Genomic DNA, 55,765 nt, shown 5'->3' on the forward strand with positions numbered 1-55,765 from the left:
CGTGGCGCAGCGAAATTCCCAGCAGCACCACGCCAACGATGAGCAGCACCCGGCCCCGCCAGAGCGCGGCGGGCTGTGGTGCCGGGGCTCCGGCCGGGGCCGCGCCCGCAGCCGCGCCGGATTGCCTGGTAGCGACGGTGGTCATTACTGGGCTGCCTTGGAGTCACCGTCGATCGGGAACAGTTGGCCGGAGATGGTCCGCGCGTGCGGGCCGGCCAGGAACATGGCCAGGGCGGCGATGTCGTCCGGATTGATGAACTTCTTGACCGACTGGTTGTTCATGGCGTTGTCGATTTCCTCTTGTACCGTGCGGCCAGATGCTGCGGCGCGGCCTTCGAAAACGCTCATGATGCGCGGGCCGTCGACGGCGCCCGGGTGGATGGTGTTGGAGGTGATACCGAACGGGCCAAGTTCCATGGACAGCGTCTTGGCGAAGCCGACCAGTCCCCACTTGGTGGTGGAGTAGGCCACTCGGTTCGGGTAGCCGAAGCGCCCGGCGAGCGAGGACATGGTGATGATCGAGGCGGCCTCGGACTGCTTCAGCAGCGGGACGGCTCGCTGGGTCACGTTGAAGGTGCCGGAGAGGTTGACACTGACGACGGCGGCCCAGCCCGCTGCGTCGTAATCCTCCACCGGGGCGGTGGGGCCGGCGATACCGGCGTTGTTGACCAGTACGTCCAGGCCGCCCAGTTCTTTCTTGATGTCTTCGAAGAGTGCGTCCACATCGGCGGGCTTGCTGACGTCGCCGACCGTGCCGGTGATGTTCTCAAAGGCGCCAGTGACGGCCGCGACGGCCTCGGCGTTGATGTCCGCGATGTGCACGCGGGCGCCGTCTGCAGCAAAGGCCTTGGCAATTGCCAGACCGATTCCGTTTGCTCCGGCGGTAACCAGTACCCGTTGTGACATTGGTGTCTCCTTAGTCGGTATCAGGCGGGGCCGGCGGCCAGCGTTCCAACTGCCCATCCGCTGTGGTCCCTGTGCATGTTGTTCATGGATTTGCATTCAGTTTGCAGCTAAATAGTTGAAGCGTCAACTACTGTGATGTGCGAGACACGCCGCCCCGCTGGGCGCCTGTTCAGCAGGCCGCGAGCGGGTCTCGGGAGGGCCCCGTTGCAGCGCACCGCGCGTCCCAGAGCGGGCTGGAAACTGCACGGCCCGCGTGCTGGAATGGGCGGCCCCTTGGCGGTGCCGGAGAAACGGCGCGACGCCGACGGCGGGGGAGCCCCGCCGTCGTTATTCTGCTTCCCGTACCGAAGTTAGCGGTCCACCCTCATGCGTTCGTTGGGCACGCAGTGGGTCATGGTCAGCCCGGAGACGTCGCGGGGCCCGTTCTTGCCCAGGTTCGCCATCCACTCCTGCTCCGCGTCGGAGAGGTTTTGGCTGGCCAGCGGCCCCAGGTCCTTTACCTCGTCCAGCGTGATGCCGATGCCGTCGCCCACGCGCTCGCCGAGCTCGTCGGCGACCATGTAAAGGTGCCAGAGCATGCGCTCCTGGACCGGCCGGTCGCTCTGCGACAGTGCGTCCGTCAGATTGGTGATCAGGTCGTCGCGCTCCCAGTCCTGCTGCAGGTAGAAGCGCTGGCCGGCCTGCAGGTAGTCGTTGGTCCGGGGGATGCGCTCCCGGGTCAGCCGGCCGCGGATCTCCGGTCCGAACTCGTGGTGGTAGCCCTCGTCCTTGTCCGCCTCCTGCACGCCGCCGGTGATGCTCGGTTCGTAGTTCACGTGCAGGTTCTGGCCCGGGGCGCTGTCAACCAGGTAGGCCATCTGCCCGTCCCGCTGGTTGGTGGCCACCGGCGCCTTCGGGCTATTGACCGGCAGCTGCAGGTAGTTGGGGCCCACCCGGTGCCGCTGGGTATCGCTGTAGGAGAACGTGCGGCCCACCAGCATCTTGTCGTCGGAGAAGTCCAGGCCGTCCACCAGCACGCCGGTACCGAAGGCGATCTGCTCGTTTTCGGCGAAGAAGTTCTGGGCGTTGCGGTCCAGTACCATTCGGCCGACGGGCCGCGGCGGGAACTGCTCTTCCGGCCACACCTTGGTGTCGTCCAGCGGGTCGAAGTCGAGTTCGGGGTGATCGTCGTCGGACATCATCTGCACCTGCAGTTCCCACTCGGGGAAGTTGCCGGCCTCGATGGCGTCGTAGAGGTCCTTGGTGTGCGAGCCCAGGGTGTGCGCCTGCACGTTCGCGGCGTCCTCGGCGGTCAGCGACTTTACGCCCTGTTTCGGCAACCAGTGGTACTTGACCAGCACCGTCTCTCCGGCGGCGTTGACCCACTTGTAGGTGTTCACGCCGAAACCCTGCATGTGCCGGTAATCGGCCGGCACGCCGCGCGGGCTGAAGACCAGCATCACCATATGCATGGCCTCGGGCGACTGGCTGAAGAAGTCCATCGCCCGGTTCGGCACGGAGGCCTGGAAGTGCACCGGGTCCGGTTTCTGGGAGTGGATGAAGTCGGGAAACTTGATCGCGTCGCGGATGAAAAAGACGCCCAGATTGTTGCCCACCAGGTCCCAGTTGCCGTCCTCGGTGTAGATCTTGACCGCGAAACCGCGCGGGTCACGGGCCACCTCGGAGGAATCGCGGCCGCCGGCCACGGTGGAGAAGCGGATGGCGAGGTCGGAGCGCTTGCCCGCCTGGAACAGCTTGGCGCGGGTGAAGTTGGCGATCGGCTCATCGCCCCATTTGCCGTAGGCCTCGAAGTAGCCGAAGGCCGTGGTGCCGCGGGCATGCACCACCCGCTCCGGGATGCGCTCGCGGTCGAAGTGGCTCATCTTCTCCAGGAACTGGTAATTCTCCAGAGTGGCCGGGCCGCGGGCGCCGATGGTCCGGGTGTTCTGGTTGTCGTAGACCTTGTGGCCCTGCCGATTGGTCAGGGGCTGGTCCGGGGAATTGGCCGCATCGGTCATCGCTGATCACTCCTAGGAAAAGGTGTGTGCCGGTTGCCGTGTTCCACCTTCCTCCTGGTCCGGGCCGTGGGCAAGAGTTCGACGGCACCGCGAAACCGCCGCGTTCAACTCGCCTCGGGTGCGCAAAGTAATCAGCTCAGTTGCCGGTGTGAACGGTTGCGCGTGGGCTTCGCGGGATGGCCGGGACCGAGGTGGATGGCCGGGACCGAGGTGGATGGCCGGGACCGAGGTGGAGGGCCGGGACCGAGGTGCGATGGCCGGGACCGAGGTGCGTTTCGCCTCCCGCGCCTTCGCTCCCACGTTTTGATGACGCCGGTTAGCGTTTCGCCTAGTCAGCGAACTTTGGCCGCCGTCAAAGATGGGAAGTTAGTCCGATACGTGGGAGCGAAAAACGCCGCAGGCCCTTACCGATGCGCGAAGTTGAGACCCAGCCGCTTCTCGCTGAGGTACAGGCTCAGGCCGATCCCGAGCAGGGCGAACGTGCAGGTCATCCACCAGGTGGACTGCCAGCCGCCGGTGACCGTGGCCAGCCAGGCCACAATGGCCGGGCCGGTGAAGTTGCCGACGTTGAAGATCTGCTGCATCAGGCCCATCGCGGCCGGGGTGGAACCGTCCGGCGGGGCCAGATCCACGGCCATCCGCGTGAGCGTGGATGGGATCACCGCGCCCACCATGGAGAACACGGCCACGCAGGCGAATTGGATGGCCATGCCGCCGGGCACCGTGGCCCAGTCGACAGCGAAAGTGAGCACCGTCGTCGTGCCCATCAGGATGAAGGTGGGGATGAGTAGCATCCGGGGCGGCACGCCGCGCTGCAGCAGGGGAGCGGTGCCGATGGCGCCCACGGCGTTGAGGCCGCCGACCACCGCCGAGAGGATGCCGGCCCAGATGCCGGTGACGCCGTTCTGGTGGTAGATGGTGGGCAGGAAGCCGACCACGGCCATCCACTGGACGGTATAGCAGCCGAACACCACGCCGGCGATCCAGGGCTTGGGAGACCGGACGGTGCGGCCGATCCGGCGGGTTGCTGCGGGCAGGCCGGAGCCGTCGCGCGGAGGGTCCTGCGGCACGAACTTCAGCACCAGCGGGATCGGCACCAGGGTCAAGGCGGCCATCAGCCACCACCACACATGCCAGTTGGTGGCCTGCAGAATCAGCGCGCTCGCCACCAGCCCGGTGAACGTGGCAAAGCCCTGGTAAGCGCTCCAGAAGCCGACGGCCATGTTCACGCGCGCGAGCGGGGTATTGGTGCGGATCAAACCGGGCGCCACCACCGTGGTCAGCAGGAACCCGGCGCCTTCCAATGCGCGGCAGGCCATCAGCACGACGGCGGAGTCGGCGAAGCCGCCGATGACCGAGCCGGCAATGAGCAGCCAGAGGCCGATCAGGAGGCAGCGCCGCGCGCCTATCATTTCCGCCAGCAGCGAGACGGCCAGACCGCCCGCCATGCCGGCCACCTGCACCACCCCCAGCAGGACGCCCGCCTGCACCAAGGACATGCTGAGCTCGTGCTGGATGACGGGAATGGCGGTAGGCAGCTTCCAGATGTGCATGGCGGCGGTGACGCCCGCAAGGACGACGACGATCCACGCCGCATCTGCCCGCTGCCGGGTGACGCTGGGTGCGGCCATGTTGCTCCTTCGGCCCCGGTCAATTAGTTGCCTGTACAGACTAGCTGCGGCGGGAAAAAGGTGACGCGTGGCACGTAAGACAGGCTACGGCGGCGTAATAGTTGACTCGGATCCGGGACCGGAGGCTTCCGTCGGGGTGGGAAGTTGAGGCCGTTAGCGGCGAGGCGGCTGTGGATAGACTGGCTGGGGCGGCAAACCCGCCGGGAACCACGAGAGGGCAACATGTTTGAACCTGGGGCGCCGATCGACGAGGTCGAGCGCGATGTCGAATCCATCATCATGGCGTTGGTGCACGAACTGGGCGAGCGGGCCGACGCCGATCCGGAGCCGCTGGGCGCAGAGGAGCGGGCCTACATCGCCGCGTTCTCCGACGCACGGGCCAACACCGACCGCAACCAGGCCGGTCTGCTGTCCACGGCGATCGGGCAACCGAACCTCGCCGAATCGCTGATCTACCTCAACCAGCGGCTGGACCGCCAGGACCTGGATCCGCGCGAGCCGGTGGGCATCATAGGGATCATCGTCCGGCTGGCGATGGACGGGCTGTGGGTCTCCGACATCCTGGACAGCACGCGGTTCAAGCCTGCGGACCGGCGTCGCATCACGGACGTCCTCACCGGCATGACCTACCTGACCGACGCGCGGCTCCAGGAACTGCTGGCCGAGCTGCAGCCGAAGGCCTCGGGGGACAAGAAGGACTAGGTGCCCGCGCGGTGAGGCGCCGGTGACGTCAGGCTCCTGCGCGGTCAGGCGCCGGTGAGGTTAGGCCGCTTCGAGGTCAGGTACCGATGAGGTTAGGTACCGGTGAGGTCGTGGCCTCGCTGGCGGGCCAAAGCCCTGACCACCCGCGTGATCAGGTCATACGGAATCGGTTTGCCCAGCGGAAACTTTAGAGTGCCTTTGGCGGCGACGTAGGGTTCCAGATCGTGCTTCAGCGCCGCGTCGGCTTCCGGCAGCGGGTAGAGCGAGACATGGTGCTTCCAGCCGGCGAAGTAGACGAGGTAGTGCCCCTCGAACATGATGGCGGGGATGGCGTAGCTGATCTGTTCGCCGGCTCCAGGGACGGCGTTGTGGATGGTCCGGCGCACCTCTTGGAGAATGGTCCGCACGTCTTCCGGGAACGACGCGATGTAATCGTCGACGTTTGAGAACTGCTCCGCCATCGCTGATCCCGCCTTCTGGTCCGGCCTTCTGCTTCCTGGCCGCTTCCGCCTACGCTGCCGCTTATCCGGCCTGCTCCGCGAACGGCGTCAGCACAATCTTCCCGGAGACTTGGCCCTGCTGACTGTGCCGGATGGCGTCCGCGGCCTGGTCCATCGAAAAGGTGCGGTCAATATCCACCGTGAGCTTGCCGGCGTCGGCCAGTTCGCTCAGCCGGGCAAGCTCGGAACCGTCCGGACGCACCCAGATGAAGCGGCCGCCGTGTTCTGTCACCGCAGCGTCCGCGATGGACGCGTGCCGTCCGCCGTTGCGCAGCACGGCCTGGGTATCCTGCAAGACGCCGCCCACGAAGTCCGCCACCACGTCCACGCCCTGAGGTGCCAGCTCGCGCACACGGTGCACCAGACCGGCGCCGTATTCCAGCGGCTCCGCACCGAGTTCCCGCAGCCGCTGGTGGTGCTTCTCCGAGGCCGTGGCTATGACCCGGAGGCCCCGCTCGACGGCGAGTTGGATGCCGATGCGTCCCACCCCGCCGGCTCCGTTGTGGATCAGCAAGGTTTCGCCGGTGGACGGGGCCAAAGCGTCCAAGGTCCGCTGCGCCACCATGCCCGTGAGCGGCAGGCCGGCGGCTTGTTCCCAGCTCAACGACTCCGGTTTCCGCGTCACCATAGAGACCGGCAGGGCCACGAACTCCGCATAGGTGCCGCCGGCCACCGTGTCCCGGCGGCCGTACGCGTACACCTCATCGCCGGGCGAGAATTCAGGGGTGTCCGGCCCGACGTGCTCCACCACACCGGCAACGTCCCAGCCGGGGATCACCGGGAAGTGGACGTCCAGCATCCTGTCCAGCCCGCCGGACATCACCTTCCAGTCCACCGGATTCACGCTTGCGGCCTTTACGCGGATCAGCACCGTTCCCGGGGCTACCTTAGGCCGCGGAACTTCTGACTGCTCCAACACCTCCGGGCCGCCGTAACGGGAGTACGTCATCGCCTGCATGCTCTTGCCCAAATGGGTACTACCTTCCTGCTACTTCCTGTTTCGGTCCACCCTAGTGGCGGGCGGCCATGCTTTCCATGGGCCCGCAGCCCGCCGGCGTCATGGTCAGAACGCCCCGATCGCCGTGCCGTAGGCCAGCGGGACCAGGATCAGCGCCAGCAGGCAGACCGTCGCGATCCACCAGGCCCGGCTGCGCCGAACCAGCGCGATGCCGGCCAGGACCGGGGCGGCGATCATGATGACCAGGGCCGTCAGGCCGAAGAACCCGGTGGCAGGGTCGGGCGCCGCGCACTCCAGCAGGCAGCCGGTGAATCCGATGTACATCACCAGCAGCGCCCAGAACATCGGCAGGCCCAGCGCGGCCCAGCCGCCAATCACCAGAAGAAGGCCCCACCACACGGGACGCCGGGACGGCGCAGCAGTTTCGGTCACCGTGTTTGTCTACCAGCGCTGGCGGCCGGGGGCAACGTTTGGCCCGTCCGGGCTGTCCATGTTTTGAGCGGGCCCGCAAAGTTTCCGCAGGGCAGGGCGGTGTGCGGCCGCAAAACATGGACAGATCCTGCTGAACCTGGACAGCAGTCACGGGTCCGACCGCCGTCGGGTTGAATCTGGCCAGCAACCGAGGACCCGGCCACCCGCACCCCGCGGCCGTGTAGCGAATGTCACCCCTAGGGGAGAAATTTCGGCTCGAGGCCACGGCGTTACACCCTCCAGACACCACACCCCCAACCTGAGGAGTCCCATGAGCGTCGAAACCGCTGACGTCAACCTGCAGAACCTGCTGTCCGTGGACCGCGAGGCCGCAGACAGCCTGTTCCTGGAGGCCCGCACCGCGAACACCTTCTCCACCGAGCCGGTCTCGGACGAACAGCTCGCCGCCATCTATGAGCTGGCCAAGATGGGCCCGACCATGATGAACAACCAGCCGCTGCGCATCACCTGGGTTCGCTCCGCCGAAGCGCGCGAGAAGCTCGCCGCCCGGATGGCCGAGGGCAACCGTGCCAAGACGCAGTCCGCTCCGATGGTCGCCGTGCTCAGCTACGACACCGACTGGCACGAGCACTTCGGGACGTTCTTCCCGCACGCGCCGGAGCGCAAGGAGATGTTCGACGCCAACGCCGAAATGCGTGCCGAGGTGGCCAAGAACAACGCGTGGCTGCAGGCCGGTTTCTTCATCATGGCCGTCCGCGCCGTGGGCCTGCACGCCGGCCCGATGGGCGCCTTCGACGCCGCCGGCATCGACGAGGACTTCAACGCCGGCACCTCCAACCGCACCTTCATGGTGGTCAACGTCGGCACCCCGGGCGAGAACCCCTGGTTCCCGCGGCTGCCGCGCCTGGACGCCGAGATCGCAGTCCAGACGGTCTGATTCTCAGCTGAACCGCTGACGACGGCGGTGTCCACCTCCGGAGGCTTGCGAGCCTCCCCAAGGTGGTCACCGCCGTCGGGCTTTAAGCGGGAACGAGCGGGGAAGCAGGACTCAGCCGGGGGGCGGACTACGAACGGACGCCGCCGGCGGCGGCCAGAGGCCCGCTGTTGCCGTTGCGGTCTTCGGCCAGCACTGCGCGGTCTCGGCCCTGGGACTTCGCCTCGTAGAGTGCAGCATCGGCCGCCTCGATCGCCGCATCCAACGTGTGGGCATCCGGTGTGTCCGGTCCCTCGCCGATGGCGGCAATGCCGAAGCTCACGGTGGGCAGCGTGAAGTCCGGAAAGCCTGCCGTGCGCAGGTTCTGGCTGATGTGCTGGGCTACCTGCTTGGCTTGTTCGGGGGCAGCACCGGAGAGCAGCAGGATGAACTCCTCGCCGCCATAGCGTCCCACCAGATCGGTGGACCGGACGGTGTCGGTGCAGACCTGGGCGAAGGCGCGCAGCGCTTTGTCGCCGGCGGGGTGGCCATGGGTGTCGTTCACGGTTTTGAAGTGGTCCAGGTCCGCCAGCATCAGGCTGCCGGACCTGCCGCCGCGGCGCAGGCTGTCGATCCGGTCTGCGGCCAGATCAAGGAAGGCATTTCGGTTGAGCAGCCCGGTGAGCCCGTCGTGCAGTGCACGCTTTCGGAGGTCCCGGGAGGCCTGCTCTTCGCTGAACGTGGCCATGCTGAAGGAGACCACCACCATCAGCGCCATGGTGAACAGCGTGGTGGCAGCGCCCCCGAAGACGGTCTGGAAGATGCGGCCGTCCGGCCCGTCCGCCAGGAAGGCGGCCAACCGGCCAAAGTAGAAGGCTGACAGGAGCCCTGCAACGAACGCCAAGGGGCCACGCAAACGCGTAAAACCGCGGCGCAGCCGGAAAAGTTCGGAAGCCGCCAAGCCAAAAAACAGGGTCAAGAAGGCGAGAAACGCGGTTCCGCCGGCCCAGATATTCGTGCCGGGATGATCAACGGCGGCGGTCACGCCGGTAAGAGCCATGCTGGCCGCGATCAGCCACGGCACCGGTTTGCGGCCCTGCAGCGACCGGGTTCCCGTCCAAACACTCGCGGCGCCGAAGACCACCAGGACATTCGCCAAAGGAGTGGCCCACCACTGGTGTGCCGTGCCGTTCAGCAAATACCCGGCGGCACCGGTGAGGAACATGGCGATCGCGGCACACCACCAGGCGCTATAGGAGGCACGCGTCCGCCGGTAGGTCACCGCATAGAACAGGACCAGCAGAACGATGCCCACCACGGCGAAGGCAACCCTGAGGGTCGCTGTGTCCAGCACCATGGTCCGCCCCGCTGTTGGTCCGCCTATTGTGTCAACGTCAGTATTGCAGCGGGACTGCAGTCACGGTGACTCCAACATCGTTTGTGTCTTGAGTTTAGGCAGCGACGTGGCGGGCGGGGATCCGCGGGGCGCCCGGACGTTGCGACGGCGGCACCCGGGAGCGGGCACCGCCGTCGTCATCAAAGGGAGGGTCAGGAGAGCCTTGCGCCGCCCTGCCACAGGGCGTCGAAGGGGGCGTTGGAGGAGACCCGGGCCTTGATGCCCTCGGTCACGAAGGCCTTGGCGGTCCGTGCGGCCTCCAGCGGGGTGGCGCCCTTAGCCAGTTCGGCAGTCACCGCGGCGGCCAGCGAGCAGCCCGCGCCGGAGACGGCCACTTCGCCGACCTTCGGTGCGGACAGAACCTCCAGGGTGTCGCCGTCGTAAAACACGTCCACCGCGTCCGCGCCCGCCAACCGCACGCCGCCCTTGGCCAGCACTGCCGCGCCGGAGGCTTCATGGATGATCTTGGCGGCCGCCTTCAGGTCCTCGACGTCGTTGATGGTGATCCCGGCAAGGGACTCGGCTTCGAAGTGGTTCGGGGTAACGAAAGTGGCCAGCGGCAGCATCTGGGCCTTGAGCGCCTGGTCGGTGTCCAATGCGTGGCCGGGCTCCTGCCCCTTGCAGATCAGCACCGGGTCCAGCACCACGTTGTCCCACTGCTGGGTCTTTAGCGCCGCGGCGACCGTGTCGATCGTCAGCGGCGAGCCGAGCATGCCCAGCTTCACCGTCTTCAGCGAGCCTTCATAGCAGGTCTGGATGGCTTCCAGTTGGTCGGCGATGACGCCGGCGTCCACCGGGACAAAGCGGTGGTTCCAGTTGTCCTTCGGATCGAAGGAGACGATGCAGGTCAAGGCGGTGACGCCGTAGGTGCCCAGTGCCTGGAAGGTCTTCAGATCGGCCTGTGCGCCTGCGCCGCCGGTGGCTTCGGAGCCGGCGATGGTCAGCGTAATGGCGGGCGCGGTGGTTTCGGTGGTGGAAACAGACATGCGCCCATTTTCCACCCGTCCACCCACGGTTCCTAATAACGACGGCGGTGCTCGCCTCAGAGCGAACGCGCGCCGGCCTGCATGGCCGGGTCCGGTCAGTGGATATCCATCATCTTCCACACACTGAAGCGGCCGATCGCGGCGGCTATCCCGATAAGCGCCGCCAGTTCCAGCGTGCCGAACGGATCGCCGCTGGAGAGCGAGACCAGGATCAGGAAGGAGGCGGTGGTCATCACCAGGAAGAAGGCCAGTACGTGCAGCCACTGGTTGGCCACCGGCCGGAGCAAGAGGCCCAGCACAAACGCGATCGGCGCCCCGACCACCAGCCCAACGCCGCCGGCATACAGCCCGACGACCAGCGCCAGGAGCGCTGCCGACGCCAGTTGGTGGCCGTTGACCGGGCCGCCGACCAGGGTGAGCAGCAGGGCACCCAGCGCGAAAACAGAAACTGCCACCAGGAAACCCACCACAAAGGCGCCGAACCCGAACGTCACCCGGTGGCGCGGGTTGCTGCGCTCGAACGCGTCGAGCTCCGGTTCCTGTCTCATACAGCAAGAATAGGTCGGCCACCAAGGAACTGCCGGGTCGTGGGAGAATGGATGGCGGTCCGGGTGGCAGACGGACCCATTAGTGCTAATACAGCGGACGTTTCATCAGGCACTAGCCGGTGCGAAGCGTTGCGCGAACCACTTCTCTAAGGGTGACCCATCACAATGACTGAACTGCAATCCCGCACGCCTGCCCGCTTTGCCTCGATCGGCAGCCCCTATTTCGGCATCATGCTGGCCGTTATGGCCGTAGTCCTGATTCTGTCCAACATCGGCGCCGCCAAAGGCGTGGTCATCGGGCCGATTATTACCGACGGCGGTTTCTTCCTCTTCCCGCTGGCCTACATCCTGGGCGACGTGATCAGCGAGGTGTACGGCTTCAAGGTGGCACGCAAGGCCATCGTCACCACCTTCGCCCTGTCGATCTTCGCCTCGCTTTGCTACTGGGTCATCATTGGACTTCCGGGCTTCGACGACGACTTCGGCCGGATGAAGCAGCAGGCCCTTGAGGGCGCGCTCGGCCCCGTGCCGTTGATCGTGCTCGCCAGCCTGCTGGGCTTCCTGGTGGGTCAGACGTTGAATTCCTGGGTGCTGGTGCGGATGAAGGAACGCTGGGGCGAACGCCGCTTGTGGGCCCGACTGATGGGCTCCACCGGAGTCGGGGAATTCGCCGACACGCTGATCTTCTGCTCCATTGCGGCGTCCATTATCGGCATCAACGACGTCCCCACGTTCGTCAATTACGTATTGGTCGGCTTCGTCTACAAGACCTTGGTGGAGTTCCTCTTCGTCCCCGTTACCACAGCGGTGATCGGCTGGGTGAAGAGGCGTGAACCGTCCTACAATGCGCTGGCTTCGGATTCCTCTGCAGCCTGATCGCCGATGACCAGGGTCGGGACGCGCTCGCTGAGTTCTGACGGCGACAGGTTCGCTGACACGAGGATCTCCTCGGGCGCAACCCCGGCCTTCAGGGCTACATCAATGGCAACGTCCAGATTCGATTCAGCCTGGTCCATCTCCACCTGCAACCCCTCCACTGCTGCCGAAGCGGTCCAAACGTCCTTCAGGTGTTCTTCCATGGTGCTAACTTCCTATCTGGCCAGAACGAAGGTCCCTCTGCCCTAGCCGGAGACCTCTTCCCCTTCGGATGAAGGAACGAGTCCCGGATTCGTCAGCTTACAGTGTAAGGTCCGCACTTGGCACCCCGGATCGGGCACTTTGCCGGGAATTTTCCTAACCTTCTCCGGCGGCGCAAAAACCGCCGTCCGCAGCGGAAATCCCGCACTGCCGGTGCGGGATTCGCAAGGTGGAACGGCCTCCAGCCAGCGGCCGGCGTGAGGACAGGGGGGTGTCCGGGCGCGTAGGCTGGTGCGCAATCGCAGGAGGGGAGCGTCCGATGGCCGAGTCCGGAACGTCCGTATCGCCAGACGGGGACCACTCCGGTGGCGACAGGCCGAGGCTGGACCGGCAGCGGATTCTCGAGGCCGGTGCGGTGTTCATCGAGGAACACGGGGTCCGCCAGCTGAGCATGCGGCGCTTGGGCGCAGAGCTCGATGTCGAAGCCATGTCGCTGTACCGCTACGTGCCGTCGCGGGAGGACCTGCTGGACGGCATCGTGGAGTCGGTGGTCGACGAGCTGTATAGCGATCCAGAGGTATATGTGGAGCCGCGCCATGGCTGGCAGGACTACCTCCTCCGGCTGGCCCATGGCCTGCGCCGGCTGGCCATGAAGCATCCGCAAGTATTCCCGCTGATCGCCACGCGGCCCGCCGAAGCTCCGTGGGTTCGCCCACCGTTGCGAAGCCTGCGCTGGGTGGAGTCGTTCCTCAGGGCGATGACCAATGCGGGGTTCAGCAACGAGCAGGCCGTCGAGGCCTACCGGGCCTTCAGCAGTTTCCTGATCGGCAACCTGTTGTTGGAGGTGGCCGCGCTCGGCGCCGACATCGGGCCGGTGGAGGACCCCGAACCATCGCCCTCTCGTCGGGCGGACCTGACCAACTACCCGCTCCTGCAGGAATTGCAAGGCCTGTTGTCGGAAGACCGGTCCAAACAGGAGTTCGACGCGGCGCTTGATGCCCTGCTGGACAGGCTGGATAGCCAGCTCACCTGATGGCAGCCATGCCCGTGCCGCCAATGTTTTTCCCCCCGCCACCTGGAATTCACCCGAAAACTTTGCAGAACGATACTAAGCATGCTTTGCTTACATCGTAAGCACGGTTACTGTTGTGGCTCCGGCCCGCTGGAGCCATGGTTTCGCAGCAGGTGGCATCGCCCAGGAAGGCATCGCCGGGCTGCGCATGGATGAGGAGAAGGCATGCAGGTTATACGCGACAATTACGGCGCATCACGCTTCGATGCCTACGTTGATGGTGAAGTGGCCGCGTCGCTGAAGTACAAGATCCAAGACGGCGAAATGTGGCTCCTCGACATCGAAGAAGACCGCTGGCACCGCGGACTGGGACTCGGCGAGCCCCTGGTGCGCCGGGCGCTGGCGGAGGCGCACCGCCGTCGGCTGCGGGTGCTGCCGTTCTGCTCGGAGGCCAGGCAGCAGGTCTTCAACCATCCGGTCTTCCTGCAGTTGGTTCCCCAGGAGCAGCGCAGCCGATTCCACAAGTCCTGGGCATTGGAAGGCAAATCGCGTGCCGCACGCCGTAGGCGCCGGGTTCCGGCGGGCGCTGTCCGCGCCTCCGCCGACTCGAAGGCGGGAGCTCGATGAGCGGGAAACTGGGAGTGACGGTGCGTGTTGACCTGGAATGCTCATCGGCGCATATTGACGTGCGCGGGCGGGTCGATGAGCGCAACGTCCTGGCGGTGTATTCACTCGCGAAGCGGGCAAATTCTTTGGCTGCAGGTCTGGAAGTGACCATAGACCTGCAGCATGCCTCGGTGGACGGAGCAGTCCTGTGGCATCTGCAGGCGTGCGCGGTTTCCGGGTTCCTGCCCGAGCATACCGATCCTGAACAGGCTGAATGCCGGCTGGTCATCCTGGCGCCCCTGGCGCAGGATGAGCAGGCCGACGTCGTGCTTGCCGCCTAAGCGGCAGACCCACCCAGCGCGGAAGGCCGCCGTCGTGATCTTTTGGATTGCGACGGCGGCCTTCCGCTTGTGGAGATGTAGCCGCGAAGCTCAGGCGTAATAGCGGCCCAGCACCTCGGCCTTGAAGTCGAAGAAGGAGCCGTCGTCGATGGACAGCCGGGCATCGTCGACCAGCTTCACGGTGAAGCGTTCGTTGTGGATGGAAATCAGCGTGTGGCTGACCATCTCGTTCGCCTTGAACAGGTGGTGGATGTAGGCCCGGGTGTAGTTGGCGCAGGTGTAGCAGTCGCAGCCGTCCACCAGCGGCGTGAAGTCCAGTTTGAACCGGCGGTTGGACAGGTTCTTGCGGCCGTCCGGGGTATAGAACGCCGAGTTGCGGGCCACGCGGGTGGGGGAAACGCAGTCGAAGGTGTCCGCGCCGTTCTCGATTGCGGTGAAGATGTCGTCCGGCTCGGAGATGCCGAGCAAATGCCGCGGCTTGTCCTCGGGCAGTTCCTCGGTGCACCAGCGCACGATGGTGCCCAGGTTTTCCTTCTCCAGTGCGCCGCCGATGCCGAAGCCGTCAAAGTTCATCGCACCAAGGTCCCGGCAGGCCTTGCGCCGCAGGTCTTCGTACTGGGCGCCCTGGATCACGCCGAAGAGTGCCTGGTAGGGCCGGTGCGAGCGCTCGTCGGTGAGCCGCTCGTGTTCCGTGACGCAGCGTTCGGCCCACAGCCGGGTGCGCTCCAGCGACTCCTCCTGGTAGCCGCGCGAGTTCATCAGTGTGGTCAGCTCGTCGAAGGCGAACATGATGTCCGCGCCCAGCTGGTGCTGCACCTGCATGGAGATCTCCGGCGTGAAGCGGTGCTTGTCGCCGTTGAGGTGCGACTTGAACCAGACGCCGTCGTCGTCAACGTGCGCCAGCCGCTCCTTGCCGGGTGCCACCTGGTCGTCCGCGCCGGTGCTGGCCGCGGCAGCGTCCATGTTGATGACCTTCTTGAATCCGGAGCCGAGGCTCATCACCTGGAAGCCGCCGGAGTCGGTGAAGGTGGGCCCGTCCCAGTTCATGAACCTGCCCAGGCCGCCGGCCGCATCGAGCACCGCTGCGCCGGGCTGCAGGTACAGGTGGTACGCGTTGGCCAGCAGTGCCTGCGCGCCGAGTTCCTTCATGGATTCGGGCAGCACCGCCTTGACCGTGGCCTTGGTGCCGACGGCGATGAACGCCGGGGTCTGGATCTCGCCGTGCGGCGTGGTGATGGTGCCGGTGCGGCCCTGGAACCCGCCGCCGTTCTCCTCGATCCGGGCAGGGGAGAGGCTGGCGGTGTTGGCGAGGCGGTTGCCGACGCGAAAGGAAAAATCAGACTGGGGCACCCCACTATTTTGCCTTACCCGACGCACCGCAGGGCGCGGGGGCACAGGTGGGCGACGAATGGCTATCCAGCGAGTGGCCAGACGAACGACTGCATGTCGGTCCGCTCACAGAATGATGGTTGCCTGAGGCAAGCGAATTAGGATGGACAAAGGCTTCTGGCGCGATGCGCGCGCCCCTCTGACGTTCGCCTGCTCGGCCGTCCGCCCCGCCGGGTCCGTCCGGCCACAGCGCCCCTTGCTTTTCCCGCATTCGAAGCCGGCGCGGCGGGCCAAGGTCTTTCGCCGCTCCGTATCGATCGACCTCGCGGGAGTCGCGGGAGTCGCGGTGCCGGCGGTCCAGTTGGCTGGCGGGATCTTGCGGCTCGCGGCCATAAGGTCCCTCCGGTGGGTGATGGAGGCGAAGCATCGTGGATAGTGTGGCAAACGAAAGGTAGGCAGCATGGCGACGCAGTACGCACGCGAATTCTTCCGGGTAGGTCCGGCGCGCCAAGACCATATTGTGGCCACCCGCTGCGGCATCAGCGTCGGCCTGCCGCTGCTCGCCCTGCTGGCCATGGGTCGGTTCGATCTAATGATTTTCGCCGCCTTCGGCGCCTTCACCGGCATCTATGGCCGGGGAGAGGCCCACGGAGCCAGGCTGCGGCATCAGGGCGAGTTTGGCATATTGATCATGCTGGTCATGTTCCTCGGTGCCCTCACCGCCATGGCCGACGCCGGACCCTGGGGGATTGTTTTCGGCACCACCGTGGTGGCTGGTCTGTGGTCTCTGGCGGTCAACTATTTCCAGCTGCGCCCGGCGGGCGTCATCTTCTTTACCTTCGGCTATGCGGCCATTGGTTCCATCTCGCTGACCGCGCCACTGTGGCAGGCCATGTTAACCGGCCTGGCAAGCGTGGTGCTGGCCATGCTGATCGGTATCAGCAGCCGGCTGGTGCCGGCCTGGCGCACGTCCTTGGCGCCGCCGCCCCGGCCGCAGTTCACGCGCGAGCACTGGAGGGAATTCCGCGTTGAGGCCGGAGCCAATGCGCTGGCGGCATTGACCGCCGGAACCCTCGCCACGGTGGTGGGACTGGGCCACAACTACTGGGCGATGGTAGCTGCCGTGGCACCGATCGCCGGACCCAGCCTGGCCCAACGGGTGAAAAAGGGCGTGCACCGCATCCTGGGGACCTTCGCGGGCGTGGCGGTAGCCGGGCTGTTGCTGGCCCCGCGACCGGAGCCCTGGGTCCTGGTCCTGATGGTGATCGTGCTGCAGTTCAGCGCGGAAATGTTCGTGCTGCGCCATTACGCGCTGGCGCTGATCTTCATCACGCCGCTGGCCCTGATCATGACCGAACTTGCGGCCCCCACCGATCCGCGGGAACTGATGGTGGACAGGGCGCTGCAGACCGCCATCGGCGCGCTGGTGGGCATCAGCCTGGTGTATCTCATGCACCAGCGGTCAATCCGCGAGAAGAACCGGCGCCGTTTCCAGCGCCGGCAGCAAGGCGGAGCCTAAGCGCGGGGCGATTCACACTTAACGGAGGAAACTCCGCCGGGCGAGGACCTGGTTGCCTAGTCGGAGCCGGGTCCCGCGGTGCTGCCGAGCACCAGCGGGTCGGCGCCGGGCAGCGCGTTGTTGCGCCAGGCCTCCCAGCCGTCCCGGATCTCGGCCAACCGCCTGGCACCGAGCCCATAGCAGCTGATCAGCACCTGGCTGCCACCCTCCGGCCTGCCGTCGGGGTGCGATGGGGTTTCAGCGACGATCAGCAGGCCGCCTCCACGATCGGCATACGCATCAACGGTCAACCCCAGCTGGCGGTCGGAGCGGAACCACACCCTTCCGGAAATCTCTTCCCCGGTGGCCAGCGATGCGCTGTACGTTTCGCCCGCCGTCGGCAGGTTGTCCAGGCCAAGGCTGGGGAGCAGCCCGCCCGACGGGATGGAGTCTGCGCCGAGGTAGGTGGTCTGGCGGGGGTCATTGGGGTGCCGTTCCAAGGCGAACCTCAGCTGCTGGAGGAAAGTCAGCCAGCCTTCGGTGATGTCCTCCCACCATTCGTCGGACTGCTCGCCGGACTCCGCGCCCCGCTGAAGGGTGAGCCGGACACCGTCGCCCACTGGCTCCAGGATGAAGGCGTCGCTGTCGCCCATGGTGAGCTTTTTGTGGTCTTCGGCCTCGGTGGCGTCGCTGAAGTAGATCTCGCGGATCTCCTCGTCCAGTCCGGCCATGTCCCAGCCGTGCCATTGCGCGATGCGTCTGGGTTCGCGCAGCATGGTCCACACCTGGCGGGCATCCGCGTTGATGTGGACGCTGAGTGAACCGGGCTCCGTTGCAACTCCGCTCTCCGTCATGCGGCCGACTCTACTCCCGGGCCGCCGGGAGTGACCAGAGGCCGTATGCGGGGCGTTAGGAGTTTCGGTGCTGGACGTCCAGGGCGCGGATGGCCACCAGTTCGTTGCTGATCCGGCGGTCCAATTCGACCGGTTCCAAAGTTTCCGACCCGCCGTGCGTACGCAGGTACAACAGCGCGGTCAGCCGCAGTTCGCGCCACTCGCGCTCCGCCGTGCGGTCGGCGGCGGCCATGGCCCGGTGGATTTCCTTGTCATAGAGGTTCGGTTCGTTCAGTTGGCGCTGGCGGACCTCGGCGTTGATCTTCGCGCGGAAGGGATCGTCATCAGCGTCGTCCGGAGCGCGCAACGCTTCGGCCAACTGCACCGCCTCCGCACGGTCCTCTTCGCTGCCCGATTCGCGCAGGATGTAGGCGGCCATGGCGAGTGCCGACTCGATCCATTTCCACCGGCCGAAGTTCCCGTCGAAGGGCTGGTCAATGATCAGCCGGCACACCGTGAGCGCGCGCTCGCGGTCGTCCAGTTCCACGAACAGCGTGTGCGCGAGGTCCCGCACGTCCTGCAAATGGCTGCCGGCTTTGGCGTTGAGCCCGCGGCTCAAGCGAGCGGCCAACCGCTGCACCCCGGCATTGCGGGCATGCGCGCGGGCCACCGCCACCACCACGGCTTCGGGCGTGCCCTCCTCGGCCGGAATCAGTTCCAGGTCGTCCTGCGCCAGCGCGCCGGGCAATTGGGCGGGACGGCGTGAGGAAGCAATGCGGATGCGTGACCCGTGGGCAATGCGCACCCGGCTGCCGTCTTCCAAGGTAGCCACCACCACCGCCGGAGTGCCGAAATCATCAGGAACGACGGCGGTGTCCGACACCGGTGCGGAATGCTCACCGGAGCGTGTCAGGAACCGGGCTCCGGTGCCTACGCTTTCGGCCTTGACATGGTGGATGAATGTCTCGGCCTGTTGTTCCGTCATGGGTCATTCCTTAGTCACGCTCGCGATCGTCAGAACAGTATATGAAATCGTTACCTTTCGGTTGGGAGGCCCGCCAAGGTGTGCCGCGAGACGCAATGATGAAACGATGGATCGTGACCGTCATCTCACCGGGCAGCTTTGATGCGGGCGCAGGATGGTCTGCCAAGTTGGTCCCGGCACTGGCAGCGATGTCCCAAAAAAGTCGGTATCCGAAGCAGTATCGAGGACCAAAGGTGACCGCTATCGCCGATAGCGTCGAAGACATCGAAAAGCTTCCGGAACCGCATCTTTGTCAAGGCTCCGGGAAGCGCACCCAACGTACAGCAGCCCTACGTTCTGTGGAAGTTGAAGCCTGCCATGAGTATCATCTTTGCCCCCGAGGCCCGTAGCGGCCTGGTTCCGACGCACGCCCCCGTTCAGCCCGAACAGTTCCGCAACCGGAGCCACCTCACCGTGCTGCTGCGCGCCGCCGGCATGATCCTGACGGATCTTGCCAACCGGCGCAGCCAACGGCCGGTCACGCTGAAGCGGTTGCGCTGTCAGGACCAGCACCAGGAGCAGGCCAGGGACTTGGCCGCCCAGATGTACACCTGGACGCTGCCCAGGTAGGAGCGCCGACTTCGGCGGGAGAGCGACTCCGGGCCGGGCGGGTTAGTGCCGGCGGGCGGCGCACGTCCTGATCATCGAGTATTCACTAGGCGCCCTTTTCACGGCTGAAAAGGGCGCCTAGTGAATACTCGGCGGGGTTGGCGGGGTTGGCGGGGTTGGCCGGGTTGGCGGGGTTGGCGGGGTTGGCCGGGTTCCGAGCGGGGGCAGAGAGTCCTGCCGGATCGTTGGTCAGCGGCACCAGCCTGCGTGCGCCAGCGCCTGGCGCAGCAGATTGCCGCGGCCGCCGATGAACTCGGACTGGACCGCCTGGCTGAGGGCATCCTCCGGCGTCATCCAGCTGAGCTCCAGCGCGTCCTGGCGGGGGTTGCATTCCCCGGTGACCGGGATGACGTAAGCCAGCGCCACGGCGTGCTGCCGGTCATCGGTCAGGCCGGTCTCGGACGGCGACGGGAAATACTCGGCCACGGTAAACGGCACCGGGCTGGCCGGCAGTTGCGGAAAAGCCAGCGGCCCCAGGTCCTTTTCCAAATGCCGGAGCAGGGCAGCGCGGACCGTCTCGCGGTACATCACCCGTCCCGATACGAAGGTGCGGACCATCTCGCCTTCGGCGGATGCCTGCAGCAGCAAACCGATCTCCGTTACGTATCCCAGCGAGTCCAGCCGCACCGGCACAGCCTCCACGTAAAGCATGGGCAGGCGTTGCCGTGCCTCGTGCAGATCCTCGTTGGAGAGCCAGCCGGGATAGGGGTCGGGGGTGCGAACGCTCATGTACTTGTTCTACAGCACCGCTGCGATGCCAGTCACGCCGGCGGCCCAGACGGCGCGTCCGGAGGCGTTACTTCCGCGCCCCGGGTGGGCCCGGCATCGCCGCTGGCCCGCGGTACATTGCGTGACTTATTCGGACCACCGGCCCGGCGAATCAGTCGACGTCGGCGGGTCTGGAGAGGGCATCCGGCCGGACAGTGAACCGCAGCCGCCCAGGGGCGGCCGGGCCCGCGCCGTCCGGGTGATCCACCAGCAGGGTCTGCCCGGCGGCCCCGGCGGCCCCGTCCGCCAGGGACCCGGCGGCCCCCGCCTCGGCGAGGCGGTCCCGCAGGGCGGTGAGGTCGTCGTCGTACTCAAAGGAAAGTTCCAGCTGCTCCGCGGCGCCGTGCCGCACCGCGACCAGCCCGCCGTTCTTCGCCGCGAAGTCTGCCCATTCGCCGGCGGCGCCGAACCGGGGGTGCGCACCGATCCCGCGGAGCGTGGCAACCGCGCCCGGGACATCCGGCGTCCCCCAGACCGGCATCACGGCCAGTGCCGGGTCCGGCTGTTCGGGCCCGGGGTGGCTGCCGAAGGACGGCGAGGCCGGCTCGGCCAGAAAGCTGAAGCCGGACGGCGCCGTGATCCTGGCGGTGCGGCCACGGTCGGCGTCCTCGATCGCCGCCTGGGTGCCGTCGGTGGCGGTGCGGCGGACGAATTCGTCCAGGTCGCGGACCTCGAAGCCCAACTGCACGCGGCCGTCCGAGGGGTCCCCGGGCTCGACCCGGCGCAACCCCAACCGGCCGGAGGCGGCGTCAAACTCCAGCCAAGCCCCGCCGTCGTCGGCCGAACACACCAGCCCGGCGGCGGCCAGCAGCTCCCGCCACGGGTCAATTCGGGACGTGAACACAACGGGGCGCACGCGCAGCACAGCAATCTCCTTCAGGGTCAGCAACGAAGTTACCTCGAAACTACTAGACGGAGCGGCCCCGCCGTGCTGCCATGAGGGCATGCCTGCAGAACTTCCGGAATTGCTGTTGCCCGACGCCGCCGCGTGGCGGACCTGGCTGGAGGAACACCACGCCGCTTCGGCTGGGGTCTGGCTGATCCTGCACAAGAAGGGAGGCACGGTGACGGAACTGGACTACACCGGGGCCCTGGAAGAGGCCCTGTGCTTTGGCTGGATCGACGGGCAGGCGCGCCGCCGCGATGCCGAAAGCGTCTTCCAGCGGTTCACCCCGCGCGGCAAGCGCAGCATCTGGTCGCAGCGCAACGTCGGGTTCATCGAAAAGTTGGAGCAGGAGGGCAAGATGCACGACGCCGGCCGGGCGGCGGTGGCGGCCGCGCAGGCCGACGGCCGCTGGGAGAAGGCCTACGCCGGTCCGGCCACGGCCCAGGTGCCGGCGGACCTGGCCGCGGCGCTCGCGGCCGTCCCGGAGGCGCAGGCGATGTTTGACGTGCTCACCTCGCAGAACCGGTTTGCCCTGATCCACCGGCTGGGCCAGCTGAAAACCGACGCCGGGCGGCAGCGCAAGATCGCCGGCTTTGTGGAGATGCTGGCCCGGCACGAAACGCCGTACCCGCAGCAAAAAATGCCGTCCTGACCTCGCCGGCGGCGGGCCTCGCGGCCTGTCGGGGTGAAACGGGTCGCTGCGGGGGTCATCCGGCCAGCGTGGCCGCGGCCTCCAACGTCATCCACGCCTGCAATTGGGTGGAAAGTTCGACGCCGGTGCCTGGCTCCGGCTTCCCCGCTGCAGGTACCGCGGGGTCGGCGGAGAAGACCAAGACCTCCCAGCTGCGGTGGTTCTCGATGGCGCGCCCGGCCCAAAAGCCTTCCGCGGTGTCCGCGACCATCCGCGCGGCCAGCTCGCGGACCTCGCCAGGCAGCTTGTCGGACCGCGCCGCCACGGCCAGGTAGCGGGCCAGGATCCCGGTGAACAGTCCGCCGTCGCCGGCGCCGTGGGTGCGCAGGATCAGTTTCCGGCCCGCTTCCTCGGTGACCTCGGGCTGCTGCACCAGCGCGGCCGCTATGCCGTGCACCAGTTCGGCCGCGCGCTGCAGATCGGTGTCCCGGCCCACTTCCAGCAGCGCCGCCAACACCGGACCCTGGTTGTAGGTATAAACGTCCGGCACCAGGACGGGCTTCCCGGAGGCAAGGCGCACGCCGTCCAGGTACAGACGCCGCTCCGGGTCGTAGAGTTCGGCGTCCAGCCAGTCCAGCAGCCGCGCGGCCTGGCCGGTGTCGCCGGCGCGGGCCAGGTACAGCGCGGCCGGCGCCGTGGCCGGCGTGTTCTTGAAGTCCCGGGCGGTACTCCAGAACAGCCCGCCGCCCAGATCCGGGGTGTGCGCCGATTCCAGCTGGGGCAGCAGCCGGCGCGCCGCGGACCTGGGCCGAAAGCGCGGTTTGTTCGCGTCGGCCGCAAGCTTGTCCAGCCGCTGCGTGGCCAGGGCCAGCCAGGCCATGTCGTCGTAGTAGGCGTTGGGGAAGCGGAACCCATTGCGCCAGCGGACGGTACGCAGCAGCCGGGCAGCCAGGCGGCCCGCGCTCGGGCCGTTGCCGCCGTCGTAATGCTGTTCCCGGCGCAGCTCCCGCCGGCCGGCATCCACCAGGCAGTCCAGGAAATGTGCCTGCCACCAGTAGTGCCACGGTCCGGTCCAGCCGGGCGAGGGCCGGCGGACGGCGCCCAGCAGCGTGAAGGGCAGCCCCAGCAAACGGTGGCCGAAATGGCGGACGACGGCGATCGCCGCCTCGTCCGCGCGGCCCGCCGCCAGCGTGGGGTTGGGCGGGCGGAAGGATCCGCCGCCGCCGGGCAGGGTGGGCATGGGCACTAGCCTAACGGCGGACAGGTACCCGGACAGACAGGGCATTCTGCTCGCAGGGCTCACCGGTGAACACGGTGTGCTCCGGGCCACACTAGGCTGAGGTGCAGTGCCGCCGGTGGACCGGCGGCGGCGAAAGCACGTTAAGAGGATGAGGAGGACTCAGTGGAGGTTAACGGAGCCGTAGCTCTGATTACCGGCGGAGCATCAGGACTGGGGGCGGCGACGGCCCGACGGCTGCATGCTGCCGGAGCATCGGTGGTACTGATGGATCTGCCCGGTTCGAAGGGGGAGGAGTTCGCCTCCGAACTGGGGGACCGGGCCGTGTTTGCGCCCGCCGACGTGACCGATGAGAACCAGGTGCAGGCGGCGGTGGACCGGGCGGCGGCGTTGGGGCCGCTGCGCATCCTGGTGAATTGCGCCGGCGTCGGCACCCCGGGCAAGGTGCTGGGGCGCGAGGGCGTGTTGTCGCTGGAAGCGTTCAGCAAGGTGGTCCAGATTAACCTGATCGGCACGTTCAATGTGATCCGGCTTGCCGCCGCCGCGATGGCCGAGACCGAACCGGCAGAAACCGAACTGGGCGGCCCGGAACGGGGAGTCATCATCAACACGGCCTCCGTGGCGGCCTTCGACGGCCAGATTGGCCAGCCCGCCTACGCCGCATCCAAGGGCGGGGTGGCGGCGATGACGCTGCCGCTGGCCCGGGAACTGGCGCGCTCGCTGATCCGCGTGGTCACCATTGCGCCCGGCATCTTCGAAACCCCCATGATGGCCGGACTGCCGCAGCAGGCGCAGGAATCGCTGGGCCATCAGGTGCCGCATCCGTCCCGGTTGGGCCGGCCGGCGGAATACGCGGAACTGGCCGCGCACATCGTGGCCAACAGCATGCTCAACGGCGAGACCATCCGGCTGGACGGTGCCATCCGGATGGCGCCGAAGTAGGCCGGCTAGGTTCTCGACACGTCCCGGGGGCGGGCTTCTGGGGCAGCTACTCGCACCGCTAAGGATGACGTGAGGCGGCGGGCGCCCATGACGGCGGCCCACCTCAGTCGGAGGGCAGCCACGTGGGCGTCCCGCCCCGGGCGGCGCCGGCAGGCGACGGGCCCGGAGGGCGACGGGCCCGCGGTCGGAGGGCCGCCGCCGTCGTACGCTTGAGGGGATGCCGCGCCCACGCAGCGGAATCAGCAGTGCCGGGACAAACCGGCAAGCCTGTTGGACGCGAAAGGACTTGGCCCATGCCGCACGCCGCCCGCGATCGGGACCTCGATGCGAGCCTTCGCGCCGACGTGCGCCGGGTGAGCACGCTGCTGGGCGAATCGCTGGTGCGCCAGCACGGGCCGGACCTGTTGGAGCTGGTGGAACAGGTGCGGCTGCTAACCAAGGAGTCCAAGGAAGCGGCCCGCGGCGAGGGCGAAGCGACCGGGCCATGGACCGCCCGCGACGTGATCGACCAGGTCCGCGAACTGCTCGCCGGGCTGGACGTAGACCAAGCCACCGATCTGGTGCGGGCGTTCGCCTTCTATTTCCATCTGGCCAACGCTGCCGAGCAGGTGCACCGCGTGCGCCAATTGCGCGTCCGGCCGGAGGAGGACGGACAACTGCTGCGCACCGTCGCGCAGATCGCCGATGAAGCCGGACCGGAAGCGCTGCAGCGCGCGGTCAATCAGCTGGACGTTCGGCCGGTCTTTACGGCCCATCCGACCGAGGCATCGCGCCGGACCGTGCTGGACAAGCTCCGGGCCATCTCCGACCTCCTCTCCACGACGACGGCGGAAGGGAGTACGGCGCGGCGGCGGCAGGACCGGCGGCTGGCCGAAATCATCGACCAGATGTGGCAGACGGACGAACTGCGGCAGGTGCGGCCCAGCCCGGTGGACGAGGCGCGCAACGCCGCCTACTACCTAGGCAATATCCTCACCAACACCATGCCGGAGCTGATGGGGGACCTGTCCGAACTGCTCGCCGAACACGGTGTGTCACTGCCCCACGACGGTGCCCCTCTGCGTTTCGGCTCGTGGATCGGCGGCGACCGGGACGGCAACCCGCATGTGACCGTGGACGTGACGCACGAGGTCTTCCAGCTGCAGAACCAGCATGCCGTCCGGATCAACATCGGCTTCGTGGACACCCTGATTGCGGTGCTCTCCAACTCGACGACGATCGTGGCGGCCACCGGCGAGCTGCTGGATTCCGTGGCCGCGGACCTGGAGAACCTGCCGGGCCTGGACCCTCGGGTGCGCGAACTGAACGCCAACGAACCGTATCGGCTGAAGCTGACCTGCATTAAGGCGAAGCTGCTGAACACCAGTGCGCGGATCCAGCGCCGGTTGCCGCACGAACCGGGGCGCGACTACAGCTCGACGGCGGAGGTGTTGGCCGATCTGGGGTTGATCGAGCAATCGCTGCGTGCGCATACCGCGTCGCTGGTGGCCGACGGTTCGCTGGCTGCGGTGCGCCGGGCGGTATCCACCATCGGACTGCATCTGGCCACCTTGGACTTCCGGGACAACGCCGGCAAGCACCACAAGGCCGTCGCGGCGCTGCTGGCCGCCCGCGACGCGGAACGCGTGCCGGCCGGGGTGCCTGCGGGCGCGCCGGCGGGCGGGCCGGCAACGGAGGCCGGAGCGTCGGGGGCCCCGGCACCGGCGAGTGCGTCGGCTACTACGGCGGTTGCACCTGCAGCCGCCTCGGTGGACGCTGCCGCGCCGGGAAGTTACCTGGAGCTGGGGCCAGGCCCGCGGCAGCAACTGCTCTCCTCGCTGCTGCTCACGCCCGGGCCGCTGGCACCGCCGTCGTCGTTGAAAAAGAAGCGCGCGCGCACGCTGGAGGTGTTCCAGGCGATTGCCGACGCGCTGCGCCAGTACGGCCCGGACGCGGTGGAGACGTACATCGTGTCCCGGGTGCGCGGCGCCGACGACGTGCTGGCGGCGGTGGTGCTGGCGCGCGAGGCAGGCCTGTTGGAGCTGAGCGGGGCCGAGCCGGAGGCGTTGATCGGGTTCGCGCCGCTGCTGGAAAGCGTGGAGGCCCTGCGCAGCGGCGGCCAGATCCTGGACGATCTGCTCTCGGATCCGCAGTACCGCCGGATCGTGCAGCTGCGCGGGGACCTGCAGGAAGTCATGTTCGGTTACTCCGACTCCAACATGGAAGCCGGCGTGGCCACCAGCCAGTGGGAGATCCACAAGGCCCAGTTGGTGCTGCGGGATGTGGCGGCCCGGCACGGCGTGCGGCTGCGCTTCTTCCACGGCCGCGGCGGATCGGTGGGGCGTGGCGGCGGACCGACGTACGACGCGATCCTCGCCCAGCCCAACGGCGCACTGGCCGGCGAGATCAAGTTCACCGAGCAGGGCGAAGTCATCTCGGACAAATACACGCTGCCGGAGCTGGCCCGGGAAAACCTGGAGCTGGCGCTCGCGGCGGTGCTGCAGGCGTCCGCCCTGCACCAGGAACCGAGGACGTCCGAGGCCGAACGCGGGCGCTATCACGCGGCGATGGAGGAGATCTCCGGCGCAGCCTATGGGCGGTACCGCTCGCTGGTGGAGCATCCGGACCTGCCGGAGTATTTCCGGGCTGCGACGCCGGTGGAGCAGCTGAGCGCGGTGAAATTCGGTTCGCGTCCCGCAGACCGCCCGGAAGCCGGCCCAGCCGCCGGTCCGGGGTTCGGCAAGCTGCGGGCGATTACCTGGGTGTTCGGCTGGACCCAGTCGCGGCAGATTGTTCCCGGTTGGTACGGCGTGGGCACCGGTTTGCGAGCCGCCCGGGCCGCCGGGCTCCAGCCGCTGCTGCGCGAGATGATCAGCAACTGGCACTACTTCCAGTCCTTCATCTCGAACGTGGAAATGACGCTGGCCAAGACCGATCTGGAGATTGCAGCGCACTACGTCGCCACGCTGGTTCCCGCCGAGCTGCGGCACCTGTTCGACGACATCCGCGCCGAGTACGAACTCACCGTGGCGGAAATCCGGATGCTCACGGGCGAAAACCAGCTGCTGGACAACCAGCCGGTGCTGCAGCGCTCGCTGGACGTCCGCGACCAGTACCTGGACCCGATCTCCTACATGCAGGTGGAGCTGCTGCGGCGCATCCGGGCGTCGGAACCGAACGAGGCGCTCCAGCGGGCCATGCTGATCACCGTCAACGGGATCGCCGCCGGCCTGCGGAATACCGGGTAACGCGGCGCGGGTGCGTTGTCCTGGCTGGCGGACCGCGGGACGGGCGCGTCGGCGGGTGGGGAGGCGGGTAGCGCCGGTGGGGCGCGTGGATCCGGGCCCTTCGCTCCCATGTATCGGCCTAACGTCCCACGTTTCGGTCCGCCGATACGGCCCTGACGTGGGACGACGTTGACGGAGGCTGACAATACGTGGGAGCGAAAGTCAACGGGCGGCTGGCGTCCGGCGTCCGGCCAGCCCGGCACGCTGCCTGGGGTGCGGTGCCAAGGCCTACTGCAGGGCCCCGGCCGCTTCCGCCCAGCGGGAACCTCGGGTTGCCCGGGGCCTGCCTGGACCGGCATGCTGTGGAGCATGACCAAGCTGCAGCCCTCCGGAAACTTGTTCGGCCATGACGTCAGTGCCGCCATCGATGCTGAGCCGGACGGAGTGCTGCAGCTGGATGAGCATCTGGCGCGGATCTGGGAGCAGGCCGCGCCGCTCCTGGCCGTCCGGGACAATGACGCCCACACGCTGTACGCGTTCGGCCTGGCCCAAGCCATGCTGGCCGCACATCCGGAGGCCGACGCCGGCGTCGTGCTGCCGGCGATCATGCTGCACGACATCGGCTGGTCCCAGGTGCCGCCGGACGAGGTGCTCTCCGCCATTGCCCCCGGCGGCGGCCGGCCCGACCTGGTGCTGCTGCATGAGAAGGAAGGCGCCCGGCTGGCGGCGGGAATCCTGGAGCAAACCGGCCACCAGACGGAGCTCATTCCGCGCATCCTGGAGATCATCGACGGGCACGATTCGCGCAAGGAGGCACTCTCCATCGAGGACGCGATCGTCAAGGACGCGGACAAGACCTGGCGGCTCAGCCCGCACGGCCTCGACACGGTGATGGAATGGTTCGGGCTGGACCGCGGCCAGGCCCTGCGGCTCTGCAGCCAGCGCGTGCTCGGCCACCTGTTCACCGCGGAGGCGGAGGCGATGGCCCGGGCTTTGTCCGCGCTGGAATCGGCCACCCTGTGGCCGCAGCGTCAGGCGCTGCTGGCGCGTTAGGCGCGGTGTCGGCCGGTTGCCGCCAGGGCGTTAGGCGCGGTGTCGGCCGGTTGCCGCCAGGCGCGTTAGGCGCGGTGTCGGCCGGTTGCCGCCAGGCGCGTTAGGCGCGGTGTCGGCCGGCCGCCGCCAGGGCGCTAGACTCGTTGTCGGCCGGCTGCCGCCTGGGCGCCGGCGGTGGAGCGCGGATGGAATGACGACGGCGGTGCCCGGCTCCGCGGGTCCGCCTGCGGAACGTGGGAGGCAGCTATGGCCGGCGGAAGCCGCGAAGCGGGTCGTTCGGTCACCTCCCGGGTGCTGGCCATCCTGGAAGCCTTTGAGCAGTCCCGGGCCGCGCTGAGCCTGACCCAGATCGCCGAGGGCTCGGGCCTGCCGCTGAGCACCACGCACCGGCTGGTCGCCGAACTGACGGACTGGGGCTTTCTCTCCCGCGGCGCCAACGGCCGGTATCAATTGGGTATTCGGCTGTGGGAGTTGGCGCAGAACGCAGGCCGCCAATTGCGCGATGCCGCGCGGCCGTACGTGCAGGACCTGTTCTCGCTCACCGGAGAAACTTCGCAGTTGGCCGTCCGGGAAGGCCACGAGGTGCTCTACATTGAGCGCATCTACGGCACCAAGCGCGTCCCGCGTGCCTCCAGGGTGGGCGGACGGCTGCCGATGCATGCCACCGCCGTCGGCAAGGTCATCCTGGCCTATGAGGAGGAATGGGTCCGCACCGCCTATCTCAACCGGCAGCTGGAGCGATCCACGGCCCACACCCACATTGTTCCCGGGTTGCTGGCCGAGGAGCTGGACCAGATCCGCGAGCAGGGTTATGCCACCACGCTGGAGGAAGTCCGGCTGGGCTCCTGCTCCATCGCCGTGCCGGTCTTCCACACCGGCAGGATTGGCGCCGGACTGGGGCTGGTGCTGCTGACCTCCCAGGCTGGGACGATGACGCGGCACCTGCCTGCCTTGCGCGGGGTTTCGGCGCAGATTGAGCGGGCCACCGCGCATATCCCGCTGGAGTCGTTGCTGGGCAGCCATGCCGCGCGGAAGACCTGAACCGCCCGGGTCGACGACGGCGCAACACCCGGGCGCGCCCTGCCGGACAAGCGAGGGACACTAAGCACTATTGGTTTCCGCTCAGTGGAAGCAGTAGATGTGCGTCACAGGGTGATGTAGGCAACACTGGAGTCAGATCAACCCGCTGAAGTCGGAAACGGCTGCCGCGGGAGCCGACCCCAAGGAGTTCCAGATGTCATCCTCAACCGAAACGGCAGCTTGTCCGTTTGGCCACGGTGCCCAGGCCCCTGCCGGACACCACGGCTACGAGCCGTTCCAGATGAAGGACCCGTTCCCGGCCTACGCCGAGCTGCGGAACGAACAGCCCATCATGTTCGACGAGCGGGTCGGCTACTACGTTGTCTCCCGCTACGACGACATCAAGGCCGTTTTCGACGACTGGGAAACCTTCTCCAGCGAGAATGCCCAAGCCCCCGTGCGCAAGCGTGGTCCGCAGGCCACCAAGATCATGGAAGAGGGAGGCTTCACCGCCTACTCCGGCCTTTCCGCCCGTCGGCCGCCGGAGCACACCCGGATCCGCGCGGTGGCCCAGAAGGCTTTCACCCCGCGCCGCTACAAGGCGCTCGAACCGTTCATCCGACAGAATGTGGTGGACCAACTGGAGACGATGCTGGCCCGCCCGGAGCGCCGCGGCGAACTGGTCAAGGACTTGGCCTACACCGTTCCCACGGTCACCATCCTGACCCTGATCGGCGCCGACGTCTCCCAGGTGGACACGTTCAAGCGCTGGTCCGACTCCCGCGCGGCCATGACCTGGGGCGACCTGAGCGACGAGGAGCAGATCCCGCATGCCCACAACCTGGTGGAGTACTGGCAGGAGTGCCTGCGGCTGGTCCGCGTGGCCCATGAGGAAGGCGGCGACAATCTGACCGCCGACCTGGTCAAGGCGCAGCAGGACGGCGCGGAGATCAGCGACCACGAGATCGCCTCGATCCTGTACTCGCTGCTGTTCGCCGGGCACGAGACCACCACCACGCTGATCGCCAACTCGCTGCGCGTGCTGCTGGCCCGTCCGGAGCAGTGGCAGCAGCTGGTGGAGGAGCCGAAGAAGATCCCGGCCGCCATCGACGAGGTGCTGCGTTTCGCCGGTTCGATCGTCGGCTGGCGCCGAAAGGCGCTCAAGGACACCGAAGTGGGCGGAGTCAAGATCCCGGAGGGCGGCGAACTGCTGCTGCTGATGGGCTCCGCCAACCGCGACGCCGCCCGCTTCGAGGACGGCGAGGAGTTCGACATCTCCCGCGGCAACGCCCGCGAGCACCTGTCCTTCGGTTTCGGCATCCACTACTGCCTGGGCAACATGCTGGCCAAACTGCAGGCCAAGATCGCGCTCGAAGAAGTGGCGCGGCTGGCACCCAACCTGAAGCTCGAGAGCCCGGAGGGCATCGAGTTCCGCGAGAACATCTCCTTCCGCGTCCCCGAAACCGTTCCCGTTAGCTGGGAGGCCTGAACATCATGCACAGCAATGAATTCATCCAATTTTTCGACGGCGGCGTCGAGCCCAAGCTCGAGAACCTCGGCGGCAAGGGCGCATCCCTGGTCACCATGACCTCTGCCGGCATGCCGGTGCCCCCGGGCTTTGTGGTCACCACCGCCCAGTTCGACCGCTTCATGCAGGAAGCCGGCATCACCGGGCACATCCACCAACTGCTGGCCGGCCTCGACCCCGAAGACGTTGCCCAGGTGGACGCGGTGTCCGCCGCCATCCGCGAAGACATCTGCTCCCGGCCGGTTCCGGCCGACATGCGCGCCCAGACCATTGAGGCCTACGAGGACCTGATGTCCCGCTTCGACGAGCCGGTGCCGGTGGCAGTCCGCTCCTCAGCAACTGCCGAGGACCTGCCGGACGCATCTTTCGCCGGCCAGCAGGACACCTACCTGTGGCTCGAGGGATTCGCCGCTGTGGGCGAGCACATCCGCAGCTGCTGGGCGTCGCTGTACACCTCGCGCGCCATCATCTACCGGCTGAAGAACAACATCCCGAACGAGGGCCTGTCCATGGCGGTGGTGGTGCAGAAGATGGTCAACGCCAAGGTCTCGGGCGTCGCCATGACGCTGGATCCGGCCAACGGGGACCGCTCCAAGATCACCATCGACGCGTCCTACGGCGTGGGCGAGATGGTGGTCTCCGGGCAGGTCACGCCGGACAACATCGTGCTGGACAAGGTCACGCTGGTCTCCGTCTCGGAACACGTGGGCGATAAGCACGCCGAACTGGTTCCGGATGCCTCAGCCCGCAGCCTGGTGGAGCGGGAAGTCGACGCCGAACGGCGCTCCCGCCGCTGCCTGACCGACGACGAGCTGAAAGCCGTCGCCCAGATGGCCAAGCGGGCGGAGAAACACTACAAGTGCCCGCAGGACATCGAGTGGGCGCTGGACCACGACCTGCCCGACGGCGAGAACCTGCTGCTGCTGCAGTCCCGCCCGGAAACCGTGCACTCCGCCAAGAAATCCGCTGCCCCCGCGTCAACACCGGGCACCGGCGGCTACGCCTCGGTGCTCGGCGCCGGCATCACTTCGCCGAAGGCCCCGGATACCGCTGGCAACGCCGCTCCCGGCGCCCCGACCTCTGGAATCGCCGGCAGCCCAGCCTCCGGCGCGTCAGGCTTCAGCCTGGGCAGCATCACCGCCTCGCTGACGAAAGCCTCCATCTGATCGTTTTACTGCACTACCCGTTCCACCGTTCCACTGCGTCACCAGCAAGGTTCCACCGTTCCACCGAACCGCCCACTGAAGGCTCAATGCAGAGCCCTCCACCGAAAGGACCGCAATGTCCATGAAGTCCTTCCCGAAGCCGTCCGAACTGCCGGTGCCCGCCGGCGCCGAGGGCTGGGAGAAGATCTACCCCTACTATCTGGTGTTCCAGGACAAGCTCAAGGAGCAGGAAGACGCCAAGTTCTGGTTCTGCGACAGCCAGCACTGGCCCACCGTCTTCAAGCCGTTCGAGACCATCGGCGGCGAGTTCGCGGTCAAGTGCCTGGGCCAGTACAACTCCCGGCACCTGATGATTCCCAATGCCAACGGCATCGAGTTCCGCGTGCATCTGGGCTACCTGTACATGTCGCCGATCCCGGTTCCGGAGGACCAGATTGCCGCCCGCGTGCCGCATTTCGAACAGCGGGTGGGCCACTACTTCCAGAACTGGGAGGAACTGCTCAAGCAGTGGCACGTCAAGGTCCGCGGCACCATCGACGAGATGGAGACCATTTCCTTCAGGAAGCTGCCGGACATGGTCCCGATGGACGACATCACCACGGGCAAGGCGATGGACGGCTCCGAGGTGCTGCTGGAGAACTACGACCGGCTGATCCAGCTGGCTTACCAGAACTGGCAGTACCACTTCGAGTTCCTGAACCTGGGCTACATCGCCTACCTGGACTTCTTCAACTTCTGCAAGGAAGTGTTCCCGAACATCCCGGACCAGTCGATCGCCACCATGGTCCAGGGCGTGGACATGGAGCTGTTCCGCCCGGACGACGAGCTCAAGCAGCTGGCCAAGTTGGCGGTGGAGCTGGGCATCCAGTCCGCCTTCGCCAATACCGACGACGTCGATGCCACCTTGGCCACGGTCCGCGCCTCCGCGGGCGGCGACCGCTGGATCGCCCGCTACGAGGAAGCCAAGGACCCCTGGTTCAACTTCACCGTGGGCAACGGCTTCTACGGGCATGACAAGTACTGGAACGAGCACCAGGAAATCCCGCTGGGCTACATCGCCGACTATATCCGCCGACTGGACGAAGGCCAGAACATCATGCGCCCGGTCGCGGAGCTGGTGGCGGAGAAGGAACGGATCGTGGAGGAATACCGCGACCTGCTCGAGGGCGAGGCCCGGACGGTGTTCGACGCGAAGCGCCAGCTGGCAGCCACCGCGTACCCGTACGTGGAGAACCACAACTTCTACATTGAGCACTGGACCATGGGCGTCTTCTGGCGCAAGATCCGCGAGCTCTCCCGGATGATGCACGCCGAGGGCTTCTGGAACGAGCCGGAGGACCTGCTCTACCTGAACCGCAACGAAGTCCGCGACGCGCTCTTCGATCTGGTCACCGGCTGGGGCGTCGGCGCCGAGCCGATCGGACCCACCTACTGGCCGGAGGAAATCGAACGCCGCCGCGGCATTGTGAACGCGCTCAAGACCGCGCGTCCGGCTCCGGCGCTGAACACGCCTCCGGAAATCATCACCGAACCGTTCACCCGGATGCTCTGGGGCATCACCACCGAGCAGGTCCAGCAGTGGCTGGGCGAAGGTGAGGAAGTCGAAGGCGGCGGACTGCGCGGCATGGCCGCGTCCCCGGGGGTGGTGGAAGGCTACGCGCGGGTGGTCCACGATTCCGACCAGCTCGCTGAGGTGCAGCAGGGCGAGATCCTGGTGGCCACCGTGACCGCGCCGAGCTGGGGGCCGATCTTCGGCAAGATCAAGGCCACCGTGACGGACATCGGCGGCATGATGAGCCACGCCGCGATTGTCTGCCGCGAGTACGGGCTGCCGGCGGTGACCGGCACCGGCTCCGGGTCCACCACCATCAAGACCGGCCAGCGGCTGCGGGTGGACGGTACCAAGGGAACCGTGCAGATCCTGGACGACGACGCCGCACCGGCCGTCGCCGGTCCCGGGGCGCACAGCCACAGCCACGTCTGAGCACCCGCGCCCCTAACGGGCGCTCCCAGTGCCGGGTCGGGCGAGCCCCGTCTCGGGGCCCCGGCCCGGCACATCCCAACAGGAAAGTTAGACCAATGACACAGCCTCCACTGGACGCCGCTGCCACCCCCGGCGGCGGAAACCGCACCGCGGGGTCCGGCATACGGACCGTGCTGATCACCGGCGCCGCCGGCGGACTCGGCCGGGCCTTCGCCCTGGGCTTCGCGTCCCGCGGCTACCGGGTGGCGGCGGCCGACACCAACCTGGCCGGCGCCGAGAAGACCGCCGCGCTGGTCCGTGAAGCCGGTGCGGAGGCGGAGGCCTTCGAAGCCGACGTCACCGACGTCGCCTCCACCGAGTCCCTCGCCCAACGGTGCGCCGACTTCGGGCAGGGGAGCATCGACGTCGTGCTCAACAACGCCGCCATTTACGCCACGGTGACCCGGACTCCGTTCGAGGAGATCGACCCGGCCGAATGGGACCTGGTGATGAATGTGAACCTCAAGGGCCCGTGGCTGGTGACCCGCGCCGCGAGCCGGTACCTGCCCGACGGCGGCCGCGTCATCAACCTGTCCTCCGCCACCATCTACTCCGGCTCGGAGCAGTGGCTGCACTACGTTGCGTCGAAGGGCGGCGTGGTGGCGATGACCCGGGTGCTGGCCAAGGAACTGGGCCGGCGGAACATCACCGTCAACGCGATCGCGCCCGGCTTCACCCTCACCGAGGCCAGCTACGGGCTGATGAAGAACGCCGAGAACTACGGCGTGGACCGCGGCGCGCTCAAACGCGCCAGCCAGCCCGAGGACATTGTGGGCGCGGCGCTGTTCCTGGCCGGGCCGGACAGCTCCTACATCTCCGGACAAACCATGGTGGTCGACGGCGGCCGCCAGTTCATCTAGGTACTGCAAGTAAGAAGGAGAACCCATGCCTACGGTTCATTTCACCGACGCTGAAGGCGCCGTCCGCGACGTCGAAGGCAACCCCGGCGACTCGGTCATGGAGACCGCGGTGCGCAACGGCGTGCCCGGGATCGTCGCCGAATGCGGCGGCTCGCTGTCCTGCGCCACCTGCCACGTTTTTGTCCGCGAGGACACCCTCGACCAGCTTCCGGAAATGGAAGAAATGGAAGACGAGATGCTCTATGGGACGGCCGTGGACCGCGAGGACAATTCGCGGCTGTCCTGCCAGCTCAAGCTTTGCGAGGGCCAGGACATGTACGTCACCACCCCGGAAACCCAGGTGTAGAACCATGGATACCACCACCACAACGACGGCGGTGCCCTCCGAGGCGGCGGACGGCGCCGTGCGCACGGGGCTGCTGATCATCGGCGCCAGCCAGTCCGGCGTTCAGCTGGCCGTATCGCTGCGGGCGCTGGGCTTCGACGAGCACATCACGCTGCTGGGCGAGGAAGACCACCGGCCCTACCAGCGCCCGGCCCTGTCCAAGGAGTTCCTGCAGGGCACGGTGGAGAGCGAATCGCTGATCTTCCGCTCCAACCAGTACTGGGAAGACCACAACGTGGCCCTGGTCAAGGGCGAGCGGATCGAGCGGATCGAGAAGGAAGCCGACGGCTCGGGCGTGGCCCACGCGGCCTCCGGCGCTGAGTTCCGGTTCCGCCGGCTGGCCCTGACCGTGGGCGCCCGGGCCCGCAAGCTGCAGGTGCCCGGAGCGGAGTTGGACGGCGTGGTGTACCTGCGCAACGCCGACGACGCGCTGGCGTTGAAGGCCCAGCTGGATGGCGTGCAGGACGCCGTGGTGATCGGCGGCGGGTTCATCGGGCTGGAGGCCGCCTCCAGTCTGCACAAGATGGGCAAGAACGTCACCGTGTTGGAGTACGGGCCGCGGCTGATCGGCCGGGCCGTGGGGGAAGAGACCAGCGAGTACTTCCTCACCGCGCACCGCGGACGCGGCTTGGACATCCAGCTGAACTCCCGGATCCAGGAACTCGCCGCCGCAGACGCCGGCGGCAGGGTGTCCGGCGTCGTGCTGGAGGACGGCACCGTGGTGCCCGCCCAGCTGGTGCTGGTGGGCATCGGCGTGGTGCCGAACACCGAGCTGGCCGAACAGCTGGGCCTGAACGTGGACAACGGCATAGTGGTGGACCGGCACGCGCTGGCCTCCGACGGCACCACCGTGGCGGTGGGCGACGTGGCGAACATGCCGAACCCGCTGCCGGGCTCGCCGGAGGGCGAACGGATCCGGCTGGAGAGCGTGAACAACGCGATCGAACACGCCAAGGTTGCCGCGTACTCGCTGATGGGCCGGCGCGAGGACTACGCGGGCATCCCGTGGTTCTGGTCCAACCAAGCTGACCTGAAACTGCAGATCGCCGGGCTCACGCTCGGCTACGACCAGACCGTGGTCCGGCGCGACGATGAGCGCGGCAAGTTCTCCGTGCTGTACTACCGCGGCGGCCAGATCATCGCCGCCGACTGTGTCAACGCGCCGCTGGACTTCATGGCGGTCAAGAACGCCCTGGCCAAGGGCCAGAACATCCCCGCGGACGCCGCAGCGGATCCCGCCGTCGTCCTCAAGACCCTTGCGACGGACGGCTGAGAAGACCAACCGGACCGGCCGCACCCCTAGGAGACCCACCCATGAGCACCCCCGAGACGCAGACCCCGGACACCGACACCAACGCCCCCGCCACGCCCCGCGCCGAACCGGCCGCCCACGCGGATGACCCGCGCGCCGCAGCTTTCGCGGCCGACCATCCGGTCCGGCCGCTGCCGGCCACCGGGACCGTGGACACCACGCCGATCTCGACCACCCCCGCCGCGGTTGGCGATTTGGATGCGATCTGGCAGGCGGTGGTGCAGGAGACCCGCAGCCGCGGCAATGACATCCACCTGCCCATCTCGCTGGCCTTCGCGGAGCGGCTCTGCCGAGCCTACCCGCAGGCCGATGCGCAACTGGTCCGGGTGGCCATCCTGCTGCACGACACCGGCTGGGCGCATGTGGACGAGTCCCGGATCCTCTCCGAGGGCTTTACCGGCGACTGGCGTAAGGCGGCCATCCGGTACGAACACGAGGCCGAGGGCTGTAAGGTGGCCCGCCGCGTGCTGCCCGGCCTGGGCTACGCGACGGAATTTGTTGACCGGGTCTGCGAGATTATCGACGGGCATGACACCCGACACGTGGCGTATTCGCTGGAGGACGCCCTGGTCCGCGACGCCGACCGGCTGTGGCGGTTCGACCATGCCGGCATCGCGCTGGCGTCGACCTGGTTCGGCATGACCCCGGACGTGTACACCGACCGGTTGGGTGTGGAGATCATTCCCGAACTGATCACCGAGGCCGCACTGGCGATGGGAACCGCGGACCTGGAGCGTTCCAGGGCACTGCTGAAGACGGGAGTCATCCGATGACCACCACGCCGCACAGCACCGCCGCGGCACCCGGGGGAGCCCCGGCGTCGTCCGCCGCGGCCGCCCTCGCCGCCCGCGAGGCTCTGGACCTGCCCTATACCCATGTGGACGACGTGTTTGTTGACGGCGCCTGGGTCCCGGCCCGGGGGACCGGCCGCAATCCCGTGACGGACCCGGCCACCGGACAGGTGTGGGGATCGGTGCCGGACGGGACTGTTGAGGACGTCGACGCCGCGGTGGCCGCTGCCCGGCGGGCCTTCGACGCCGGCCCGTGGCCAAAGCTGGCGCCCTCCGAGCGTGCGGCCTATCTGCTGCGGATCGCGGACGAGGTGGAAAAGCGGGCCGGGGCGTTGTCCCTGACCAATACAAGGGAGAACGGCTCCCCGGTCTCCGAAACCTCCGGTGCCGCGGCCAATGCGGCCGGAATCTTCCGCTACTTCGCCACGCTCGCGGATTACCTGGAACGCGAGGACGTGCGCCCGTTCCCGCGCGGCGGCGGCGAGTCAGTGGTGCGCCGCGACCCGGTAGGGGTGTGCGGGCTGATTGCGCCGTGGAACTTCCCGATCAACCTGATGGTGATCAAGCTGGCGCCCGCGCTGCTGGCCGGCTGCACCGTGGTGATGAAGCCGGCCTCGCCCACGCCGCTGTCCTTCCGGCTGATCGTGGATGCCGTGGCCGCCGCGGGCGTGCCGGCCGGAGTGGTCAACCTGGTCACCGGGTCCGGCCGGCTGGGCGACACCCTGGTGAAGCATTCCGGCGTGGACAAGGTGGCTTTCACCGGCTCCACCCCGGTGGGCCGCAAGATCGCGGCGGCGTGCGGCGAACTGCTGCGGCCGGTCACGCTGGAACTGGGAGGCAAGTCCAGTGCCGTGGTGCTCGAGGACGCCGACTTGGACGAAATGTCCAAGGTGCTGGTGCGCTCCTGCATGCGGAACACCGGACAGACCTGCTACATCTCCACCCGGATCCTGGCCCCGGCCTCGCGTTACGACCAGGTGGTAGACATGGTGACCGCGACCATCGCCGCCGGGGTGCAGGGCGACCCGCTGGATCCGGCGACCGTGTTCGGGCCCGCTGCCACCGAGTCGCAGTACCGGACCGTGCTGGACTACCTGGCTTCCGCCCGGTCGGAAGGCGCGCGCGCCACCACCGGCGGACAGGCGGCACGGCTCGGCGGCGGACTGGAAGGCGGCTACTTCGTGCAGCCCACGGTCTTCGCCGACGTCACGCCGGAGATGCGGATTTCCCGGGAAGAGGTCTTCGGGCCGGTCATCTCCGTGTTGAAGTATGCGGGCGTAAACGACGCCGTGGAACTGGCGAACAACACCGAGTTCGGCCTGGGCGGCATCGTCTTCGGCCGGGACCAGGATGCCGCGCTCGCGGTCGCCGACCGGATGGATACCGGCTCGGTGGGCATCAACTTCTTCGCCTCCAACCACTCCGCCCCGTTCGGCGGCCGGCACGACTCCGGCCTGGGCACCGAGTACGGGATCGAGGGGCTCAACGCCTATCTGAGTTACAAGTCCATCCACCGCCGCTAGGCCGCGCGCTCCGACGGGTGCCGCGCGGCGTGGAATCGTGCGCGGCACCGTCGTCGTGGCCCGGAGGAGGACATCGGCAGCCTTACGGTTAGCCAGCCTCCCGCGCGCCCTGATTGTGCACTGGGCCGCGAAACCTGCTCTGCTGGTGGGGGAGGTTGATAGGTGAAGAACTGGCTGCTGCTAGCGGGCGCGATCATGTGTGAAGTGGCGGCGTCGCTGTCGCTGAAGGCAGCATTGGGCGCCCCGGCCCTGTATGTTGTGGTCGTCGTCGGTTACGTGGCGTCGTTTGCCTTTCTCGCCGCCGTCCTGCGGGCGGGAGTGCCGGTGGGTGTGGCCTACGGGATCTGGGGTGCGCTGGGCGTTGCCCTGACGGCGGTCCTTGCCGCTGTCCTCTTCCACGAACCGCTCACTACCCTGATGCTGGCCGGCATGGCGCTGGCCGTCGCCGGAGTAGTGCTGGTGCAATGGGGGGCAAGCCGGGCCGCGGCGCGTACCTCCGAGCAGGCCGCATCCTGATGGGGTGGGTCTTCTTAGCCGCCGCGATCGTGGTGGAGGTGGCCGCGACGCTCTCGCTGCGGGCCAGCATCGACGGGCACAAGGCATGGCTCGCGGCCGTGATCGCCGGATACCTGATTGCCTTTAGCTGCCTGTCGCTCGCGCTGCGTGAAGGACTGGGGCTAGGGATGGCCTACGGCATCTGGACCGCCTGCGGGGTGGCACTGACCGCACTGATCGGCAAGTTCCTCTTCGACGAACCCCTGACCAAGCTGATGGCTGCCGGGATCGTGCTCATTGGCGTCGGCGTGCTTCTGATCCAACTCGGATCGCACTGACACCCTCCGATCTGCGGCCCTGACGGCGCCGACGTCCGCTGAACCCTCCGGCGCGACGCGGCTAGAGTTGAGGGATGCCGTCCTTCCGCGCCCAGTTGAACATCACCGGCCTGAAGCCCGGGAACCAGCCGGAGGCAGTCATGGAAGCTGCGGTGGCGGCCGTTGGCTCGGCGCACATCGTGGAGGCCAACCAGCTGGACGTAGTCGCCGGCGTCCCGCGGATCACCGTCCGGTTCACCGTGGACGCCAACGCCTACGCCGCCGAAAACCGGCAGGCGCTGCAAGCCGGCGCGAACATGCGCCACGCCGTCGAAGAAGTCGCCACCACGGCCAGGCTCGCGGTGCTGCGGCGCTCGCGCGGCAAATGGGCGCCCGTCGGCTGAGAACGCCCGAGGGTCGTCCGGCGCCAAACCCGGACGCGGCCGGTGAAACCCGGCCAGCAGCCCGCGGAATCCGGGCGGCCTCCCGCGGAGCCGGACGCTCCCACAGAACCGGCCGTCCGCCGTCGTTGTTGCCCTGCTTGCTCAGTCCAGCGGTTCACCGCGCCGCAGCGCGCGGCGTTCCGCGTGGCCCACCTGGAAATGGCGGGAGATGCCGCAGACCAGCACAAAGAACAGCCCGAAGCCGGCGGCCATCGCCACCGGCGCGGACTGCGGCTCGCCCAAGAAACGGTCGTAGGTCAACCAGCCCAGCCCCCACGCCAGGGCCAGCACGGCAGAGATCCGGCCGCGGCCGGTCATCGCCATCACCGCTCCGGCCAGCGAGACAAAGGCCACCGCGATAACAGCCCAGACTTCGGCTCCCCAACCCAAAAAGTCGATCTCACGGACGGTCAGCCAACTGCCGGCATTCAGGGCAGCAGCCAGCAGGACCCAGCCGGCGTAGAGGCCCAACGGCCCGTCCACCAGCAGCGCGTCCACCCGGTAAGGCGAGGGATAGCGGGACAAACCGTCGATGACCCAAGCCAGTGCGGCCACCAGCATCAGGATCAGGACCAGGGCCAGGCCGACGTTTCCCGCCTGGGCGGCCAGGATCCACGCGGCGTTGAGCAGCATCGAGGCCGCCACCGCCCAACCGATGGTGCGCTGCCGCTGTGACGCGCGGTCGCCGGGCCACCACTGGAAGATGGTGTAGCCGAGCAGGCCCAGATGGATCACGCCCCAGATGCCGAACGCCCGCGACTCCAAGGCCAGCAGGGTGAAGTCCGGGGCAAAGGCACCGGAAGCGGCGTCTTTGATCGCGGTCCCGCCCAGCAAGCCCGCGCCGTGCATACCGGCCAGCAGGCAGAGCAGCAGCGAGGCGGTCACCGCGCACTGCCTGGCCAGGTCCGTCGCCAGCGCGGCACGGATGCTGAGAGCCAAGGGCCTCGCGGACTTGATGACGGGCTGGACCAGGTCAGTTTCCGGTTTCACTCGGCTCCTAGATCGGGGACAGGGTTGGCGGCGGACTCGCGGACCGGGAGCGCGCTTCGGCCACTATTGCGCCGCCGGAAGCCGATCACCATGGCGATCACCGAGCCCACCACTATGCCCACCCCGGTGCCGATCAGGACGTTCACCCAAAACGGGAACACGGACACCCGCCCGGCGGCGAAGCCCAACCCGATCATCCACGTGGCCCACAATGCTGAGCCGGCGGCCGAGGCGAGCAGGAACGGCTTGAACGGCACATCCGCCAGCCCGGAGGCCGCCACCGCCGCCGTCCGGCCGCCCGGGATGAAGCGGGCCGCCACAACCGCAGCATAGGTGGACGATTCGCCGGCCTTGCTCAGTGCCAGCGTTACGCCCCGGTCGATCCTCCGGCCCCAGCTATAGCGATTAAGCCAGGTGTCGATGCCGCGCTGGAAGAGCAGGAACAGCAGCAGGTCGCCCAGCCAGCTGCCCAGCATCACAGCCAGGAACACCAGCGGCAGGATCAGTTCGCCGTTGGCCAACAGCGTGCCGCCGCCGATCACCATGAATTCGGACGGAGCAGCCGGCACCGCGGCGTCGAGGATGACCAGCAGCACAGTCATGGGATAGTACACCCACTGCAGCGGCCCCTCGGGAATCTCCATCAGCCCAATCTATCGGGAATTGCCACCCGGTGGCAGACTGGCAAACGTGGAGATCCGCATCCTCGAAGGCGACATCACGCAGCGTCAGGTGGACGCCATCGTCAACGCCGCCAACTCCAGCCTGCTGGGCGGTGGCGGCGTGGACGGAGCCATCCACGCGGCGGCCGGCCCGCAATTGCTTCAAGCATGCCGCCGACTGCGCGCCACCGAACTGCCGGACGGACTGCCGCCCGGCAGAGCGGCTGCCACCGAGGGGTACTTCCTGCCGGCCAAATGGGTGATCCACACGGTGGGGCCCAACCGACGCGCCGGCCAGACCGACCCGGAACTGCTGGCCGGATGTTTCCGCGAATCGCTGCGGGTCGCCGACGAATTGCGAGCCGAGACGCTGGCCTTCCCGGCGATCGGCGCGGGCGTGTACGGCTGGGATGCGGAGACTGTCGCGCGCCGGGGGATCGGCCAGGTCTTGGAGTACGACGGCGGTCTGCAGGTGGTCGAATTCGTGCTGTTCTCTGCCGGGCTGGCAGAGACCTTCCGCCGGGTGCACTTGGAATTGCTGGGTTAGCACTGCTCCGCCCGCCGACGTCACGGCACCAGAATCCATTTCCCTCCCGCTGAACAGTCTGCTTACTATTGACGCAAGCGGTCGAGGACCGTCCTGATTTTCGTTTCTGGGGGAGCTGTATTCGCATGGGGAACGAGTCCTACGGTTCGTCCGGCGCCGTGACCATTCTCTGCAACGTTCCGTGCCGCTGGGATGCCGAGCGGACCCTGACGCTGACCATTGTTGAGCTGCTGCCCAACCGGATCATCGCGCGCTTCCGCGGTGAGGACCCGTTGGTCTCCTGGCTGTTGGCCCGCGCGCAGATGACCGCAGTGGATGACACCGGGCGCTGTTTCACGCAACTCTACGAGGTCAGCGGGGATCGGGACCTGGAGGACGTCGTCAGTGCCGTGTTCGAAGGCGTGCCGTCGCCGGATGCCCGGACGCTGGCATTCCATGTTGACGGCAGGCGGGAGCCGCTGGCTGTCATGGCGTTGGATCCGCTCGCCGAAGCCGGCGCTTACAGTGAGACGTTGGGCGCGGGCTGATTCCGGTTCGGGCGGGCCCCTCTTAACTCCTAAGCAGCCTTATTGTATCGTTGTGTCTGTCAAGAGCCATATCTACCGGCGCCGCAAGGCCCAGGCTGGCTGACGGCGCCAGACGGGAAGATTGCCATGACCGCTGAGCGCAACGTCCAGACCCGCCGTGCGGGCAGGACTCCTGTCCAGTTGGCGGCGATGATCTTTGGTGCCGTCTTTTTGCTAGTGGGCATCCTGGGCTTCATCCCCGGAATCACCTCAAACTACGACCAGATGATGGCCGCAGGGCACCATTCCGAGGCGATGCTGCTGGGTGTTTTCCAAGTATCCATCCTGCACAACATCGTCCATCTCTTGTTCGGTATCGCGGGACTGGTTCTGGCCCGAACCATCCCAGGTGCGCGCAACTACCTGGTGTGGGGCGGTGTGATCTACTTGGTCCTCTGGCTGTACGGACTGTTCATTGACCAGCAGAGCACCGCAAACTTCGTGCCCCTGAACTCAGCTGACAACTGGCTACACCTCATCCTGGGCGTGGTCATGCTTGCCCTGGGACTGCTGCTGACCCGTAGGCGGGAGACGAACGTGAAAGGTACCGCTTCAGGCCGCGCCTAATTATCCAGACAATCCATGCTTCGAGGCGTCGCCAGCGTCCCCCGCGTCGGCGGGGCCTCGGACCGCCCACTCGGATAACTCCAGCCGGCTACGGTATTCCACCGGTTCACCGCTGATCGGGTCGGTAAACGAGATCCCGCGGGCCAACAGCTGCAGCGGCCGCTCAAAGTCGTCGGGGGCCTGGTCCAGCAACACTGGGTAAAAAGGGTCGTGCAGGATGCCGATGCCCAGGGAGGCCAGGTGTACGCGCAGTTGGTGGGTCTTTCCGGTATGCGGTTCGAGTTTGTAGCGGCCCATCCCTCCGCGCTGTTCCAGCAGCTCGATCCGGGTTTCAGTGTTGGGCTCGCCGTCGACCACTTGGGCCAGCAGGTAGGTGCGGGACTTGGTCATGCGGTTCCGCACCGTCTGCGGAAACTGTAGCTGCGGATCCACCGGCGCGATGGCCTCGTATTCCTTCTGCACCAGGCGCTTTTCGAACAGCACCTGGTATTTGCCGCGGGTGGCGGGGTTGGTGGAAAGGAGCAGTACCCCGGAGGTGAGGCGGTCCAGCCGGTGCAGGGGAATCAGGTCCGGGATATCCAGTTGGCGGCGCAGCCGGACCAGCGCAGACTCCTGGATGTACGTGCCGCCGGGGGTGGTGGGCAGGAAGTGGGGCTTGTCCACCACCAGGATGTTCTGGTCCTGGTGCAGGATGTTGATCTCCACCGGCAGCCGCGTTTCCCGGGGCAAGGTGCGGTAGTACCAAATGAAGGTGTGGGCATCCAGCGGAGTGGTCCGGCTGAGCACGGTGCCGCCCTCGCCCACGATTTCTCCCCGGTCGAACCGGTCCATGATGCCGGCCGGATCCACGTGGCCCCAGCGGTGCAGCATGTAGTCCATCGCCGTTTCCCACGGGCCGTCGCCGGGCAGACGCAAGCGGGTGGCGTTGACGCCGTCGCGCACCGGGAGCGGGGATTCCATCACCCATCAAGGGTACCGGCTGACCGACGCCCGCGAACGGCACCAGTATGGAACGGGCTCTGGGTTGGAACCGGAACGGTTCAGGGACAACCGGTGATCTGATAGAGCTTCGCATCGCCTTCGGAGTCCACCAGTTTGAAGCCGTTGGCCTCGGTCAGCTCCTGCAGGCCCGGCACCGAGGATTTCTCGCCGGGGTGGACGGAACGGTCGCCGAAGTCCAGCACGAACTGGACGTTTTGTGACTCCACGGCAGGGCAGACCGCCGGATCGGTCCGCATCTCGTCCAGCTTGTCCATGATCAGCTTGCCCTCAACGCTGGGGGACGTGGTTCCCGAAGGGACCAGCGCCCGGCGGCCGGTATAGGCGTAGGACAGCGAGGCCCCGGTCAGCGGGTCACCGGCGATCACAGCATCTTCGGGAACCCGGTCGGGGATCCGCTTGATCAGCGCGAGCTCGTCGAGGGTGAGCAACTGCGAGCGGTCCGAAAACCGGTACTTGGCGGCGGCTTCCGAGATGCCTCGCTGCACCGCGAACAGCGGCACTACCGCGAGGCTGATGACCACCAGCACGCCGGTGGCGGCGGGGCGGATCCACGCGGGCGCCTTCTTCTCGCGGCGGGCCAGCGAGGCCCGGAAGAAGGAGCGCGCCGTTCCTGCCAGCGCCACACCGCCGATGGATGCTATCAGCAGGCCGGCTACCGGGAGCATGGCGCTGATGCGGAAGAAATCGTTGTACCAAATGCCGGCCACCCACCAGCGCAGGGCGGGCACCGCCTGCAGGTTGCCGATCACGTACAGGGCAGCGCCCACCGCATACATCCCCAGCGCAAAGCGGTTTTTGCGCAGGTTGAACACGACGGCGGCGCCCACGATGGTCAAGATGGTCGCCAAGATGGAAATGGGCCGGCTAAGCGGCGAATTCAGCAGCACCTCGCCCAGTGCCGCCGCTGCATTGCCCATGTTGTCCCAGTTGGCGCTGCTGCTGCGGGCCGGGCGCAGGGTGATCCACAGCGCCACCAGCACCACCAGAAAGGCGCCGGTGCCCAGCCAGGCGCGCAGCCGCCGTCGTTGTTCTGTGGCGCGCAGTGCCGGGTAGGCGGCCGCGACGACCGGCGGCACGGAGAGCGCCAGCAGCCCCATGATCGTGGCCGGATGGGACAGCGCCATGCCCGGCAGCAGCCCGATCAGCAGCAGCACGTTGCCTTCGGTGGACACGCGGGTGTGCACGCCCAGGCGGAGCAGCTGGAACACCACGCCCAAGGCAGCCGGCAGCATGGCGATGGAGAGCATGAACGGATAGACGACGCCGAATTCCAGCAGCAGGTAGGGGAAGCTGCTGTAGGAGAGCGAAACCACGGCAGCGACCAGCAGCGGCATGGTGCGCTCGCCGGTGATCCGGCTGACCATGAACAGGCAGCCGGTGCTCCAGATACCGGTGATCAGCACCAGGTTGGTGATGTTGATGGCAGACGCCGGCTGCAGCCCGGCAGTGATCATCACTAGCGAGACCACGTCGTGCCAGCCCGCCGGGTAGAACACGCCCCGGTCGGTGGTGCCCAGATAGCCCAGTGTCAGCGAGGAGGCGTTGCCCGAGTCGGAAATGTAGCGCAGCGCGTTGAGATGGAAGATGTTGTCGTGCGACTGCGCGATGTTGTCGGGGGCACCGAAGATAAAAATCATTGCTGCGGCCAGCGGCACCGCGGAGACCGCCCAGGCCAGCGCCACCGAGCGCCAGGGCGCCGGGACGTTCGGCCTCTCGGGATCCCGGTGCAGCCGGTGGCCCAGGCTGCGGCGGAGCAGCCAGAGCATGGCGGCGACCACTACGGTGACGGCCAGCAGCTGGGGCCAGGCCCAGCGCAGGCCGACCAGACGGCCGAGTTCGGCGGCGAGCACGATGGCGGTGACGCCAAACGGGCCGGCCAGCGCCACCAGCGACAGCCGGCGCAAGCCGAGCACGGCGCCCCACAGCAGGCCGGGTCCGAAGACGAGGACGATGGCCACCAGCACCGCCGGAATCGTCTGCAGCCAGCTCATGGGCCCCCTTCGTCTGTTGTCGTCACCATATTACGGTTCGTACCGCGCAGCCGAAGCCGCGACGGCCCACAAGGCTCTTCGCGAGCCTTCGGGGGCCGGGCAGATTTAGGAGGTCGGGGGAGACGCTCGCGGCAGGGGTGGGTCCTCCAGCGCGGGCCGCTCCACGAGGTCTGGGGAACGCGCCGAGATATCCCCCTGCAACCCCCGATCTGGACGCCATGTGGTGATCTCTTCGCGACGTCCGGGGTTGTGGAAGGTGATCTCGACGGCAGCCCCTGACCTGGGGCGCCGAGGGCCGGCGCTGGGGCGCCGAGGGCTGGCGCAGGGGCGCCGGGTTCCGGCATAGGCCTGCCAGGCGGCGGCCAAGAGGCCTCCGCGAGCGCGTTATCCAGCCCCATCAGGAAGCGAGCGGCTGGCAGTGCGGGCAGAAGTAGACGTCGCGCTGGTCGGCCTCGGTATTGCCCTGGAGGTCGTGGGCGATCGGGGTACCGCAGCGTCCGCACGGACGGCGGGCCCGTCCGTAGACCCAGAACGATTCGCCCCGGGCGGGTGACCCGATGGTGCTGCGCCTGCTGCGATCCTTATTGACCTCCAGCAGCTGCTTGGACTTCAACACCATGGCCGGGAGATCCGGCACCTGGCCCACCGGCGTGGACGGGTGCACCCGGGCAATGAAACAGAGCTCGCAGCGGTAGACGTTGCCGATCCCGGCGAGATTGCGCTGATCGAGCAGGGCCAGCCCGATCGGCCGGTCGGGCTCCTGACGCAGCCGCCGCAAGGCTTCGTCTGCGTCCCAATCCGGCCCGAGCAGGTCCGGGCCCAGATGCCCCACCAGTTGGTCCTCGTCGGCCCGCGGCACCACGTCCAGCGCAGCCAGCGCGAAGCCCACCGCCGTCGTCGTGCTGGTGGAGAGGATGAGGCGGGCCTGGAAGGCGGGTTTCCGCCAGCGCTCGCCGGGCTGGTAGATCTGCCAGCTGCCGTCCATGCCCAGATGCGAGTGCACGGTCAGCGCGCCGACCCGCATCAGCAGGTGCTTGCCGCGGGACCGGACCTCGTCTACGCTCTGCCCGGACAGGTCCAGCGTGGCATAGCGCGGCACCCGGAAGTCGCTGCCGGTCAGCGCCTGCCCAGCCAGCGCCGCGTGAAGTCGCCGGGCAGCTCGCCAGACGGTGTCGCCCTCAGGCACGGAACCTCAATCCCCGCGGAGTGGAATAGAAGCCGGCGTCCATCAGCGCGCGGGCCAGCGGCGTGTCCAGGATGGGGCCGCCATTGACCTTCTCCACCGCCATCTTGTCCGCGGCGCCGCGCCGGATCACCTGCACCAGGGCCCGGCCGCACATCGCCAGCAACTCCTCGTCCTCGGTGAAGGCCAGCAGCGTCTTGCCGCCGCGTTCGGAATACAGTGCCAGCTCGCCGTCCACCAGCACCACCAGGGCGCCTGCCTTGCGCCCCGGCCGGTGGCCGGATTCCTGCGCGGGCCAGGCCAGCGCCGCGCCGTAGGGATTGGCGGGGTCGGTCGCGGCCAACGCCACGGCCGACGGCGCCTGCTCGCCCAGTTGCGCATCGCGGCTGAAGGAACGCAGCCGGTCCACCGTAGGGGAGACAGCGAACTGGGCCGCCCCCAGATGCTCTATGAAGTAGCCGCGGCGGCAACGGCCGGTCTCCTCCAGCTTGCCCAGCACCTTGTACATCAGGCCGAAGCCGCCAGGCACCGATTCGGCGGCCACCGAGCCGCGGGTGACCACGCCGTAGCGGTCCAACAGCAGTTCGGCGGTGGCGTGTGCCCGCACGGTGGGATCGACCTCCGGCGCCGGCAGCAGGGACCAGCGGCCGGCGGCGTTCGGCGGTGCGGTCCGCGGCCGGCCCGCGGCGGCGTCCGCGGCGGCCCCGGTGCCCGGACGCAGGCCGACCCCGCTTAGTCCGTGCATGCGTCCGATCCGTCCCAGCCGCGCCGACCGGGACCGCGGCGGCGCGTTGCGCTGCCGGTGGGCCGTGGTGCCGCCGGCCAGCAGCGTCCGCACCGGGGCGAACGTGTCGTTGGTGATCCGTCCGGCCCATAGTAAGTCCCACAGCGCGCTGACGACGGCGTCGTCCCCCGGCCGGGTGCCGTTGGCCGCCAGCACATCGGAGAGCTGCCGGAAGAAGTAGGCGCCGCCGTAGCCTCCGGCGCCGGAGAGTGCGCTCAGCAGTTCGTACTGCAGCACACTGGGCTCGAAATCGGATTGCGGATTCAGCGTCAGCGGGGCGGTGTCCGCCAGATGGAGACTGATCCAGCCGTCGTTGCCGGGCATCGAGCCCGCACCGGCGATCAGGATTTCGCCGGTGGCGGTCAGCTCGTCCAGCATGGCCGGCGCGTAATCGGACACGCGCGACGCCAGGATGAGCGGTTCCCATGCCGACGCCGGGATGGGAACCCCGGAGAGTTGGTCCACCACCGTGACCACGCCGTCCAGCCCGCGCAGCTTGGCTCCGACGTTCTGCCAGGCCGGGAGGAACCGACCGTAGGTAGCCGGGTCAACCGGTTCGACTTCCCGGCGCAGCGCCGCCAGAGATCGGCGGCGGATCTTGCGCAGCACCTCGACATCGCACCACTCGGTCTGGCGTTGGTCCGGCGCACCGGTCGGAGCCCGTTCCCCGTCGGTCGCGGTGCCGCCGTCGTCAGCGTCCGGCGCGCCGCCGGGGCGGAATTCGCCTTCCACCACCCGGCCGTCCTTGAGCAGGCGCTGCAACGCCGTAAGCACGACGGCGGGGCCCAGCCCCAGCCGGCGGGCGCACTCGGCGGCGGTGAACGGCCCGTGGGTGCGGGCGTAGCGGCTGACCAGGTCGCCGAGCGGGTCGGCCACCGGCTCGATGAAAGCCAGCGGCACCCCCACCGGCAGCGGGACGCCGAGGGCATCTCGCAGCCGGGCGGCGTCTTCCACCGCGGCCCAGCGCTCGAAGCCGGCCACGCCCACCTTCAGGACGCGGTTGGCCTTGGCCAAGTCGGCCAGCAGGGGTTCGACCTCGGTGGTTGAAGGAGGCGGGGCGGTTCCGGTGGTCGATGGAGGCGCGCCGGCGCCGAGTAGAGACCCGGTCTCCACGCGCTCGCTGGCGCTCGCTTGGTCGACCACCGGGGTGGTGCTCGCTTGGTCGACCACCGGGTGGTCGTTTTCGGTGGTCGATGGAGGCGCGCCGGCGCCGAGTAGAGACCCGGTCTCCACGCGCTCGCTGGTGCTCGCTTGGTCGACCACCGGGCCGGCAGGCTGGACGCGGGCGGCGATCTCCGCCGTCGTGAGCGGCCCCAGCAGGCGCAGCAGGTCCGCGATGCCTTCCGCGCCCTTGACCTTGCGGTCCTCGGTGAGCCGCTGCAGTTCCTGTTCCGTCTGGGCGATGATGCCCTCGTCCAGCAGCTCGCGCAGTTCGGCGCGGCCCAGCAGGTCGTTGAGCAGGCCCGGATCCAGGGAGAGCGCAGCCGCCCGGCGTTCGGCCAGCGGGGAGTCGCCCTCGTAGAGGAAGCTGGCCACGTAACCGAAGAGCAGCGAACGCGCGAACGGTGAGGGCTGCTGCGTGGTGGTCTCCACCAGACGCAGCTCGCGGCGTTCGATGCCAGCGGCAATGTCCCTGAGCGCGGGCAGGTCGTAGACATCCTGCAAGCACTCGCGCACCGTCTCCAGGATGATCGGGAACGTCGGATACTTGCGCGCCACATCCAGCAGTTGGGCCGAGCGCTGGCGCTGCTGCCAGAGCGGGCTGCGCTTGCCCGGGTTCTGCCGCGGCAGCAGCAGCGCACGTGCGGCGCATTCGCGAAAGCGCGAGGCGAAGAGCGCCGAACCGCCCACCTCCGCGGTGACAATCTGGTCCAGTTCCTCGGGGTCGAAGAGGAACAGCTCGGCACCGGGCGGCTCGTCCTCCATCATCGGCACGCGCAGCACAATGCCGTCGTCGGCGGCCATCGCGGAGCCGTCCAGCCCGTAGCGCTGATGCAACCGTGCGCCGACGGCAAGCGCCCACGGAGCGTGGACCGGCATGCCGAACGGGCTGTGCAGCACCACCCGCCAGTCGCCGAGCTCGTCGTGGAACCGCTCCACCACCAGCGTGCGGTCGTTGGGAACGTCGTTGGTGGCCTGCTGCTGTTCGGTGAGATAGGCCAGCAGATTCCCCGCGGCCCAATCGTCCAGCCCGGCCCCGGCCAGCCGCTCGCGCGCCGGTTCCTCAGCGGTACCGGACAGTTCCCGGACAAAACGGCCCAGCGCGCGCCCGAGTTCCACCGGCCGCCCCAACGAATCGCCTTTCCAGAACGGCAGCTTGCCCGGCTGCCCGAAGGCCGGCGAGACCAGCACCCGGTCATGGGTGATGTCCTCGATCCGCCAGCTGGTGGCGCCCAGCGCGAAAACGTCGCCCACGCGGGACTCGTAGACCATCTCCTCGTCCAGCTCGCCGACCCGGCGGCCGCCTCGGTTCTTCTCGTCCTCGGACCCCACCAGGTAGACGCCGAACAGCCCGCGGTCCGGAATGGTTCCTCCGGAGGTCACCGCCAGCCGCTGCGCGCCCGGGCGGCCGGTGATGGTCCCGGCCAGCCGGTCCCAGACGATGCGCGGCCGCAGTTCGGCGAACTCGTCGCTGGGGTAGCGCCCGGCCAGCAGGTCCAGCGTGGCCTCGTAGGCGGAGCGCGGTAGCGTGGCGAAGGGCGCGGATTTGCGCACGACGTCGAACCATTCCTCCACATCGACGGCACCGAGCGCCGTGGCCGCCACGGTCTGCTGGGCGAGGATGTCCAGTGGGTTCGCCGGGATGAACAGCGGCTCGATCCGGCCGGCGAGCATCCGCTCCACCGTGACAGTGGTGTTGACCAGGTCCTGCCGGTGTTTGGGGAACAGCACGCCCTGCGAGGTTTCGCCGACCTGGTGCCCGGCACGGCCCACCCGCTGCAGGCCGCTCGCGACCGACTGCGGTGATTCCACCTGCACCACCAGGTCCACGGCACCCATGTCGATGCCGAGTTCCAGACTGGAGGTGGCCACCACGCAGCGCAGCCGGCCGGACTTGAGGTCGTCTTCGATCTCGGCGCGGGCTTCCTTGCTGACCGAGCCGTGATGGGCGCGGGCCAGCACCATGTCCGCCCCGGACATCGATCCGGCCTGCGCCATGATCTGGGCCGGCGGCTTGGTCTCGGTAGCGGTGACGGTACCGGACCCGGAGTCGGTGCCCTGGCCGGGTGCAGTGTCCCAGACGTCGTCGCCGGCCAGGGACAGGGCCTGGCGTTCGCTCCAGATTTCGTTGAACCGGGCAGTGAGCCGTTCGGCCAGTCGGCGGGAATTGGCGAAGACGATGGTGGACTGGTTCTCGGCGATCAGGTCGACGATCTTCTCTTCGACATGCGGCCAGATGGACGCCGGCTGCGCGCCCGGGCCCAGTTCTTCCTGGCTGGGCGAGGCCAGCGCCGTCATGTCCTCCACCGGGACGGTGACCGTCAGGTCCCACGACTTCTTGGCGGGCGGGGCGACAATCTCCACCGGTGCGTTGCCGCCCAAGAAGCGGGCAACGGTATCCAACGGCTCCACCGTGGCGGAGAGACCGATCCGCTGGGCCGGCCGCGTCAGCACCGCGTCCAGCCGTTCCAGCGTGACCGCCAGGTGTGCGCCGCGTTTGGTCCCGGCCACGGCGTGCACTTCATCGATGATCACGGTGTCCACCGAGGCAAGGGTCTCCCGTGCTTTGGACGTCAGCATCAGGAACAGCGATTCCGGGGTGGTGATCAGAATGTCCGGCGGATGCGTGAGCAGCCGGCGGCGCTCGTTGGCCGGAGTATCGCCGGAACGGACGCCCACGGTAATAGACGGGGCGGGCAGTCCCAGCCGTTTGGCGGTCTGGGTGATGCCGATCAGCGGCGCGCGCAGGTTCCGCTCCACGTCCACGCCCAGCGCCTTCAACGGGGAAATGTAGAGCACACGGGTGCCGCGGGATTCCTGTTGGCCGCCCCGTCCCCGCTTGCGTGCCGGCTGCGGGGCCTCGAGCGGAAGCTCCGGTTCTGCCGCCGCGGTGGAGATGAAGGTGTCCAGCGCCCAGAGGAAGGCCGCCAACGTCTTGCCGGAACCGGTCGGCGCCACTACCAGGGCGTGGGAACCGGCGGAGATGGCGTTCCAGGCGCCGGTCTGCGCGTCGGTGGGCGCGCTGAACGCACCGGCGAACCACTCGCGGGTCGCCGGACTGAAGCGTTCGAGCACAGACGTCGTCATACCGATGGTTTGAGCCTAACGCCCGGCGCCCACAGCGTGCAGTTCCGCGGCGGCAGAACCGGCTACGGGCCCGGCTAGGGGGCCTGGACCGTGCCCACCGTCATCAGCACCACCGAGTCGTCCGAGCAGCCGACGGTCTCCTGCTCGGCGATCAGCGAATCCTTGCGGTTCGGCGGGTAAACCTTGACCCCCGCCACGTCCGTGAGCCCACATTCTTCGCCGTAGTTCTGTGCGTTGGTCTGCCGCAGCTGCGCCGCGGCGGTGCCGCCCGGCGTCAGCGTGACGGTGACCTTCTTGGCGTCCGGGTCCCGGTCGGCCGGGGCGCCGACCTGCTTGCCCTTGGCATCGATGTAGGAGACACCGGGGTAGCCGGCCAGCGTGCAGGACTTGTCGCCGGTGTTGGTGAGCACCAGCGTGCGGTAAACGCTGCCCGCGGCGCCGCCGCCGGGTTCGGTTTCAATGGCAGCGGCCAGTTGGCCGGCGCTGCAGGACCCGTCATCGGTGCCGGCATCGGCGCCGCTGCTGGCCTCCGGCGACGCGGCGGGGCTTTCGGTTTCCGTGGCGCTTTCGGTCTCCGGCGCCGGTGCAGAGGACGACGGCGATGCGCTGCCCGCCGGCCCGGCGGATGCCGGTGCGGTGCCGGCTCCCGGCCCCGTTTGGCCGCAGCCGGCCAGCAGCATTGTGGAGCCAACGAAGAGGGCCGCGGCGGCCGGCCTCAACCGGAAACGATTCATCATGCTCACATTAAACACCTCCGGCCGGTGGTTGTCCGCAACGAACATCCCACCGGCCGGAAGGCGGCACTACATCTCTACGGATCAGCCCTTCTTGCGCGTCCTGGCCAGGGCGGTGACGCCGGCCGCCAGGCCCAGTACGCCGGCGCCGAGTCCGGCCCAGCCGGCCACCGTCGCCGCGTCGGCGCCCGATGCTCCGCTGCCCGACGCTTCGGCGGCCTGCGCATCATCGGAGGCACCGCCGTCGTGCCCTCCGTGGCTCTCGGCGGAAGCTGCGCCAATCACGAACGAGGGGGCCGGGGACTCCAGGTCATGCGGGTCCTGGCCCTCCGCCGGGAGTTCGGCCCAGTTGGTCTCGCCCTTCTCGCAGGTCTGCAGGACGGGGAAGGCCAGGGTCTCGCCGGCGGATTCGGGCAGCAGCACCTGCAGCTGCAGCGTGTCGCGCAGCCCGTCGGCCACCGGTTCCTTGGCGGTGTAGACAATCTGGCTGACCCGCTCGGTCACGGTGGCTCCGCTGTCCAGCGTCTTCGGCGTATCGAGGGTTTCGCTGACCTTCTCCACGTCCCAGCCGGGGTGCACGGTGGGCGTGGCGTCGTCCAGTTGGTCGGGCAGCGAGATGGCGATCTTGCTGGTCGGCGAGCCCTCGCAGCCGTGGGCGAAGGCGAAGGTCAGCACCGAGCTGCCGCCGGCGGCGTTGTCCTCCGGGGTGACACCGACATGCGCGGAGGCTGCGCCGGCGCCGGCGGCCAGCAGGCCGGCAGTGGCTCCGGCGGCGAGGACGGAACGGAGGGAAGTGCGATGGATGGTTTTCACTAGGGTGCCTTTCAAGAGGCGCTGGGCAGGATGGGCCACAGCACCGGAAGAAGTGGGAATTCACAACGGGCGTCAGCCCGGAAACGGAACACTCACCGGCACCGGTGGTCCGCGCAGCGGCACCACCGTGACCCGATACGCGGTGTGCAGGGGCACCGGACCCTGCTCCGAAAGCGGCAATGACGCACGGACGGGCGCCGCGGGGACGGCGGGCAGCTGGACCAGCGGACGGAGCCAGGCGGCCAGCGCCCAGAGCGCGGCCTCCCCGCCGGCCAGCATCAGAGCGGTCAGCGCGGTGGCCAGCAAGTGAGCGGCGAGCATGCCCGGCGAATTGCCGGCGTGCGATGCGGCCACACAGTCCAGCGCCACGGCCGCATGGCCGGCATGGCCCGCGTGGCCGGCATGTTCGGCCACTCCGGACGGCGCGCACTGGACCGTGCCGAACAGTTCAAAGGCTTGGTGCAGGGCCAGCTGCCCGCCGGCGAGGACCGCCAGGATGGTTCCCGGTTCCAGCCTGCGCCCGGCCAGCATCATCACCGGCAGCCAGGTCAGCGCGCCCAGTGCCAGGACGACGGCGGGGGGCGGCAAGGTGCCGCCGGCGGCGGTATGTGCCGCGGCGGCGAGGCAGAGCACCGCGGCAGCCACGACTGCCGACCGGCCGAAGCGCAGGGCGTTACCCATGGTCACTCATGGTGGTAGGGGCGTCCGCCGGCAATCTCCTGGGCGCGGTAGAGCTGCTCCATGACGATCAGCCGGACCAGCTGGTGCGGAAAGACCAGTTTGGACAGGGACCAGACAAAGTCTGCGCGGCGGTGGACCGAGTCGTCCACGCCGTAGGCGCCGCCGATGATCAGCGTGACGTTGCGGGAGCTGTCCAGCGGCTGCTGAAGGGTCCGCGCCAGCGTGGGCGAGTCAATGTTCTTGCCGCGCTCGTCCAGCAGGATCACGAAGTCGTTCGCGTGCTTGCCGGCGAGCTTGGCCAGCAGGGTTTCGGACTCTTCCCGTCGGGCGGCATCATGCTCCCGGGAGGAATGCGGAATGGGCTGCCAGGTGACGTCGAAGGGCTTCTTCATCCGCTTTTCGTAGCGGTCGATTCCCTCCGCCACCCACGCCTCGTGCTTGCGTCCGATGGTGAGGATGCGCAGGCTCATCCGCCGGCTGCCGGGAACTTGCGGACGGTCAGGATCTGCGCGGCCCGGCCCACCGGACCCTGCTCATCGAACAGCTCGGTGTCGGTCATACCCACACCGCCGGCGCCGAAGGTGACCCGGGTATCCAGGCCGGTCCACTCGCCGTGCGGTTGGCGGAACAAATGGATGGTCAGGTCCAGGTTGGGGAACATGTACTCTCGCGGGTCCTGCCGCACGGCCACGCCGTTCGCGGTGTCCACAATGCTGACGAAACGGGCCAGCGGGTGGACGTCCTCGCCCAGCACCAACGGATGCAGCGGACGCGCCCACACCGTGCGGTTGCCGGGCCCGCGGTCGGCGATGGTACGGAACTCGGTGGCGCGGATGAAGCCTCCGTCCCAGACGCTTTGCATGGGCGCCGGCGGGCAGCCGTCCGGGCGCGGCAGGCCCGGATGCTCGGGCCCAGAGACGTCCGCAGTGTCGCCGGACAGCAGCCGCCAGGCCTGGGCGCGGATAGCGGTGCGGCCCTGGGCAGTGAAAGTGGCCTCCAGCAGTTCGATGGTCCGGCCCGGACGAAGCACCCGGGTCTGGATCTCGAACTCGCCGCCGTGGATGATGCCCAGGATCTCGAAGTTGATCCGGCTCATCACCATCTCCGCGCGGG

At 68.0% G+C, this 55,765-nt stretch carries 55 protein-coding genes (2 of these 55 only partly in view); 27 read left to right on the forward strand and 28 right to left on the reverse strand.

Going from position 1 to position 55,765, the window contains the following annotated elements:
* The 4 genes from AB0N75_RS04370 to AB0N75_RS04385 all read right to left on the reverse strand — a co-directional run.
* Nucleotides 1-145 carry the beginning of an MFS transporter gene (locus AB0N75_RS04370; protein WP_364645647.1) on the reverse strand. 1,154 nt of this gene lie to the left of the window's left edge, so the window shows 145 of its 1,299 coding nt (coding positions 1-145); it begins with the start codon at nt 143-145; its stop codon lies beyond the left edge, outside the window.
* Nucleotides 145-906, reverse strand: a complete 762-nt coding sequence (locus AB0N75_RS04375; protein ID WP_364645650.1) for an SDR family oxidoreductase — start codon at nt 904-906, stop codon at nt 145-147. The genes AB0N75_RS04370 and AB0N75_RS04375 overlap by 1 nt, the downstream gene beginning before the upstream one ends.
* A 350-nt stretch (nt 907-1,256) precedes the next feature.
* Nucleotides 1,257-2,903 (reverse strand): catalase, encoded by a 1,647-nt coding sequence (locus AB0N75_RS04380; protein ID WP_364645653.1) that lies wholly within the window; start codon nt 2,901-2,903, stop codon nt 1,257-1,259.
* Nucleotides 2,904-3,307: 404 nt separating this feature from the next.
* On the reverse strand, nt 3,308-4,534 hold the full coding sequence (locus tag AB0N75_RS04385; protein ID WP_364645656.1) for an MFS transporter: 1,227 nt from the start codon (nt 4,532-4,534) through the stop codon (nt 3,308-3,310).
* Between the two features lie 222 nt (nt 4,535-4,756).
* Here AB0N75_RS04385 and AB0N75_RS04390 point away from each other — a divergent pair, with 222 nt between their 5' ends.
* Nucleotides 4,757-5,236 (forward strand): TetR family transcriptional regulator, encoded by a 480-nt coding sequence (locus tag AB0N75_RS04390; RefSeq protein WP_364645659.1) that lies wholly within the window; start codon nt 4,757-4,759, stop codon nt 5,234-5,236.
* A gap of 92 nt (nt 5,237-5,328) precedes the next feature.
* On the opposite strand, the gene AB0N75_RS04395 is transcribed toward AB0N75_RS04390, so the two are convergent.
* From AB0N75_RS04395 to AB0N75_RS04405, 3 genes are all read right to left on the reverse strand, one after another.
* The gene (locus AB0N75_RS04395; RefSeq protein WP_364645662.1) at nt 5,329-5,697 is read right to left on the reverse strand and encodes a DUF1801 domain-containing protein; all 369 of its coding nucleotides are present in this window, start codon (nt 5,695-5,697) and stop codon (nt 5,329-5,331) included.
* A gap of 61 nt (nt 5,698-5,758) precedes the next feature.
* Entirely contained in the window at nt 5,759-6,694 is a 936-nt protein-coding gene (locus AB0N75_RS04400; RefSeq protein WP_364645992.1) for an NADP-dependent oxidoreductase, read from the reverse strand.
* Between the two features lie 105 nt (nt 6,695-6,799).
* Nucleotides 6,800-7,126 (reverse strand): hypothetical protein, encoded by a 327-nt coding sequence (locus tag AB0N75_RS04405; RefSeq protein ID WP_364645665.1) that lies wholly within the window; start codon nt 7,124-7,126, stop codon nt 6,800-6,802.
* Nucleotides 7,127-7,436: 310 nt separating this feature from the next.
* On the opposite strand from AB0N75_RS04405, the gene AB0N75_RS04410 reads away from it, so the two are divergent.
* Complete coding sequence (locus AB0N75_RS04410; protein ID WP_364645667.1) at nt 7,437-8,063, forward strand: malonic semialdehyde reductase; 627 nt, start codon at nt 7,437-7,439, stop codon at nt 8,061-8,063.
* Nucleotides 8,064-8,190: 127 nt separating this feature from the next.
* Here AB0N75_RS04410 and AB0N75_RS04415 read toward each other — a convergent pair whose 3' ends face one another.
* The 3 genes from AB0N75_RS04415 to AB0N75_RS04425 all read right to left on the reverse strand — a co-directional run bounded on the left by AB0N75_RS04415 (nt 8,191) and on the right by AB0N75_RS04425 (nt 10,969).
* A complete protein-coding gene (locus tag AB0N75_RS04415) occupies nt 8,191-9,396 on the reverse strand; it encodes a GGDEF domain-containing protein (protein WP_364645669.1) in 1,206 nt (401 codons plus the stop codon).
* 191 nt (nt 9,397-9,587) lie between these two features.
* Nucleotides 9,588-10,421 (reverse strand): hydroxymethylpyrimidine/phosphomethylpyrimidine kinase, encoded by an 834-nt coding sequence (locus tag AB0N75_RS04420; protein ID WP_364645672.1) that lies wholly within the window; start codon nt 10,419-10,421, stop codon nt 9,588-9,590.
* Between the two features lie 95 nt (nt 10,422-10,516).
* Nucleotides 10,517-10,969 carry a hypothetical protein gene (locus AB0N75_RS04425; RefSeq protein WP_364645675.1) on the reverse strand — a complete coding sequence of 151 codons (453 nt, stop codon included), beginning with the start codon at nt 10,967-10,969 and terminating at the stop codon, nt 10,517-10,519.
* Nucleotides 10,970-11,134: 165 nt separating this feature from the next.
* Between AB0N75_RS04425 and AB0N75_RS04430 the strand changes: the two genes are divergently transcribed.
* On the forward strand, nt 11,135-11,845 hold the full coding sequence (locus tag AB0N75_RS04430) for a queuosine precursor transporter (RefSeq protein WP_364645677.1): 711 nt from the start codon (nt 11,135-11,137) through the stop codon (nt 11,843-11,845).
* On the opposite strand, the gene AB0N75_RS04435 is transcribed toward AB0N75_RS04430, so the two are convergent.
* Nucleotides 11,809-12,048 carry a hypothetical protein gene (locus AB0N75_RS04435; protein WP_364645680.1) on the reverse strand — a complete coding sequence of 80 codons (240 nt, stop codon included), beginning with the start codon at nt 12,046-12,048 and terminating at the stop codon, nt 11,809-11,811. The two genes, AB0N75_RS04430 and AB0N75_RS04435, sit on opposite strands and share 37 nt — an antisense overlap.
* A gap of 317 nt (nt 12,049-12,365) precedes the next feature.
* Here AB0N75_RS04435 and AB0N75_RS04440 point away from each other — a divergent pair, with 317 nt between their 5' ends.
* From AB0N75_RS04440 to AB0N75_RS04450, 3 genes are all read left to right on the forward strand, one after another.
* Nucleotides 12,366-13,079, forward strand: coding sequence for a TetR/AcrR family transcriptional regulator C-terminal domain-containing protein (locus tag AB0N75_RS04440; RefSeq protein ID WP_364645682.1), 714 nt, complete (start codon nt 12,366-12,368; stop codon nt 13,077-13,079).
* A gap of 204 nt (nt 13,080-13,283) precedes the next feature.
* The gene (locus AB0N75_RS04445) at nt 13,284-13,685 is read left to right on the forward strand and encodes a GNAT family N-acetyltransferase (protein WP_364645685.1); all 402 of its coding nucleotides are present in this window, start codon (nt 13,284-13,286) and stop codon (nt 13,683-13,685) included.
* On the forward strand, nt 13,682-14,005 hold the full coding sequence (locus tag AB0N75_RS04450) for a hypothetical protein (RefSeq protein ID WP_364645688.1): 324 nt from the start codon (nt 13,682-13,684) through the stop codon (nt 14,003-14,005). Before AB0N75_RS04445 ends, AB0N75_RS04450 begins: the two co-directional genes overlap by 4 nt.
* A 90-nt stretch (nt 14,006-14,095) precedes the next feature.
* Here AB0N75_RS04450 and tgt read toward each other — a convergent pair whose 3' ends face one another.
* A complete protein-coding gene (tgt, locus tag AB0N75_RS04455; protein ID WP_364645691.1) occupies nt 14,096-15,355 on the reverse strand; it encodes a tRNA guanosine(34) transglycosylase Tgt in 1,260 nt (419 codons plus the stop codon).
* Nucleotides 15,356-15,794: 439 nt separating this feature from the next.
* Between tgt and AB0N75_RS04460 the strand changes: the two genes are divergently transcribed.
* Nucleotides 15,795-16,853, forward strand: coding sequence for an FUSC family protein (locus tag AB0N75_RS04460; protein WP_364645694.1), 1,059 nt, complete (start codon nt 15,795-15,797; stop codon nt 16,851-16,853).
* A 56-nt stretch (nt 16,854-16,909) separates the two neighbouring features.
* Here the strand turns inward: AB0N75_RS04460 and AB0N75_RS04465 are convergent, their stop codons facing one another.
* Together AB0N75_RS04465 and AB0N75_RS04470 are read right to left on the reverse strand one after the other, a co-directional pair.
* Nucleotides 16,910-17,686, reverse strand: a complete 777-nt coding sequence (locus tag AB0N75_RS04465; RefSeq protein WP_364645697.1) for an SRPBCC domain-containing protein — start codon at nt 17,684-17,686, stop codon at nt 16,910-16,912.
* Between the two features lie 55 nt (nt 17,687-17,741).
* Nucleotides 17,742-18,650 (reverse strand): DUF6707 family protein, encoded by a 909-nt coding sequence (locus tag AB0N75_RS04470; RefSeq protein ID WP_364645700.1) that lies wholly within the window; start codon nt 18,648-18,650, stop codon nt 17,742-17,744.
* Nucleotides 18,651-19,007: 357 nt separating this feature from the next.
* Between AB0N75_RS04470 and AB0N75_RS04475 the strand changes: the two genes are divergently transcribed.
* On the forward strand, nt 19,008-19,259 hold the full coding sequence (locus tag AB0N75_RS04475; RefSeq protein ID WP_364645702.1) for a hypothetical protein: 252 nt from the start codon (nt 19,008-19,010) through the stop codon (nt 19,257-19,259).
* Between the two features lie 228 nt (nt 19,260-19,487).
* On the opposite strand, the gene AB0N75_RS04480 is transcribed toward AB0N75_RS04475, so the two are convergent.
* Together AB0N75_RS04480 and AB0N75_RS04485 are read right to left on the reverse strand one after the other, a co-directional pair.
* Nucleotides 19,488-20,027, reverse strand: coding sequence for an NUDIX hydrolase family protein (locus tag AB0N75_RS04480; protein ID WP_364645705.1), 540 nt, complete (start codon nt 20,025-20,027; stop codon nt 19,488-19,490).
* 151 nt (nt 20,028-20,178) lie between these two features.
* Nucleotides 20,179-20,955 (reverse strand): VOC family protein, encoded by a 777-nt coding sequence (locus AB0N75_RS04485; RefSeq protein ID WP_364645708.1) that lies wholly within the window; start codon nt 20,953-20,955, stop codon nt 20,179-20,181.
* Nucleotides 20,956-21,010: 55 nt separating this feature from the next.
* Between AB0N75_RS04485 and AB0N75_RS04490 the strand changes: the two genes are divergently transcribed.
* Nucleotides 21,011-21,604 carry a YdeI/OmpD-associated family protein gene (locus AB0N75_RS04490; RefSeq protein WP_364645710.1) on the forward strand — a complete coding sequence of 198 codons (594 nt, stop codon included), beginning with the start codon at nt 21,011-21,013 and terminating at the stop codon, nt 21,602-21,604.
* Nucleotides 21,605-21,659: 55 nt separating this feature from the next.
* Here the strand turns inward: AB0N75_RS04490 and AB0N75_RS04495 are convergent, their stop codons facing one another.
* Complete coding sequence (locus tag AB0N75_RS04495) at nt 21,660-22,823, reverse strand: glycoside hydrolase family 76 protein (RefSeq protein ID WP_364645713.1); 1,164 nt, start codon at nt 22,821-22,823, stop codon at nt 21,660-21,662.
* Between the two features lie 162 nt (nt 22,824-22,985).
* Here AB0N75_RS04495 and AB0N75_RS04500 point away from each other — a divergent pair, with 162 nt between their 5' ends.
* The 15 genes from AB0N75_RS04500 (at nt 22,986) to AB0N75_RS04570 (ending at nt 39,845) form a co-directional block, all read left to right on the forward strand.
* Nucleotides 22,986-23,762 carry a 3-hydroxyacyl-CoA dehydrogenase gene (locus AB0N75_RS04500; RefSeq protein WP_364645716.1) on the forward strand — a complete coding sequence of 259 codons (777 nt, stop codon included), beginning with the start codon at nt 22,986-22,988 and terminating at the stop codon, nt 23,760-23,762.
* A 293-nt stretch (nt 23,763-24,055) separates the two neighbouring features.
* Nucleotides 24,056-26,989, forward strand: a complete 2,934-nt coding sequence (locus tag AB0N75_RS04505) for a phosphoenolpyruvate carboxylase (RefSeq protein WP_364645718.1) — start codon at nt 24,056-24,058, stop codon at nt 26,987-26,989.
* 348 nt (nt 26,990-27,337) lie between these two features.
* Nucleotides 27,338-28,021 (forward strand): HD domain-containing protein, encoded by a 684-nt coding sequence (locus AB0N75_RS04510; protein WP_364645720.1) that lies wholly within the window; start codon nt 27,338-27,340, stop codon nt 28,019-28,021.
* Nucleotides 28,022-28,267: 246 nt separating this feature from the next.
* Nucleotides 28,268-29,062, forward strand: coding sequence for an IclR family transcriptional regulator (locus AB0N75_RS04515; RefSeq protein WP_364645723.1), 795 nt, complete (start codon nt 28,268-28,270; stop codon nt 29,060-29,062).
* 193 nt (nt 29,063-29,255) lie between these two features.
* The gene (locus tag AB0N75_RS04520) at nt 29,256-30,530 is read left to right on the forward strand and encodes a cytochrome P450 (RefSeq protein WP_364645726.1); all 1,275 of its coding nucleotides are present in this window, start codon (nt 29,256-29,258) and stop codon (nt 30,528-30,530) included.
* A gap of 5 nt (nt 30,531-30,535) precedes the next feature.
* The gene (locus tag AB0N75_RS04525) at nt 30,536-31,735 is read left to right on the forward strand and encodes a PEP/pyruvate-binding domain-containing protein (protein WP_364645728.1); all 1,200 of its coding nucleotides are present in this window, start codon (nt 30,536-30,538) and stop codon (nt 31,733-31,735) included.
* A 115-nt stretch (nt 31,736-31,850) separates the two neighbouring features.
* Entirely contained in the window at nt 31,851-33,719 is a 1,869-nt protein-coding gene (locus tag AB0N75_RS04530; protein ID WP_364645731.1) for a PEP-utilizing enzyme, read from the forward strand.
* Between the two features lie 95 nt (nt 33,720-33,814).
* A complete protein-coding gene (locus AB0N75_RS04535) occupies nt 33,815-34,618 on the forward strand; it encodes an SDR family oxidoreductase (protein ID WP_364645734.1) in 804 nt (267 codons plus the stop codon).
* Nucleotides 34,619-34,643: 25 nt separating this feature from the next.
* Complete coding sequence (locus AB0N75_RS04540; RefSeq protein ID WP_136787059.1) at nt 34,644-34,964, forward strand: 2Fe-2S iron-sulfur cluster-binding protein; 321 nt, start codon at nt 34,644-34,646, stop codon at nt 34,962-34,964.
* A 4-nt stretch (nt 34,965-34,968) separates the two neighbouring features.
* The gene (locus AB0N75_RS04545) at nt 34,969-36,276 is read left to right on the forward strand and encodes an FAD-dependent oxidoreductase (protein WP_364645737.1); all 1,308 of its coding nucleotides are present in this window, start codon (nt 34,969-34,971) and stop codon (nt 36,274-36,276) included.
* A 41-nt stretch (nt 36,277-36,317) separates the two neighbouring features.
* Nucleotides 36,318-37,088: an HD domain-containing protein gene (locus tag AB0N75_RS04550; RefSeq protein WP_364645740.1), complete on the forward strand. Its 771-nt coding sequence runs from the start codon at nt 36,318-36,320 to the stop codon at nt 37,086-37,088.
* Nucleotides 37,085-38,629 (forward strand): aldehyde dehydrogenase family protein, encoded by a 1,545-nt coding sequence (locus AB0N75_RS04555; protein WP_364645743.1) that lies wholly within the window; start codon nt 37,085-37,087, stop codon nt 38,627-38,629. Before AB0N75_RS04550 ends, AB0N75_RS04555 begins: the two co-directional genes overlap by 4 nt.
* Nucleotides 38,630-38,791: 162 nt before the next feature.
* Nucleotides 38,792-39,145, forward strand: coding sequence for an SMR family transporter (locus AB0N75_RS04560; protein WP_364645746.1), 354 nt, complete (start codon nt 38,792-38,794; stop codon nt 39,143-39,145).
* Nucleotides 39,145-39,462 carry an SMR family transporter gene (locus tag AB0N75_RS04565; RefSeq protein WP_364645749.1) on the forward strand — a complete coding sequence of 106 codons (318 nt, stop codon included), beginning with the start codon at nt 39,145-39,147 and terminating at the stop codon, nt 39,460-39,462. The genes AB0N75_RS04560 and AB0N75_RS04565 overlap by 1 nt, the downstream gene beginning before the upstream one ends.
* A 74-nt stretch (nt 39,463-39,536) precedes the next feature.
* Nucleotides 39,537-39,845 (forward strand): hypothetical protein, encoded by a 309-nt coding sequence (locus AB0N75_RS04570; protein ID WP_364645752.1) that lies wholly within the window; start codon nt 39,537-39,539, stop codon nt 39,843-39,845.
* 141 nt (nt 39,846-39,986) lie between these two features.
* Here the strand turns inward: AB0N75_RS04570 and AB0N75_RS04575 are convergent, their stop codons facing one another.
* Entirely contained in the window at nt 39,987-40,874 is an 888-nt protein-coding gene (locus AB0N75_RS04575) for a tryptophan-rich sensory protein (protein ID WP_364645754.1), read from the reverse strand.
* Nucleotides 40,871-41,518, reverse strand: a complete 648-nt coding sequence (locus AB0N75_RS04580; protein ID WP_364645757.1) for a VTT domain-containing protein — start codon at nt 41,516-41,518, stop codon at nt 40,871-40,873. Before AB0N75_RS04580 ends, AB0N75_RS04575 begins: the two co-directional genes overlap by 4 nt.
* A 46-nt stretch (nt 41,519-41,564) precedes the next feature.
* Here AB0N75_RS04580 and AB0N75_RS04585 point away from each other — a divergent pair, with 46 nt between their 5' ends.
* From AB0N75_RS04585 to AB0N75_RS04595, 3 genes are all read left to right on the forward strand, one after another.
* On the forward strand, nt 41,565-42,083 hold the full coding sequence (locus AB0N75_RS04585) for an O-acetyl-ADP-ribose deacetylase (protein WP_364645759.1): 519 nt from the start codon (nt 41,565-41,567) through the stop codon (nt 42,081-42,083).
* Nucleotides 42,084-42,208: 125 nt separating this feature from the next.
* The gene (locus AB0N75_RS04590; protein WP_364645762.1) at nt 42,209-42,610 is read left to right on the forward strand and encodes a hypothetical protein; all 402 of its coding nucleotides are present in this window, start codon (nt 42,209-42,211) and stop codon (nt 42,608-42,610) included.
* A gap of 126 nt (nt 42,611-42,736) precedes the next feature.
* Nucleotides 42,737-43,216: a DUF4383 domain-containing protein gene (locus AB0N75_RS04595; RefSeq protein ID WP_364645764.1), complete on the forward strand. Its 480-nt coding sequence runs from the start codon at nt 42,737-42,739 to the stop codon at nt 43,214-43,216.
* Here the strand turns inward: AB0N75_RS04595 and AB0N75_RS04600 are convergent, their stop codons facing one another.
* The 9 genes from AB0N75_RS04600 to AB0N75_RS04640 all read right to left on the reverse strand — a co-directional run.
* Nucleotides 43,217-44,176: an RluA family pseudouridine synthase gene (locus tag AB0N75_RS04600; protein ID WP_364645994.1), complete on the reverse strand. Its 960-nt coding sequence runs from the start codon at nt 44,174-44,176 to the stop codon at nt 43,217-43,219.
* Nucleotides 44,177-44,256: 80 nt separating this feature from the next.
* A complete protein-coding gene (locus AB0N75_RS04605) occupies nt 44,257-46,209 on the reverse strand; it encodes a DUF6541 family protein (RefSeq protein WP_364645767.1) in 1,953 nt (650 codons plus the stop codon).
* 397 nt (nt 46,210-46,606) lie between these two features.
* Nucleotides 46,607-47,395 (reverse strand): DNA-formamidopyrimidine glycosylase family protein, encoded by a 789-nt coding sequence (locus AB0N75_RS04610; RefSeq protein ID WP_364645770.1) that lies wholly within the window; start codon nt 47,393-47,395, stop codon nt 46,607-46,609.
* Nucleotides 47,388-52,424, reverse strand: a complete 5,037-nt coding sequence (locus AB0N75_RS04615) for a DEAD/DEAH box helicase (RefSeq protein ID WP_364645773.1) — start codon at nt 52,422-52,424, stop codon at nt 47,388-47,390. Before AB0N75_RS04615 ends, AB0N75_RS04610 begins: the two co-directional genes overlap by 8 nt.
* Nucleotides 52,425-52,498: 74 nt before the next feature.
* The gene (locus AB0N75_RS04620; RefSeq protein ID WP_364645775.1) at nt 52,499-53,161 is read right to left on the reverse strand and encodes a DUF4232 domain-containing protein; all 663 of its coding nucleotides are present in this window, start codon (nt 53,159-53,161) and stop codon (nt 52,499-52,501) included.
* An 81-nt stretch (nt 53,162-53,242) separates the two neighbouring features.
* Nucleotides 53,243-53,971: a YcnI family protein gene (locus AB0N75_RS04625; RefSeq protein ID WP_364645778.1), complete on the reverse strand. Its 729-nt coding sequence runs from the start codon at nt 53,969-53,971 to the stop codon at nt 53,243-53,245.
* 72 nt (nt 53,972-54,043) lie between these two features.
* Nucleotides 54,044-54,652: a hypothetical protein gene (locus tag AB0N75_RS04630; protein WP_364645781.1), complete on the reverse strand. Its 609-nt coding sequence runs from the start codon at nt 54,650-54,652 to the stop codon at nt 54,044-54,046.
* Nucleotides 54,653-54,654: 2 nt separating this feature from the next.
* Nucleotides 54,655-55,122 (reverse strand): 23S rRNA (pseudouridine(1915)-N(3))-methyltransferase RlmH, encoded by a 468-nt coding sequence (locus AB0N75_RS04635; RefSeq protein ID WP_364645784.1) that lies wholly within the window; start codon nt 55,120-55,122, stop codon nt 54,655-54,657.
* On the reverse strand, nt 55,119-55,765 hold the 3' portion of the coding sequence (locus AB0N75_RS04640; RefSeq protein ID WP_364645787.1) for a thioesterase family protein. The gene runs 196 nt beyond the window's last position; the window shows 647 of its 843 coding nt (coding positions 197-843); the start codon falls outside the window, past its right edge; it ends in the stop codon at nt 55,119-55,121. Before AB0N75_RS04640 ends, AB0N75_RS04635 begins: the two co-directional genes overlap by 4 nt.

This window comes from Arthrobacter sp. NPDC089319 (genome assembly GCF_040684925.1).
GTDB lineage: Bacteria > Actinomycetota > Actinomycetes > Actinomycetales > Micrococcaceae > Crystallibacter.

Coding starts and splice junctions, on each gene's coding strand:
- AB0N75_RS04635 (WP_364645784.1), bottom strand. CDS start 55,122: ATGAGCCTGCGCATCCTCACCATCGGACGCAAGCACGAGGCGTGGGTG.
- AB0N75_RS04570 (WP_364645752.1), top strand. CDS start 39,537: ATGCCGTCCTTCCGCGCCCAGTTGAACATCACCGGCCTGAAGCCCGGG.
- AB0N75_RS04470 (WP_364645700.1), bottom strand. CDS start 18,650: ATGACGGAACAACAGGCCGAGACATTCATCCACCATGTCAAGGCCGAA.
- AB0N75_RS04545 (WP_364645737.1), top strand. CDS start 34,969: ATGGATACCACCACCACAACGACGGCGGTGCCCTCCGAGGCGGCGGAC.
- AB0N75_RS04590 (WP_364645762.1), top strand. CDS start 42,209: ATGGGGAACGAGTCCTACGGTTCGTCCGGCGCCGTGACCATTCTCTGC.
- AB0N75_RS04535 (WP_364645734.1), top strand. CDS start 33,815: ATGACACAGCCTCCACTGGACGCCGCTGCCACCCCCGGCGGCGGAAAC.
- AB0N75_RS04390 (WP_364645659.1), top strand. CDS start 4,757: ATGTTTGAACCTGGGGCGCCGATCGACGAGGTCGAGCGCGATGTCGAA.
- AB0N75_RS04600 (WP_364645994.1), bottom strand. CDS start 44,176: ATGGAATCCCCGCTCCCGGTGCGCGACGGCGTCAACGCCACCCGCTTG.
- AB0N75_RS04505 (WP_364645718.1), top strand. CDS start 24,056: ATGCCGCACGCCGCCCGCGATCGGGACCTCGATGCGAGCCTTCGCGCC.
- AB0N75_RS04630 (WP_364645781.1), bottom strand. CDS start 54,652: ATGGGTAACGCCCTGCGCTTCGGCCGGTCGGCAGTCGTGGCTGCCGCG.
- AB0N75_RS04520 (WP_364645726.1), top strand. CDS start 29,256: ATGTCATCCTCAACCGAAACGGCAGCTTGTCCGTTTGGCCACGGTGCC.
- AB0N75_RS04550 (WP_364645740.1), top strand. CDS start 36,318: ATGAGCACCCCCGAGACGCAGACCCCGGACACCGACACCAACGCCCCC.
- AB0N75_RS04515 (WP_364645723.1), top strand. CDS start 28,268: ATGGCCGGCGGAAGCCGCGAAGCGGGTCGTTCGGTCACCTCCCGGGTG.
- AB0N75_RS04385 (WP_364645656.1), bottom strand. CDS start 4,534: ATGGCCGCACCCAGCGTCACCCGGCAGCGGGCAGATGCGGCGTGGATC.
- AB0N75_RS04565 (WP_364645749.1), top strand. CDS start 39,145: ATGGGGTGGGTCTTCTTAGCCGCCGCGATCGTGGTGGAGGTGGCCGCG.
- AB0N75_RS04400 (WP_364645992.1), bottom strand. CDS start 6,694: ATGCAGGCGATGACGTACTCCCGTTACGGCGGCCCGGAGGTGTTGGAG.
- AB0N75_RS04490 (WP_364645710.1), top strand. CDS start 21,011: ATGCCTGCAGAACTTCCGGAATTGCTGTTGCCCGACGCCGCCGCGTGG.
- AB0N75_RS04595 (WP_364645764.1), top strand. CDS start 42,737: ATGACCGCTGAGCGCAACGTCCAGACCCGCCGTGCGGGCAGGACTCCT.
- AB0N75_RS04425 (WP_364645675.1), bottom strand. CDS start 10,969: ATGAGACAGGAACCGGAGCTCGACGCGTTCGAGCGCAGCAACCCGCGC.
- AB0N75_RS04410 (WP_364645667.1), top strand. CDS start 7,437: ATGAGCGTCGAAACCGCTGACGTCAACCTGCAGAACCTGCTGTCCGTG.
- AB0N75_RS04430 (WP_364645677.1), top strand. CDS start 11,135: ATGACTGAACTGCAATCCCGCACGCCTGCCCGCTTTGCCTCGATCGGC.
- AB0N75_RS04620 (WP_364645775.1), bottom strand. CDS start 53,161: ATGATGAATCGTTTCCGGTTGAGGCCGGCCGCCGCGGCCCTCTTCGTT.
- AB0N75_RS04420 (WP_364645672.1), bottom strand. CDS start 10,421: ATGTCTGTTTCCACCACCGAAACCACCGCGCCCGCCATTACGCTGACC.
- AB0N75_RS04460 (WP_364645694.1), top strand. CDS start 15,795: ATGGCGACGCAGTACGCACGCGAATTCTTCCGGGTAGGTCCGGCGCGC.
- AB0N75_RS04605 (WP_364645767.1), bottom strand. CDS start 46,209: ATGAGCTGGCTGCAGACGATTCCGGCGGTGCTGGTGGCCATCGTCCTC.
- AB0N75_RS04380 (WP_364645653.1), bottom strand. CDS start 2,903: ATGACCGATGCGGCCAATTCCCCGGACCAGCCCCTGACCAATCGGCAG.
- AB0N75_RS04495 (WP_364645713.1), bottom strand. CDS start 22,823: ATGCCCACCCTGCCCGGCGGCGGCGGATCCTTCCGCCCGCCCAACCCC.
- AB0N75_RS04435 (WP_364645680.1), bottom strand. CDS start 12,048: ATGGAAGAACACCTGAAGGACGTTTGGACCGCTTCGGCAGCAGTGGAG.
- AB0N75_RS04555 (WP_364645743.1), top strand. CDS start 37,085: ATGACCACCACGCCGCACAGCACCGCCGCGGCACCCGGGGGAGCCCCG.
- AB0N75_RS04475 (WP_364645702.1), top strand. CDS start 19,008: ATGAGTATCATCTTTGCCCCCGAGGCCCGTAGCGGCCTGGTTCCGACG.
- AB0N75_RS04525 (WP_364645728.1), top strand. CDS start 30,536: ATGCACAGCAATGAATTCATCCAATTTTTCGACGGCGGCGTCGAGCCC.
- AB0N75_RS04450 (WP_364645688.1), top strand. CDS start 13,682: ATGAGCGGGAAACTGGGAGTGACGGTGCGTGTTGACCTGGAATGCTCA.
- AB0N75_RS04530 (WP_364645731.1), top strand. CDS start 31,851: ATGTCCATGAAGTCCTTCCCGAAGCCGTCCGAACTGCCGGTGCCCGCC.
- AB0N75_RS04510 (WP_364645720.1), top strand. CDS start 27,338: ATGACCAAGCTGCAGCCCTCCGGAAACTTGTTCGGCCATGACGTCAGT.
- AB0N75_RS04580 (WP_364645757.1), bottom strand. CDS start 41,518: ATGGAGATTCCCGAGGGGCCGCTGCAGTGGGTGTACTATCCCATGACT.
- AB0N75_RS04615 (WP_364645773.1), bottom strand. CDS start 52,424: ATGACGACGTCTGTGCTCGAACGCTTCAGTCCGGCGACCCGCGAGTGG.
- AB0N75_RS04375 (WP_364645650.1), bottom strand. CDS start 906: ATGTCACAACGGGTACTGGTTACCGCCGGAGCAAACGGAATCGGTCTG.
- AB0N75_RS04440 (WP_364645682.1), top strand. CDS start 12,366: ATGGCCGAGTCCGGAACGTCCGTATCGCCAGACGGGGACCACTCCGGT.
- AB0N75_RS04465 (WP_364645697.1), bottom strand. CDS start 17,686: ATGACGGAGAGCGGAGTTGCAACGGAGCCCGGTTCACTCAGCGTCCAC.
- AB0N75_RS04540 (WP_136787059.1), top strand. CDS start 34,644: ATGCCTACGGTTCATTTCACCGACGCTGAAGGCGCCGTCCGCGACGTC.
- AB0N75_RS04480 (WP_364645705.1), bottom strand. CDS start 20,027: ATGAGCGTTCGCACCCCCGACCCCTATCCCGGCTGGCTCTCCAACGAG.
- AB0N75_RS04445 (WP_364645685.1), top strand. CDS start 13,284: ATGCAGGTTATACGCGACAATTACGGCGCATCACGCTTCGATGCCTAC.
- AB0N75_RS04395 (WP_364645662.1), bottom strand. CDS start 5,697: ATGGCGGAGCAGTTCTCAAACGTCGACGATTACATCGCGTCGTTCCCG.
- AB0N75_RS04415 (WP_364645669.1), bottom strand. CDS start 9,396: ATGGTGCTGGACACAGCGACCCTCAGGGTTGCCTTCGCCGTGGTGGGC.